The following is a 57,671-nucleotide window of genomic DNA, read 5'->3' on the forward strand; positions in this document are numbered from 1 at the left end:
TGCGGATCCGCACGACGGGGCGGCCGGCGTCGTGCGCCGCGCGCACGAGGCGGGCGGCGCGCTCGACGATGACGCCCGGGTCGAGGGCGGTGGGCAGCGCGGTGATGCCCTTCTGGAGGTCGACGAGGACGAGGGCGGCGGTGGGGTCGAGGGTGTCGACGGGCACGGGAGCTCCTAAGGTCGGTGGATAGACAGCAAGACTGTCTATCTGCCCGGCGACAATGTCAAGCAAGACTGCACAGTTTGACTGTCGATTCCAGTAGCATGACGCCATGAACGACGCTCAGATCGCCGCCGACCTCCGCCTCCAGGTGGGCCGCCTCGTGCGGCGCGGCCGCGCCGAGGACCCACGGCCCCAGGCCGAGACAGGAGTCCTGGGCCTCCTCGGCCGCGGCGGCCCCATGACGACGAGCCAGCTCGCCGACGCCCAGCGCGTCCGGCCGCAGTCGATGGCACGCACGGTCCGCGCCCTCGAGTCCGCAGGGCTCGTCGAGCGCACGATTGACCCCGACGACGCCCGCAAGTCCCCGCTCACGCTGACCGAGCCAGGCCGCGACGCGCTCGAGCGCGAGCGGCAGCGGCGAACCGACTGGCTCACGGCCGCCCTCACGCAGGCGCTCGACCCGGACGAGCGCGAGACCGTCAGGAACGCGGTGCCGCTGCTCGCACGCCTCGTCGAGTGGGACGAGCACCGCACGAGCTAGCCCTCGTCCGGGTCGGGGAAGGGCTAGATCAGCTCGACGCGGTCGGCCTGCGGGCCGCGGTCGCTCTGACGGATCCCGAAGCTGACGCGGTCGCCCTCGTACAGCGGCTCGGACCCGCGCACGACAGAGAAGTGGACGAACAGGTCGTCGCCGCCCGCATCCGGGGTGATGAAGCCGAAGCCGCGGTCGGCGTCGTACCGCGCGACCGTGCCCTTGCCGCCGCGCACCGGCGCACTCGAACGAGCCGGTCGGCCGCGGTCCGAGCCGAAACCGCCGCGCGAGCCGCGGTCCGAGCCGAAGCCGCCACGCGAGCCGCGGTCGCCCCGGCCGCCGCGAGCGCCGCCCACGATCTGCACGTTGCGGGCGTTGGGCCCGCGGTCGCCCTCGACGACGTCGAACGTCACGCGCGCACCCTCCGGCAGCTCGGTGAGGCCGTGGCCGAGCGCCTTCACGTGCACGAAGATGTCGTCGCCGCCCGCATCGGGGGCGATGAAGCCGAAGCCCTTGCCGTCGTCGTACCAGGAGACCGTGCCGTCAGCGCCGTCCGACCCTGCGCCCGACGCCGCACCCGCAGGCGCAGCCTCAGCAGCGAGCGGGAGCAGGTGGTCCGCCTGCGGACCCTTCTCGCCGTCGACGACGAGGAACGCGACGCGCTGCCCCTCGACGACCACGCCGCCGCCGACGATCGCGGAGCTGTGCAGGAAGATCTCGCCGCGTCCGTCGTCCGGGTCGACGAAGCCGTAACCCTTGCTCGGCTCGTACCAGGCGACCGTGCCGAGGATGCCGAGCTGGGCGTCCTCGGACCAGTCGCCCGTGACGCGCACCTGCCGGGCCTGCGGCCCGCGGCTGCCCTCGCCCACCTCGTACTCGACGACCTGACCCTCGCGGAGCACCCGCGGGCCGTCGTCGTCGAGGATCTCGGACGCGTGCACGAACAGGTCCTCGCCACCGTCCCCGACGTCGATGAAGCCGAACCCTCGTTCAGCGTCGAACCAACGGACTGTTCCCTGCGGCACGTGTACTCCTCGTCAAAGCGATAGGTCTTCCCCCCAGTGTCCCTGACCGACAGGCATCCGCGACACCCGCCGAGGTCGTGACGTCTGCCTCGAGGTCGACACCCAGACCGCACGACCTCAAGCTCGAGGTCGCGACCTCGACGAACGGGGGCCCGGCGTCACAGCACGCGTGCGAGGTCCGCGAGCGCAGCGACCGGGTCAGGCCCAGCAGGGATGAACACGCTCGACGAGACGCCCGCCTCACCGAGCGCAGCGATGCGGCCGCGCACCTGGTCGGGCGTGCCAGCGAGCGCGAGCTCGGCCACCCACTCGTCCGGCAGCGCGGCGGCGAAGTCGGCGCGCGTGGCGCTCGCCGCGCGCACAGCGACGAGCTCGTCACGGAACGGCAGGTCAGCCAGGTGCGTCGCCCAGTCGGGCTCGCCGATCCACTCGAGCGCGGGGCGGGCGAGCCCGATCGCGTCCGCGGCGTCGTCCGCGACCGCGCCAACGTTGTAGGTGACGACGCGGTGCGGGCCGGCCGGGTCGATGAGGTCGAGGCTCGCGCGCACGTACTCCGGTGTCGCCGGCTCGGCGAGGATCGTGCCGTCGGCGATCCGCCCCGAGAGGGCCAGCGAGCGCGGGCCGCGCACCCCGAGCATGAGACGCGGAGCGGCGTCGGGCACGACGGCGGGGTCCAGGCGCGTGCCTGCGCCCTCCTCTCCCGCGACGAGCGCGCGCACGGCGTGCACGCGCTCCTCGAGGAGCGTGAGCGGTCGCGCCGGCCACGTGCCGACCTCGCGCATCCAGCCCGGCAGGCCGTGGCCCATGCCGACGTCCACCCGGCCGGGGAACAGCGCGGCGAGCGTCGCGACCTCCATCGCCGCGAACGCGGGGTTGCGGACGGCGGCGGGCAGGATGCCGAGGCCGACGCGGATGTGCTCGGTCCACGCGAGGACTGTCGCCGCCTGCGCGACGCCGCCACGGAAGCCCAGGTCCTCGACGACCCACACCTCGTCGAAGCCGAGCTGCTCGGCGGTCGTGACGAACTCGCGGACCCGGTCGGCGCGCAGGTCGCGGGGAAGCATGACGGCGATGTCAGGGCGGCGGCTCATGCCGCGAGACTATCCCCTGGTCAGGACCCTGACCGGGCCCTCCTCCGCGGTGGGTCGCTCGAAGCCGTCGAGGTACCGCTCGGCGAGGTCAGGCGGGACGAGGACGTCGTCAGGGCCCGCGCCGCGGCGTCGGGCGAGACGCCCGAGGACGACGTCGCGCGGCACGTCGAGGAACCAGACGACGGGCACGACGGCGGTCGGCGCGAGCACCGTGCGGTAGCGGTCCCGCGAGGCGCGAGACCAGAAGGACGTGTCGACGACGACGTCGCGCCCCTGGGCCACGAGCAAGAGCAGGCGCTCCGTCAGCTCGGCGTGCACGGCGTCGGAAACGTGCTGCGGGACGGGGTGCTCGCGGTGCCCCGCGTCCCACGCGGCCTCGTCGAAGGACAAGCGCTCGTAACCGTCGCGCTCGAGCTCGCGCGCGAGCGTCGACTTCCCGGCGCCCGCGACGCCGCACACGAGGACGACCTGGTCACGACTCATCCGACCACTCTAGGGCGCACACGCAGGCGAGGGACGTGCTCGGGCCCCGGGCACAGGAGAACCCGGGGCCGGAGCACGTCGACGGGATGGCTCAGGCGCAGTAGCCCGAGGCGGACTGGTAGCTGCCCGACACGGTCCAGGTACCGACCTGCTGGGTGCCCTTGACGTAGGTGATGACGCCGGAGGGCAGGTACTGGGTGACCGTGCGGCCCGGCACCGAGATGGTGACGTTGGCACCTGCCCCCTTGACCTTCGCGGCCACGACCTTCCCTGCGCCGCAGATCTGGTAGCCGCCGGTCGACGCGGCCGAGGCGGGGGCTGCGACGGCGGTGGCCGACGCGACGAGCAGGAGGCTGGTCGCCGCTGCGAGGAGAGTGCGCTTCACGTTGAACTCCTTGGCTGGATGGAGCACCGTCGCGGCCGCGACGGTGCGGTCGTGAGCTCACCGCCCCGGCCGGGTCTCGAGTCCGTTCGTCACCGCACCGGAGCGCGTGCGCCTGCCGAGCAACCCTGCCCGGCCATATCCGCACAGTCTGCACATTACAGAAATTTGCAGAACGAACAACCCGACGCCCGCGCGCATCCACGGGTGGTTGCCACTACGCGTCCAGCACACTCGCGAGCGACGATCGTGACCAGCGACCTCAGCGCGATCGGAGGCACGACATGTCCGAGACACCGGTGGGCCGGGCGCCCGTCGAGCCTGGCGAGCCCGTCGAGCCCGTGACAGCCGCGACCGCGTCCTTCGTCTTCATCCAGACGGGTGGCACGACGACGAGCACGCCTGGAGACCTCGCCGACGACGGCAACGACTGACGGCGCGAGCGCGTGATCCCCGACAGCCTGTCCGCGATCTACGCCTTTCTCCTGCTGCTCGCCCCCGGGATCGTGTGGCACCTGCAGCGCGCACGCCATCGCCCCAGCTCCAAGGAGAGCGCCCTCGTCGAGCTGTCCCGAGTCGTCCTGTCCTCGCTCCTCGCGACCGGAGCAGCCGCCCTCATGCTCCTGCCCGCGGCCTGGCTCCCGCTCTACCGGTCAGCCGAGCGCGGCGGCGACAACCACTTCAACTCGCCCATGGCGGCCGTCCCCTACGTCGGCGCCGCACTCGGGACGTCCGCCCTCGCGTGCGCGCTCGCCTACCTCGTCGCGGCCCTCCGCTGGCCGGGCAGCGCCCCGATGAACGGCGGGCGCGTGTGGGACCAGGTGTTCATCGACCTGCACCCGAAGGGCGCGGGCGCACCCTTCGTCATCGTCGAGCTGCTCGACGGCACCGTCTGGAAGGGCCAGCTTGTCGGCTTCGACTCGACACCCGAGAGCGGGCCGAGGGACCTAGCGATCGGCCCACCGCTGCGCCGGCGCAGGCCTGGGGCGACCGCCTTCGAGTCCAAGGACGACGTCTGGCGCACGGTCGTGCTGCCCGACGCGCAGATCCGCTCGATCCAGGTCTCCTACCCCAGCCGGGGCACGTGACCGGTCAGGCGCGGAAGCCGAGGTCCCGCAGGCGCTTGCGGTCCTTGCGCGACGCCGACGCCTGCAGGCTCAGCAGCTCTGCATAGATGCCGCCGCTCGTCGCGAGCTCGTCCGGGCTGCCGATCTCGTCGACGCGGCCGTCACGCAGGGTCACGATCGTGTCGACCGACGAGATCGTGGACAGACGATGAGCGATGATCAGCGTCGTCCGGTTCTCCATGAGCTCGTCGAGCCCCGCCTGCACGGCCCGCTCGGACTTGGTGTCGAGCGCGGACGTCGCCTCGTCGAGGACGAGGATCGGTGCGTCCTTGAGCATCGCGCGCGCCACCGCGATGCGCTGCTTCTGACCGCCGGAGAGCTTGAGCCCGCGCTCACCGATCGTCGAGTCGTAGCCGTCGGCGAAGGCCGAGACGAACGCGTGCGCGTTCGCACGCGTCGCGGCGTCGACGATCTCCGCGTCCGTCGCGCCCTCGCGCCCGTACGCGATGTTCTCCCGGACCGTCCCCGAGAACAGGGCGGCGTCCTGGAACACGACGGCGACCCGGCGCCGCAGCTCGGTGAGCGGCTGATCGGCGACGTCGCCCCCCGCGACGCGGATCGTCCCCGCGGTCGGGCGGTAGAAGCCGAGCAGGAGGCTCACGAGCGTCGTCTTGCCGCCGCCGCTCTCGCTCACGAGCGCGACACGCTCGCCGCGCCGCATCGTGAAGGACACGTCCGAGAGGACCTCGTTGCCGTCCTCGTACGCGAACGACACGTCTGCGATCTCGACGACCGGACCGTCGCCGGTCACCTCGGCCGCGGAGACCGGGACGACGACGGCACTCACGGCGTCGTCGCGTCCCTCGTCGAGGGCGTCCGCCGTCAGCAGGAGCGGTTCGTCACGGTCGGCCGGCTCCGCCATGACCTCGAAGTAGTCCTTGCTGCCCGCGATCGCGCGCTGCGTCGTGTCGACGAGGTAGCTCATCATCGTCACCGGCGCCTTCGCCATCGCGACGAGCTGGATGAGCAGCACCATGTCGCCGACCGTGAAGCGGCCCTGCGCCGTGCCGACGAACAGGATGACGTAGATCCCGAAGAACACGACGTTGAGGAACGCCCGGCGGACCCCGTCCATCGTGTGCCAGTGCCTGGACTGCTCACGCGTCGTCACGACCGTCCGTGCGAAGCGTCCGTCGAACAGCCGCAGCTCGCGACGCTCCGCGACGAAGCTCTTGACGACGCCGATCTGCCCCACGACCTCTGCGAAGCGCCCGCCCGCGAGGTCGACCTGCTCGTTCTTCTCCGCCTCGAGCTTCTGCCACTTCTTGCTCGTGAGCGCAGTGAGCCCCACGTACACGGGGAAGACGATCGCGATCAGGAGCGCGAGCGGCCACGAGTAGCCTGCGCTGATCACGAGCACGGCCGCTACCGTGAGCAGCATCGGGAAGAAGTTGTTGGCGAAGTTGTTGAGAAAGCCCGTGACCTCGGTGATCGACCGGGTCAGGCGGCTGATGATCGCGCCGGTCACCTGGTTGTCGAAGTACCGCTGCGGCAGGCCGAGGAGCTTCGCGTAGTAGCGCGTCGAGAGCATGCGGCGCATGCGCGCCGCCATGACGTCCCCGAGGTAGCCGCCGACGTTCTGCACGGTCGAGCTGAGCAGGTCTGCGACGAGGAGGGCGACGGCGAGCCACACGACCGTGCGGACGACGCCGTCGGCCGGTCCTCCGGTCGCGACGCCCACGACCGTGTCGGTCGCTTCCTTGAGGATGAACGGGACCACGAGCGCTGTCGCGGTCGTCAGCAGCGAGCAGACGACGATGCCGGTGTAGTAAGGCCACAGGACGCGGGTGGCGGCCAGGATCCGGGCGATGCTGCGCACGCAGCCTCCTCGTGCTTGGGCGGGTCCACCTATCATCCTCCACGGCGCTCGCGCCGCGGCCCGCGACCCGTCATGATCGTCCCTGGCCAGGTTGGCCGCACATCCACGTCAGGAGAACACATGGCCTCGCTCTACGGCATCGACAAGTTCATGGTGCTGCAGCGCATCACGATGATGGTGAACCGCTACGCGGTGCACGCGGTCCTCCCGGACGGCACGCAGGGCGAGCTGCTCGCCGTCGCGCAGCAGAAGCGCATGGCGTTCAAGGAGCAGGTCACGTTCTTCACGGACGACTCGCGCACGACGCCGGTCTTCTCGTTCAAGGCGCGGCAGGTCATGGACCTCGCGGCGACCTACGACGTCATGGACGCCGCGGGCACGCCGATCGGCATGTTCCGCAAGGACTTCGGCAAGTCGCTGCTGCGCTCGACGTGGCACCTCGAGGCGGCGGGCGTCTCGGCGATCGGTCAGGAGCGCAACCAGACCGTCGCGCTCCTGCGCCGGTTCGTCGACCTGCCGTTCGCGTTCCACTTCGACTTCGCCGACAGCATGGGCCCCGTCCTGTCCGTCGAGCGCCAGTTCTCGCTGCGCGACCGCTACACCGCGACCGTCCCCGGCGCGCGTCTCGACGGCCGGGTCGCGGCTGCGATGACGGTCGCGCTCGACGCGCTCCAGCAGCGCTGAGCGCAGCCGCCGCGGTCACGGGAGCGGGAGGGCGTCCGCGACCGCGGCGGCGAAGGCCGCCGGCGCCTCGAGCATGAGGACGTGCGTCGTCTCCGGGACGACCGTCACGCCGATGCCCGCACCGGCGAGCGCCTCGTCGCCTGCGAGCCAGCCGGAGAGCCCGCCCTCGATCACGTGGACCGGCATCGGCAGGCCGTAGAGGACGTCGTCGAGCACAGGCATGTCGCCGAGCGCCCGCTCGGCGCGGTACTGCGCGACCGGGTCGGCGAGCCGCATCGTGGCGGCCCACTGCGGGCCCGCAGCCTCGAGGCGCCGCGTGAAGCCGGTGCGGACGAACTCGTCCTCGGTAAGCCCGTCCACGCCGGGCCGAGGGGTGGGCCGCAGGGACGGCTCGACGAGCACGAGCCGCGCGACGAGGTCGGGCCGACGGTCGGCGAGGATGACGGCGATCCCGCCGCTCATGCTGTGCGCGACGAGGTCGACGGCGGCGAGCCCCAGGGCGTCGAGCGCGCGGGCGACCGCGTCTGCCTGCTCGGCGAGGCTGTAGCCGAACGCGAGGGGCCGGTCGCTCGTGCCGAAGCCGAGCAGGTCCACGAGGAACGCGTGCCGTCCGGCGAGCGCCGGGCTCGCGACTGTCGCAGCGTAGTAGGGCGCGGACGCCGCTCCGAGACCGTGCAGGAGCACGAACGGGGTCCCGTCGCCGGGGATCTCGACGTAGCCCGTGCGGGCGCCGTCCGGGCCGACCTCGACGTGCTGCATGCTCGTTCCTCCTCGTGGGGCCAACGTGGCGCTCGCAGGCTAGCGGGGGCCCCTGACACGCGAGGCCTGCCTGCTACGCGGGCTGGACCTGAGCGGGGCGAGCGCCCTGTCAGCGGACGACGAGCTTCGTCCTGCCCGACGCTGCGGACTTCACCGTCGAGGACCCTGCGTACCTCGCCTTGACGATCCACGTGCCCTTCGCCAGGCGGGGCAGGGTGACGGTTGCCTTGCCCTTCGCGAGCCTGGCGGTGCGCACGACCTTCTTCTTGCCCTTGGTCGCCGTCACGGTGACCTTGCCGCTCGGCGTCGTGCGCGAGGCGGTGACCTTGACCGTCACCTTCGCCTTGGCCCGCGTCGAGATCTTCTTCCTCTTGATCGTGGTCTTGACCTTGGCGGGCGCCTTCGTGACCGCCCGCGACACGGTGAGGTTGTCGAGGCTCGAGCCCGCGGGCAGGAAGCTCCGCAGGGCGTCCGCGCCCTTCGGGGTGAGCGTCAGCCCGGTCGCAGCGACGGTGACCTTCTCCCCCGACCTCGTGACCTTCGTGCCGGATGCCGGTGCGGTGCCGATCGTGACGTCGTTCGACACGAAGGTGCCCGGGGTGAAGTGCGTCGCGCCCTGCGGCACGACGACGGTGAGGTCGGCGACGACGGACGTCGCCTTCGACGTCGTGACGACCTTGATGTCGCCGAGCGTGATGACGAAGTCGTGCGCGGGGAAACGGTAGGTGACGGACCCGCTCGTGCGGATCGTCGTCGTCGCACCCTCCGTCGCCGACGCGACGGGGAATACGTACGGGCGGCGCTCGTCCGTGCCGGCCGCGGCCGGGTCGAACGTCGCGGGCTTGTTCGGGACGATCCGCGTGCCTGCGGTCAGCCGGTTCGCAGGGCTACCGACGTAGCTGCGGAAGCTCTCGCGGAAGCCCCAGCGGAGCGCGGCGTCGGACGAGCTCGACGCTGCGACGGCGGTCGGTGCGGCGACGGCGGCCCCGGCGAGCGTGAGGGCGGCGGTCACGAGGGCGCCCACGGCGCGGCGAGCTCGGGTCGTGGTCATGGCGTGCTCCAGGTTCAGCAGGACGTACGGGCCGAGGGCCGTGGCGCTGGCTGCGCACGGTGAGGAGGCAACCCGGTGAGGATAGCCCGCAGGGACGAGAAAGCGCCGGGTCCGATCCCCCGATCCAGGACCCGGCGCACCACACCCACGCCACCGTTTCCCCCGAACCGGCGGCACCAGGGCGCCACGAAGATCTCACGGCGACCGTGACGGACCTGCGCGGACCAGCGTCTGGGACGTGGTGCCCCCGCACCTCACCCCGACGCCTGGCGGCATCTCTGGCTAGTCGCGCCATGGCCGGTGACCCAGGGCCCAGGCGAGCGACGTCGCTGCACGCTTGGCGTGCACACCGAAGCGTGCCAACGACCCAGTGGTCCCGCAACCGGAAGAGCGGTCGTGTGGATCACCCGGCGCGTCACCCCTGACCAGCGGCGATGCGCCCTCAGCCAGGTTTGCGCGAGATTCCGCGGCTCACAGCCCTCTCGCTACCTCCCGCAGGGGTGCAAGCATTCACCCGCTCGTCTCGGCCAGCGAGACCCACGCGTGTCTCACGCGCAGGGCGCGCACCGGCCCAGGGTGAGGCGTAGCTGCACGACATCACCCACGTCGAGCGACTCGAGCGCCCGGGCCCCCGTCGCCGCCTCGTGGACCGTGACCGTGCCGAGCCCGTCGATCTCGACGAGCGCCGACGCCGCACCGCGACGGAACGGGACGCCCGTCACGACCCCGCGGCGCAAGAGCGCCACGTCGCGCTCCGCGCCGTCGGGCCCGTCCAGGCCGTCGGAGCCCAGCCCCAGCAGGCGGAAGCCCCCCGGCGGTACCGCGAGCGACGCCCCGTCCACCGTGACGAACACCTCGTAGCCGAGGAACGACGCCACCGTCCGGTCGGCAGGCGCCGCCCACAGGTGGGCGGGCGTCCCCTCCTGCAGGACCGCGCCGCGCGACATGACGGCGACCCGGTCCGCGACCGTGAACGCCTCGTCCTGGTCGTGCGTCACGAACACGGCCGTCGTGCCTGTCGCGAGGAGCGCGACGCGCAGGTCGACGGCGAGCCGCTCGCGCAGCTCACGGTCGAGCGCGGACAGCGGCTCGTCGAGGAGCAGCAGCCCGGGCGCGGGCGCGAGCGAGCGGGCGAGCGCGACACGCTGCCGTTCCCCTCCCGACAGCGTCGAGACCTGCCGGGTCTCGTAGCCTGCGAGCCCGACGGCGTCGAGCAGCTCCGCGACGCGCGCCCGCCGCCGCGCCACCGGGACGCGCTCCCGCCGCCCGCCGCGCAGCGCACGCCCCTCGAGCCCGTACGCCACGTTGCCCGCGACGTCGCGGTGCGGGAACAGCTGGCCGTCCTGGAACATGAGCCCGATGCCGCGCTCGTGCACGGGCAGACCCGCGAGCGACCGACCGCCCCACGAGATCTCACCCGTGCTGCGCTCGAGCCCGGCGACCGCACGCAGCAGGCTGGACTTGCCGCAGCCCGACGGTCCGAGCAGGGCGAGCACCTGCCCGTGCGGCAGGTCGAGCGACACCTCGTCGACGGCCCGCACCGGGGCGTCGCGGCGCGAGGCGGCCTCGTACTCGACGACGACGTCGCGCAGCCGCAGGCCGGGCGCGCCCTCCGTCCGCGCGTCCGCCACGGCGCTGCGTGCCGCCACCACATCGACCATCAGAGCTCTCCTGCCTTGTCGCCGCGCATCTGCTCGGCCACCACCATGACCGTCGCCGTCACGACAGCCAGCACGACCGCCGCGGCGAGCGCCGTCCCGAAGTTCTCCGCGCCCGGCCGCCCGATCAGGCGGAAGATCACGACCGGGAGCGTCGCCGAGTCGGGCCGCGCGAGGAACGCCGTCGCACCGAACTCCCCGAGGGACACCGCGAACGCGAAGCCGACGGCGAGGCCGAGCGGACGCGTGACGAGCGGCAGGTCGACCGTCGCGAGGACGCGGCCCGGGCGTGCGCCGAGCGTGGCTGCCGCCTCGCGCAAGCGCGGGTCGAGCGCGCGCAGCACAGGCAGCACGGTCCGCACCACGATCGGGATCGCGACGACGGCCTGCGCGACGGGCACGAGCAGTCCCGACGCCCGCAGGTCGACGCCGAGGCCGAGCGGCCGGTCGAGCGTCACGAGGAACCCGAAGCCGACCGTCACGGCGGAGACCCCGAGCGGGAGCATGAACACGCCGTCGAGCAGGGCGAGGCCGCGGCGCCCGGCCCGTGAGCGCGCACGTCGCGACACGACGAGCGCGACGAGCCCGCCCACGACCACGGCGATCACGGCGGCGCCCGCGGCCGTGCGCAGGGACGTGCCCGCAGCCTGCCACGCGGTCACGGACGAGCCCGCGACCGGCTGGGCGAGGTTGCGGTAGTTCTGCAGCGTCCACGCGCCGTCCGCGGTGCGCAGGGAGCGGACGAGCAGGTTGGCCATGGGCCACACGAGCAGCCCGAGCACGACGACGGCGGTCACGGCGAGGCTCGTGGCCCCGCCCGCGCCGAGGCCGCGCAGGCGCAGCCGACGCTCGCCGGGCGCCGCGCCGAGGAGCGCGAGCGCGCGCACGCGCCGCGCCGACGCCCGGCCCGACACCCACAGGACCGCCGCGACGACGACGAGCTGCAGGACCGACAGGACCGCGGCCGCGCGCAGGTCGAGGAACTGCGTCGTGCGGACGTAGATCTCCGTCTCGATCGTGCCGAAGCGGCTGCCGCCGAGGATGAGGACGGTGCCGAACGCCGTCGCGCAGAAGAAGAACACGAGGGCGGCCGCCGACGCGATCGCGGGGGCGAGCGCGGGGAGCGTGACCGTCCGCAGGACGCGCAGCGGGCTCGCACCGAGGGCGCGCGCGGCCTGCTCGGGACGGGCGTCGAGCTGCGCCCAGAACCCGCCGACCGTCCGCACCACGACGGAGTAGTTGAAGAAGACGAGCGCGACGACGATCGCGGTGAGGCTCTGGTCGAGGCCGAGCGCGCCGAGCGGGCCCATGTCCATGAACAGGCTGCGGAACGCGACACCGACGACGACGGTCGGCAGGACGAACGGCACCGTGACGACCGCACGCACGAACGCACGGCCGGGGAACGTCCGCCGGTACAGCACGTACGCGCCGGGGAGGCCGAGCAGGACGGAGAGCACGGTCCCGAGGCCGGCCTGCAGGAAGGTCAGGCCGACGACGCGCCACGTGCGCGGGCGGCCGAGCACCTCGCCGAACCCGCCGAGGTCCCACGCGGCGGGCGACCACGCGGGGTGGGCGACGGCGTCGGGCGCGGCGAAGCCCTTGAGGATCATCGTCGCGACGGGCCACAGGAAGAAGACCGCGAGGAACAGTCCCGGGACCGCGACGGCGGCGAACCAGAGTGCACGCCCGGTCGCCCTGCGCCGGGCACCGCCGGGCGCCGCGTCCCCGTGGGGGGCGCGGTTCCCGGTCGGTGCCGGCGCGAGGGTCGTCGTCACGGTCGTGCCCGTCTCAGCCGAGCATCGTGTCGGTCCACGACTCGATCCAGGCGTCGCGGTTCGTGGCGAGCGTCGCGGGGTCGACCGTGATCGTCTTCTCGGCGAGCGGCCCGAACTTCTCGAAGGCGTCGGGCAGGGCGACGGCCGGGTCGACCGGGTACATGTACACGGTGTCGGGGAGGGCGGCCTGGAAGTCGGCGGAGAGCATGTAGTCGACGAGCGCACCCGCCGCTGCGGGGTTGTCTGAGCCGGCGATCACGCCCGCGTACTCGACCTGGCGGAAGCACGTCGCGGGGAGGGACGACGTCGTGGACTCGTCCCCGTCGAGCGTGTAGGCGGGCGAGGACCCGTACGAGAGGACGACGGGGCGGGGCCCGTCCTCGCCGCCGCCAGAGAACTCGACGTAGTACGCGTCGGACCACGAGTCGGAGATCTTGACGCCGTTGTCCTTGAGGCTCTTCCAGTAGTCGAGGTAGCCGTCCTCGCCGTAGGCGCCGACGGTCGCGGCGAGGAAGGCGAGGCCGGGGGTCGACGTCGCGGGGTTGGTGAGGACGACGAGGTCCTTGAGCGCGGGGTCGGCGAGGTCGTCGAGGGTCGCGGGGACGGGCACGTCGGGGTGGGCCTCGAACCAGCGGTCGTCGACGTTGAGGCACACGTCGCCCTGGTCGACGGGGGTGAGCGCGTCCGAGCCGTCGAGCCGGAGCGCCTTCGCGGCGTCGGGCAGGGCGGGGGATGCGTGCTCGGCGAAGACGCCGGCGTCGAGGGCGCGTGCGCCGAAGATGTTGTCGATCCCGTAGGCGACGTCCCCGAGGGGGGCGTCCTTGGTGAGGATGAGCTGGTTGACGAGGGTGCCGCCGTCGCCGAGCTGGGTGACCTCGACGTCGAGGCCGAGCCCCTTGAGGTCGGCCTTCTGCTCGTCGGTGAGCTCGAACGAGTCGTGCGTGACGAGGGTGACCTTGCCGGTGGGCGGGCCGGCGGGCGTCGTCGTGGTGGTGGCGGCTGGGCTCTGCTCGGCCGAGCAGGCGACGAGCAGGCTCGTGGCTGCGATGGCGGCGAGCGCTCCTGCGGCGGCCTTGCTGCGGCGGGTCGTGATGGTCATGTGCTGCGTGTCCTCCTAGGTCAAAGAGGGGTGCCGCGTCGTGCCCCGCGTGTGCTGCGGCGCACGACGTGGAGAGAATCCCGACTCCCTACACCGGTGCTAGCCGGATCAGGTTCGAGGGTCTGCGGTGTCCGCACTCTCAGCGCTCGCCGTCCGGATCGGGTGGCAGCGCTCCCCTGTCGTTCGCGACCAGCCTACCGCTCGGCGGGGCGCGGATGGCGTGCGCCCTCTCACACCGAGATTAGTTGACGCTTCAACTTATTCGAGGGAGACTCGACTCATGAGCCGAGACATGATCGACGCCGCGAGCGCCCACGCCGCCGCCCCCTCCGCCCTCCTGCCCGGCGACCGCCTCGCAGCCGAGACGCACATGGACGCGGTCACGCTGTATGTCCGCGACATCGACGCGATGGTCGCGTTCTACACGAACGTCATCGCCCTCGAGGTCCTGGCGAACGACGCCGCCGACGGGCGCGCCGCCGTCGTCACCCTCGGCCGCGGCACGACGCCGCTCGTCGTCCTGCGCGAGGCGCGCGACCTGCCCCCGCGCCGCCCCGGCGAGGCCGGCCTCTTCCACACCGCGATCCTGTTCGCCGACGCCGCGGGCCTCGCCGCGACCCTCGCCCGCGTCGCCCAGCTCGCCCCGCAGCTCTACACGGGCGCGGGCGACCACCTCGTCTCCGAGGCGTTCTACCTCGACGACCCCGAGGGCAACGGCATCGAGCTCTACGTCGACCGCCCGCGCGACCAGTGGCGCTGGCGCGACGGCCACGTCGAGATGGCGACCCTGCACCTCGACCCGAACGCGTTCATGGAGCAGCACCTCGACGAGGCCGTCCTCGCCGCACCCCACGGCGCCGCCGCGACGCTCGGCCACGTCCACCTGCAGGTCGGCGACATCCCGACGGCACGCCGCTTCTACGTCGACACGCTCGGGTTCGAGGCGACGACAGAGATGGGCTCCGCGCTCTTCGTGTCCGCGGGCGGCTACCACCACCACATGGCGATGAACACGTGGGCGTCGATGGGCGCAGGCCCGCGCCCCGTGAACCTCGGCCTCGGCGAGGTGTCGATCGTCGTCCCGACGCGCGACGAGATCGGCGCACTGACCGACCGTCTCGCGCACGCGGGCATCGCCGCAGCGGACGACGGCGCGGTGCTCACGTTCGCCGACCCGTGGCGCAACGAGATCCGCGTCGCGGTCGCCTGACGCGACCTCAGACACGGCCCGGCCCCCTCGTCGCTGCTGCGACGAGGGGGCCGGGCCGTTCGCAGGCATGGGCTGTCAGCGGGACGCCTTGAGCGCGCGTCCCGCAGCGATCCTCGACGTCACCTTGCGGGCGCCCTTGTTCGCCGCGATGCGGCTCAGGGCTGCGACCGCGCCGGTGACAGCGGCGAACGTGACGATCCCCGCGATCGTCGAGTCGTTCTCGAGAGGGTCCTTGGGTGCGTCGTGGCCCGTGGTCTTCTTCCACACGGCGCCGAGGACCTTCTGCGCCAGCCATGCCGCCAGCGCGGACGTGCCGATCAGGATCAGCTTGTCGACCATGCCGTCGTCGTTGTCGTCAGCCACGTCGGTGCTCCTCGTCGCTCGTCGGTGCGGCAGCCCGGGGCAGGCGGCCACCGTCACCACGCTACCGGGACTGCACGGCGACGCACATCGGTCACGCCGCACCCGCACGCCATGGGGCCCCTGCCAGGACCGCCAGTCCTGGTCTCAGGGATGGCGACGGTGCACGATGGAGAGGGCTGCCGCACGGCGGCTCCCGGGACCGAGGAGGACGACCCGTGCGACGAGGCACCCGTCGCGCCATGACGGCGCTCGCCAGCGCGCTCGCGCTGTCCTGGGTGCTCACGTCGGCGGCACCCCGCCAGTCGCTCCCGGCCATGACGGGTGACGGCCTCGTGCGCGCCGTCGCCGCAGGCGCTGGCGAGGCGGCGGGCGCGACGGGCGCCCACGCGACGATCACGGACGTCGACCATCCCGACGTCGCGGCGACGGACGAGGACGTCGTCGTGACGGTCGAGGTGAGCGAGGCAGGCCCCACGGTGCGGCTCGACCGCCGCGGCGGGGCCGGTTGGGTGACGGTCGCGGAGGCGACGGCCGAGACGACGACGGTGGCGCTGCCGGTGCCGAGCAGGGCGGGCGACGCGACCTACCGCGTCGTGCTCGTGCCCGCGGGCGCCGGGACGGTGCGGACGAGCCCTGACCTGACGATCTTCCAGTCCGACGCGGTGGCGCACGCCGCGTACGTCGCCCGCGCGCGGGACGCGGTCCAGGCGTACTGCCCGCTCACGCCGATCTACGTGGACTCGCCCGACGTGCGGTCGGGCTCGACCGTCGGCAAGGCTCGCTCCTCGTGGTCGTGGGCGGACGGGCAGGCGAGCTGGACGCAGTCGATCCGGCTGCGCTCCGGGCTCGCGGACGACATCCTCGAGCACACGGCGCTGCACGAGTGCGCGCACGTCGTCCAGGTGCGGCCGCTCGTGGACGGTGAGCGTGCGTACGAGGCCTCGACGGCGCGCACGGAGCGTCGCTACGCGCGCGGCCCTGCGGAGCCGGGCGAGCTGCAGGCGGACTGCATGGCGTCGGTCGTCACGGGCCGCCCGTCCGTCATGTACTACGCGCGGACCTGCTCGGCGCGGCAGCGCGCGGACGCGCGGGACATGTGGCGCGAGCACGGGTCCCACCGCCAGTCGCCCGCGCTGTCGTGGGCCTGGAAGGACTGATCGGGGCCGCCGGCCCGCTGTGATCCTGACCGCATCGGTCGCTCCGTGTTGACGTCGTCGTCGCGCAGGCATAATTTTGTACTGACCAGTCAGACCAAAAGGCTGCCGCCACGCTCAGGAACAGGACCATGAACCCCACCTCTCCCGCGAGCCGCACCGAGGCCGAGGACCTCCCTGCCCCGCTCACGCAGCCCGCCCCACGACGCGCCGTCGTGCAGGCCAAGGACCTCACGCTCACGTCGGCCCGCGGAACCGTCTACGGCCCCGTCTCCCTCCACGTCCGCGAAGGCGACCTCGTCGTTCTCCAGGGCCCCCAGGGATCCGGCCGCTCGAGCCTCCTGCTCACCCTCGCCGGCCGCATGAACCCCGACCGCGACACCCGCCAGCTCACCGTCCTCGGGCACGAGCTCCCCCGCGGCCGCCGCGCCGTCCAGCAGCTCAGCGCCGTCGCCGGCTTCGACGCGATCGACCGGCTCGACGAGTCCGTCACCGTCGCCGACACCCTCCGCGAGCGCCTCACCTGGCTGACCCCCTGGTACCGCCGCGCCCCCCGCCTCACCGCGCAGACCTACCGCGACGCCGCGACCGGCGTCTTCGGCGGACGCCCCCTGCCCGCCCTCGACACCGTCGTCTGGGACCTCGACGAGGTCGACGCGATGCTCCTGCGCATCACCGTCGCCATGCTCGCGAAGCCCCGCCTCCTCGTCGTCGACGACCTCGACCAGGTGCACGACGCCGCCCGTCGCCAGCTCGTCTGGGACAGCCTCACCGGCCTCGCCGCCACGGGCGTCACCGTCATCGCCTCCGTCGCGTCGGCAGGGGAGGTGCAGGCCATGACCTGGCAGAAGTCACCCCACGTCGTGCGCCTGACCACCGGCCCGCAGCTCGACGCCTGAACCTCGCCCCAGGAAGAACCCCCATGATCTCTGCAGCAACGACAGGGAGCGAGCTCCGCCGGTTCCGCCGCGGCACGCTCCCCAAGGTCGCCGTCGGCGCCCTCATCCTCATCCCCCTGCTCTACGGCGCCCTGTACCTCTGGGCGTTCTGGGACCCGACCGGCAACATGGACCACCTGCCCGTCGCCCTCGTCAACGAGGACGTCGCCGCGCAGCGCGACGGCGAAGCGGTCGACGCCGGCACCCAGGTCGCCGACAAGCTCGTCGAGTCGGGCGACCTCGACTGGCGCCGGACGTCGCGCGCCGACGCCCTCGCGGGCGTCGCCGACGGCGACTACTACTTCGCCGTGACGATCCCCGCCGACTTCTCCGAGACGATCGTCAGCGCCGGTGGGGACGCCCCCGCCCAGGCGCGCATCGACGTCACCTACAACGACGCCAACTCGTTCCTCGCGACGACCCTCGGCCGCTCCGCGATGGTCCAGGTCGAGTCCGCCGTCCGCGAAGAGATCGGCGCGCAGGCCGTCGACAAGGTCCTCGTCGGCCTCGGTTCCGCCCGTGACGGGTTCGCGACCGCGTCCGACGGCGCGATGACGCTCACCGAGGCGTCCGGCAAGCTCGCAGACGGCGCCTCGACCCTCGCCGACGGAGCCGGGTCCGCGGCTGACGGCTCCGCCTCGCTCGCCGACGGTCTGCGCACGCTCGCGACCGGCGTCGGCTCCGCGCACCAGGGCGCGACCCGGCTCGACGCGGGCGCCCAGAAGCTCGACGCGGGTGCAGCCACCCTCGCGAGCGGTGCCACCGACCTCGCGGCCGGGACCACCACCCTCGCCCAGGGCGGGACCACGCTCGCCGACGGCGCAGGGAAGCTCTCCGCAGGTGCCAGCAAGCTCGCCGACGGGACGGGTGCGCTCGCGACCGGCGCGAGCACCCTCGCCACCGGGCTCGGCAGCGCTCACAGCGGCGCCCAGGATCTCGCGACGGGCGCCGCGTCCGCCGCCGACGGCGCTGGCGCGCTCGCCACGGGCGCCAAGGACCTCCAGGCGGGCACCGCTCGCCTGGCCGACGGCGCACACACCCTCGCGAGCGGGCTCGCCGCGTCCGCCGGCACGGTCGGCAGCCTCCCCCAGCAGCTCACCGACGTCGCGACCCTCCTGACGAAGAACACCGCGGTCCTCGAGGCGAGCGACCCGGGTGCGACCGACCCGCAGGTCCAGGGCCTCGTCGCCGCGAACAAGGCGGCTCTCACGAAGCTCTCGGCGATCGACGGCACAGCCCTCGTCGGGCGTCTCGAGGCAGCCGCCGAGGGGGCCGCCGCGATCGACGCGCAGCTCCACCCCGGCTCCGGCACCCCGACCCTGCGCGACGGCGTCGACCGCCTCGCCGCGGGCGCCACGTCGCTCAGCACAGGGCTCGGCACCCTCGAGAAGGGTGCTGACGCGCTCGCCGACGGCACCTCGAAGCTCTCCGCGGGAGCCACCTCGCTCGCGGCGGGCGCGGCCACCGTCGACAAGGGCGCGACGCAGCTCGCGACGTCCTCGACGACGCTCAGCAAGGGCTCGGGCACCCTCTCGAAGGGCCTCCAGAGCGCCGCGGACGGCGCCGGGACGCTCTCCCAGGGCGCTGCGACGCTGAGCGGCGGCACGCACACGCTCGCGAACGGCACAGCCGACCTCGCGTCGGGCGCAGGCAAGCTCCTCGACGGCGCACGCACGGCCGCGACCGGCGCCGGCACGCTCGCGAACGGCACAGCACGACTGGCCGACGGCGCGGACCAGCTCGCCGACGGCACCACCCAGCTGCACGACGGCTCGGGTCAGCTCGCCGACGGCCTCGCCGGTGGCGCCGAGAAGATCCCCGACGACGACGCGACCCTCCGCGCCGAGCGCGCGGCCGTCGTCGCCGCGCCCGTCACGGTCGCCGACACCGACCTCGCGCAGGCCGAGGGCTTCGGGGAGGGCTTCGCGCCCTTCTTCCTGTCGCTCGCCCTGTTCGTCGGCGCGCTCATCACGTGGCTCGTCCTGCGCCCGGTGCCCCCGCGGGCGCTCGCAGCGCCCGTCTCCGGGTGGCGCATCGCGATCGCGGGCTACCTGCCCGGCCTGCTCATCGGTGCCGCGCAGGCAGGAGTGATGCTCTCCGTCGTCGCGCTGGGCCTCGGCATGGACCTCGCGAACGTCCCCGGGACGATCGCGTTCACCGTGCTCGTCGCCGCGACGTTCTTCGCGCTGCAGCAGGCGCTCCTCGCCCTCGCAGGGCCGGCGGCGGGCAAGGTGCTCATCCTCGCGCTGCTCATGCTGCAGCTCGCCGGCTCGGGCGGGACGTACCCCGTGCAGACGACCGCGTCGTTCTTCCAGGCGATCCACCCGTGGCTGCCCATGTCCTACGCGGTCCAGGGCCTGCGCCAGGTCATCACGGGCGGGGCCGACGGCCGCCTCGTCGCGAGCACGCTCGTGCTCGTCGGCGTGCTGCTCGGGTCGCTCGCGGTCACCGCGTGGCGTGCGGGCCGGATGCGCACGTGGACGCTCGACCGGCTGCACCCTGCGATCGCGCTGTGACGCACGCATGACGGGCTCGGCACGCCGTCGGCTCTCTGGGAGGATCGGACGCATGAACGACGCAGCGACCCCCGCCCCGAGGGCCGACGGCCACGCCGCCCGACGCCGCGGGACCCGCGCTCAGGTGATCGAGGCCGCCGTGCGGCTCGTCGCCGAGCGCGGGTTCTCCGCGACCTCGGTCGACGACATCGCGCTCGCCGCTGGCGTCGCCAAGGGCAGCGTCTACTACAACTTCGGCTCCAAGTCGGACATCCTCGAGGCTGCCCTCACCGAGGGCGGCGAGCGCCTCCAGGCGACCATCAGCGCGGCGCGCGGCGACCTGCGCGGGCGGGAGGCTCTCGCTGCGGTGGTCGGGGCGCTGCTCACGGCCATGCAGGCCAACCCGGACTTCGCGAAGCTCATGGCCGCGGAGGTGTTCCGCGTCGAACGCGTGTGGCAGGAGACCATCGGCGCGCTGCGCTCGGTGACGATCGCGACGTTCGCCGAGGTGATCAGCGAGATCTCGCCCGACGAGGACACGTCCCTCGTCGGGGCGGCGACGTTCGGTGCCGTGCTCGTCGCAGGCCTGGAGTGGTTGCTGTTCCAGCCGGGACGTCCCGTCGAGGACGTGCGCGCGAGCGTGCTGCGCCTCACCGCGGGGCTCTAGGCCTCCCGCGCGGGGCGCGTCAGCCGAACAGGCGGCCGAGCGTGTCGATGTTGAGGAACGCGACGAGCGCGGCCCCGAACCAGACCGCGGGCCACACGCCCGAGGCGCGGCGGGCACGCGACGGTGCGGCCCGCTCGACGACCGGCGCAGGAGCACCGAGGTCGCTGCGCGGCGAGGCGGGCGTGACGAACGTCGGGACGACGGGGACCTGACCCGTCGACGGCGGGGTGATCGTCGTCATCTGCAGGTGCAGCTCGGTCGGCTCCTTGAGGGAGCGGGTGCGGCGCGGCGCCTCCAGCGCGGAGGACGTCGACACGTCCGGGGTGCGCGCGACGAGCAGCTCGAGCAGGAGGCACGCGGCCTCGTCCGCGCGCTGCGCGTCGAGCCGCGCGGGCAGGCTCAGCACCCACTTCTCGAGACCGACCTCACCGATGACGTCGGCGGGGCCGACAGCCGTCGGAGCGAGGCCCTGGTAGGCGAGCGAGACGACGGCGCGCACCGACGTGCGCAGGTCCGCCGGGAGGAGCGCGGAGATGTGGGCTGCGGTCATGCCAGCGTGCTCGACCGCCTCGTCCTTGACTGCTCCGTCGAGGCGGAGCGCGCCACGCTCGACAGCGACCTCGCCCAGCCAGCGGGCGCTCTCGACGACGACGATGCCGCCCGGGCCCACGAAGATCCGGTCGATACGACCGCCGAGGTCGTCGGGACGGCGCAGGTCACGCAGCACGGTCCAGCTGTGACGGCCCAGCACGCGGTTGCGGTGGGCCGCAGGCGTGTGCGTCCCCACCAGACCGGACGCGCTGTTGATATCCGTCATGTCCTCTAGATCGGCCGGTCACCGTCGGAAGATGAGCCGTTAGCGCGAGGACTTCCGCGAGGTCACGCCCGACGTCGACGTGCACGCGGTCGGGCGAGCGTTCGGGACGCCCGCCCGCTCCCGCGCCGGCGGACTCCCTCGGCACGAGCGCACGTCCCGGGCAAGAATGGAGGGACGACCAGCAAGGGAGGCTGCTGTGCCCAACCGTCTCGTGTCCGCGCTCTCCCCCTACCTGCGCCAGCACGCGGACAACCCTGTGGACTGGTGGGAGTGGTCCGACGAGGCGTTCGCCGAGGCACGCCGCCGCGACGTCCCCGTGCTGCTGTCGGTCGGCTACGCGGCGTGCCACTGGTGCCACGTCATGGCGCACGAGTCGTTCGAGGACGACGCGACCGCCGCGCAGATGAACGACGGCTTCGTCTGCATCAAGGTCGACCGCGAGGAACGGCCTGACGTCGACGCGGTGCACATGGCTGCGCTCGTCGCGATCACCCGCCAGGGCGGCTGGCCCATGACCGTGTTCCTCACCCCCGATGGCGCGCCCTTCCACGCGGGGACGTACTTCCCGCCCGTCCCGGTACGGGGTGTCCCCTCGTTCCGGCAGGTTCTCGCCGCGGTCACGGAGTCGTGGCAGGAACGCCGGGACGACGTCGAGCGGCAGGCGGCCTCGCTCGTCGCGTACCTGCGGGCCGGGGCCGAGCAGGAGGGCGGCGCGTACGCGACGCCGGTCGGGTTCGACGGCGGGTCGGTCGCGCCGTCGGCCCAGGAGCTCGCCGGCTCCGTGGCCGTGCTTCTCGCGGACCGCGACGAGCAGAACGGCGGCTTCGGGGACGCACCGAAGTTCCCGCCGTCGATGACCCTCGAGCACCTTCTCCGCCACCACGCGCGCACGGGCGACCCGTTGGCGCTCGCGACGGCCCGCGCGACCGCGGCAGCCATGGCGTCGGGCGGGCTCTACGACCAGCTCGGCGGGGGCTTCGCCCGGTACTCCGTCGACGCGACGTGGACCGTGCCGCACTTCGAGAAGATGCTCTACGACAACGCCCAGCTCGTCGGGGTCTACGCGCGGCTGTGGCGTGCGACGGGCGACGTGTGGGCGCGCCGGGTAGCCCTCGAGACAGCGGGGTTCATGACACGGGAGATGCTCGCGAGCGGTGGTTTCGCCGCGTCGCTCGACGCCGACACGGACGGTGTCGAGGGGCGCTTCTACGTCTGGACCCCTGACGAGATCGCGGAGGCGCTTGCCGGCACCCCCGACCCCGACGACGCCGCATGGGTCGCCCGCACGTGCGGCGTCACGGCGGCGGGCACGTTCGAGGAGGGCGCGTCCGTGCTGCGCCTGCACCCCGACGCGTTCACGGCGGCTCCCCCGCCCGGCGAGGAGCCCGAGCTCGTCGACGCCGACCGCGGCGCTCGCTGGGCCCGGCTCAGGCCGGTGCTGCGGGCCGCGCGGGCGCAGCGCACGCCGCCAGGACGCGACGAGAAGATCGTCACGGCGTGGAACGGTCTCGCGATCAGCTCGTTCGCGGAAGCGGGTCGCATCCTCGACGCGCCCCACCTCGTCGAGGTCGCCGAGGCGGTCGCGGACCACGTCGTCACGCACCACGTGCGCGACGGGCGGCTGCGCCGCGCGTCCCTCGGCGACCGGCTCGCCGACGCGGACGGGACCCTCGAGGACTATGCGCTGCTCGCCGACAGCCTGCTCACGCTGTTCGCGGCGACCGGCGACGCCCGCTGGTTCACGACGGCGCGATCGCTCGTCGAGTCCGCGCTCGACCTGTTCGTCGACGGCGGTCGCGTGTACGACTCGGCCGCCGAGGTCGACGGACCGCCGCTGTTCGTACGGGCCGGCGACCCGAGCGACAACGCGAGCCCGTCGGGGCGGTCCGCGCTCGCCGGTGCGCTCGTGCGGCTGGGCGCGATGACGGGCGACCTCGGGTACCGCGTCGCGGCGGACCTGACGCTCGCGCCCTACCGCGCGCTCGCGATCGGGGCACCACGCTTCGCCGGCTGGGGGCTCGCGGTCGCGGAGGCGCTCCTCGACGGTCCGCGCGAGGTCGTGATCGTGGGGGACGGCGACCCGCGCGAGCTTGCCTCCGGGCCGCTCGCCATGGCTGCGTGGGCCGCGCACGCGCCGGGGCTCGTCATCGTCGTCGGCAACCCGGACGGGCCGGTGCCCGTGCTCGCGGGACGCACCGCGATCGGGGGCCAGCCGACCGCCTACGTGTGTCGAGGCTCGATGTGCTCCCTGCCGCTCACGTCGGCGGCGAGCCTGGCTGCGCACCTCGCTGGCGAGTGAGGCGAGCTGTCGCGGGCGCGGGGGTGAGGGCTCGGATCACAGCACGGTAAAACTGCCGAGAACATCTCGCGCAAAGGGTGATCTTGGCTCTAGTATGCCGAGGTAGTTGCTGTGCCTCGCTCGTCTTCACTGCAATGGTCATTCCATTGCGATCTTGATCCTCAGGAGTGGACGCCGAAACACCGCGACGGAAGGGCCCCGAAGGGCGGGGCCGTCCGAGCACTCTGAAGGAGTATTGGAATGACTGTTGGTACCGTGAAGTGGTTCAACGCTGAGAAGGGCTTCGGCTTCATCGCCCCCGAGGACGGCAGCGCTGACGTGTTCGCCCACTACTCGGCGATCCAGTCGAGCGGCTACCGCTCGCTGGACGAGAACCAGAAGGTCGAGTTCGACGTCACGCAGGGCCCGAAGGGCCCGCAGGCGGAGAACATCCGCCCGCTGTGATCCCACGGGCCGTCGTCTGACGGAACGCACGAACGCCCCCGGTCCTCGGACCGGGGGCGTTTGTCGTGAGCGGGGCTTTCGTCGTGACCGGACGGCGCTCAGTCGGCGGCGGGCGCGACCTGCGGGCGGTACACGAGGTGCCACGCCTGCCACGCGTACGACACCGCGGCAGCCGTGTGACCGAGGCAGCCGGCGGCGCTGATCAGGTACGCGACCGTCCACAGCGGCCCACCCTGGTCGGAGGACGCGAGCAGCAGCAGCGGCAGGCCGACCATGAGCAGCGCCGTGCGCGCCTTGCCGAGGAAGTTCACCTCGAGCTCGGGCAGCGGGAAGCGCTTGGTCACGAGCAGGAACAGCATCCCGCAGGCGAGCACGACGTCGGGCACGACGACGAGGGCGAGCATCCACCAGGGCGCGCTGCCCGTGACGGCGAGCGTGATGATGACGGCGCCCATCCCGAGCCGGTCCGCGAGCGGGTCGAGCGTCTTGCCCAGCTCGGACACCTGGTCCCAGCGCCTCGCGATGAAGCCGTCGGCCCAGTCGGTGATGCCGAGGACGACGAGGGTCACGACTGCGGCCGTGACCCGTCCCTGCGCCGCGAGCACCACGAACAGGGGAGTCAGCACGACCAGCCGGACGATCGTGATGATGTTGGGGATGGTCACGGGCCAAGCCTATGCCCCGCAGCCAGGCGCCGAGGCGGACCCTCAGGGGTCGGACGGCGCGGGCTCCTGCGCGATCTCGGCAGCCTCGGCCTCGAGCTCGCGCTCCTTCTCGGCACGCTTCTGGATCGCGCGGGTGTCGCGGAGCCGCACGATGACGTCCCGCTCGGCGGGCAGGCCGAGCCGCAGCTGTCGCGCGCGACGCAGCTCGACGTCGAGCTCGATGCCGAACAGGAGGGCCAGGTTGCCGATCCACAGGGCGAGCATGAAGACGACGAAGCCTGCGAGCGCCCCGTAGGTCGCGTCATAGCTCGAGAACTTCGAGACGTAGAGGCTGAACGCTCCGGTCGCGAGGACCCAGGCGAGGATCGCGGTCGCTGCGCCGGGCGACAGCCAGCGGCGCTTCTCGTGGCGCACGTTCGGCGTCGCGAGGTAGAGCAGCGCCACGACGAGGACCGCGAGGGCGGCGACGACGGGCCAGCGCAGGACGGACCAGACGGTCGCGAGCGTGTCCGCCTCGCCGACGACACCGCCGACGGCCCGCACGACGTCGCCCGATGCGACCAGCGTCACCGCGATGAGCGCGACCATGACGAGCAGGGCGAGGGTCACGCCGTACATCGTGGGGCGGAGCTTCCAGACGGGGCGCCCCTCCTCGACGCCGTACACGCGGTTCGCGGCGCGCGAGAACGCCGTCACGTAGGCGGACGCGGACCACAGGGCCGTCACGAGACCGAGGACGAGCCCCCATCCGGCGGCGGACGACGTCGCGACCTCCTCGAGCACCGGGCGCAGCGTCTCGACCGCCTCGGCCGAGCCGAGGTCCTCGATCACGCCGAACAGGTCGTCGAGCACGGACTGCGGGTTGGCGAGGACGCCGAGGATCGACACGAGCGCGACGATCGCCGGCACGATCGCGAGCACCGAGTAGTAGACGAGCGCCGCCGCGAGGTCGGTGCACTGGTCCGTCATGAACTCGCGGACGGCCCGCACGACGGCGTACCGCACTGTCGTGCGGCGCGACACGTCTGCGCCCTCCTGCTCCGTGCGGTGCGTACGGGTGGCCCGGGTGTCGTCGGCCGGCGAGGCCCCGGCGCTGCTCGGTGTCATCCCACGATCATCACCGGGCGTCCGAGGCCCCGCACGCCGAGAGAGTCAGACCTCCTGGACGCGCGTCGCGCCGCGCGAGCCGATCGACTCGACAAGGTGGTAGAGCGCCGGGAGCACGAGCAGCGTCATGAGCGTCGACGAGAACAGTCCACCGATCACGACGATCGCGAGCGGCTGCGAGATGAACCCGCCGTGCCCCGTGATGCCGATCGCCATGGGTGCGAGCGCGAGGATCGTCGCGAACGCCGTCATGAGGATGGGCTGCACACGGTGGACGGCGCCGCGGTGCAGCGCCTCCGTCATCGGCACGCCGCGGTCGCGGTACTGCTTGACGAGGTCGATCAGCACGATCGCGTTCGTCACGACGATGCCGATGAGCATCAGCACGCCGATGAGCGACGGGACGCCGAGGGCGATGCCCGTCGCGACCTGGAGCAGGACGGCACCGGTCGCCGCGAACGGGATCGACACGAGCAGCAGGAACGGGTGCAGGAGCGACCGGAACGTCGCGACCATGACGACGTACACGATGAGGATCGCGACGAGCATCGCGAGCCCGAGCTGCGAGAACGCCTCGTTCTGCTCGGCCGTGACGCCGCCGATCTCCGCGGTCACGCCGTCGGGCAGCTCGACCTTGTCGAGCGCGTCGCCGACGACGGTCGCGGTCTGTCCCAGGTCGTCGGTGAGGGGCGTGACGGTGACGAGCTGGTTGCGCACGCCGTTGGACGTCGTGATCGCGACGGGGCCGTCCTCGACGGTGACCTCGGCGACGTCACCGACCGTGAGCCCACCCGGCTCGACGGCGAGCGCGCGGATCGCGTCGACGGACGCCGGCGGGTCCTGGGGCGTGAGGTAGACGCTCACGGACGAGCCGTCGATCGTCACGGCGCCGATCTGCTGCGGCGTGATCATGCCGGCGACGGCCTGCGCGACCTGCGCCTCGCTCAGCTGGAGCTGGGCGAGCAGCGCACGGTCGAGCACGACCGACACGGTCGGGCGGGCGGTCGTGAGCGACGTCGCGACCTGCTCGACCTCGTCGAGGGGGCGCATCGCCTCGGCGATCGTCTCGGTCGCCTTCGCGACGTCCTTCGGGTCGGCGCCCTTGACGGCGATCTCGACGTCGGAGCTCATGCCCATGCCCGCGAACTGCGAGATCGTCACGTCCTCCTCGGGGACGATCGCCGTGATCGCCGCGCGCACGTCCTCCTGGATCTTGGCCTGGTCGCCGTCGGCGTCGGTCGTCAGCGACCACGAGATGGACTCGGTACCGCCGGAGAGGAGCGCAGAGCTCTCGGTCGAGCCGATCGTCGCAGCGACGAGCTCGACGCCGTCGACCGCGCGCAGCGCCTCGTCGACCTTGCGCGCCTCGTCGAGCTGGTCGTCGAGAGCGGTGCCCGGCGCGACTGCCTGCGTGATGCCGAGCGAGTTCTGCGACATGTCACCGAGGAAGCTCGTCTTGAGCAGCGGCGTGACCGCGCCCGTGCCGACGAGCACGAGGACCGCGATGCCGACCGTGATCCACCGGTGCGACAGCACCCACGTCAGGAGGCGCCCGTAGCTGCGCTGGATCAGTCCAGGGGCCTCAGCGGTGTCGCTCAGGTCGTCGGTCGCGGCGGGCTCGGTCTCGCTCGTGCCGTGGCCCTTCCACCTGAGGAACCAGTACGCGAGGACGGGCACGATCGTCAGCGCGACGAGCAGCGAGGCGCCCATCGCGATCGCGACCGTGAACGCGAACGGCCGGAACAGCACGCCCGCCATGCCGCCGACGAGCGCGATCGGCAGGAACACCGCGACGGTCGTCACGGTCGACGCGGTGATCGCGCCGGCGACCTCGCGCACCGCGTCGACGATCGTCGCGCGTCTGGTCTTGCCGTAGCGCATGTGCCGCTCGACGTTCTCGATGACGACGATCGAGTCGTCGACGATGCGGCCGATCGCGATCGTCAGGCCACCGAGCGACAGGATGTTGAGGGTGTAGCCCGCGGCCTGCATGCCGACGAACGCGACGAGCAGCGACACGGGGATCGACACGGCCGTCACGAGGGTCGCGCGGCCGGAGCGCAGGAACGCGAGGATGACGATGACGGCCATGACGAGGCCGAGGAGGCCCTCTGTCGCGAGGCTGTTGATGGACTCCTCGATGAACGGCGCCTGGTCGACGAGGACCGAGAACGTCGCGCCCGCGACCATCTCCTCGAGCCCCGGGAGCGCGTCACGGACGGCGTGCGAGACCTCGACCGTGTTGGCGTCGGGCAGCTTCGTCACCGAGAGCGTGAGCGCTTCCTTGCCGTCGACGAGCGAGTAGGACGACGTCGGGTCCGTCGTCATCTCGACGTCGGCGACGTCGGCGAGGGTCGCAGGGCCGAGCGGGAGCTCGGCGACGTCCTCGACCGAGGACAGCCGCTGCCCGACCTGGACGGCCATCGTCGAGCCGCCCTCGTCGATCGTGCCGGCGGGCACGAGCACGCCGTTCTGCGCGAGGACGGTCGCGACCTGCTGCGCCGAGACGTTGTAGGCAGCCATGTCCTCGAACCGCGGCGTCACCGCGATGCGAGGCCCGGGGGCGCCGATGATGCTCGCGGCCGCGACGCCGTCGAGCCGTTCGAGCTCAGGGACGACGACGTCTACGAGACGCCCGGCGAGCGCCTCCGTGTCGTCGGCGGACACGGCGACCTGGATGACCGGGAAGTCGTCGAGGCTGATCGCGAGCACGCTCGGGTCGACGTTCTCGGGGAGGAACGAGCTGATCCGGCCGAGGGCCTGGGTCATCTTCTGCTCGACCTTGGCCGTCTCCGTGCCGAACTCGAACTCGGCGAGGACGACGGACATGCCGGTCGACGACGTCGACGTCGTGCCGAGGAGGCCCGGCACGGTCTGGAGCGCCTTCTCGACGGGCGCGGTGACGTCGGACGCGACGACCTCGACCGACGCACCCGGGTGCGCGGTGAGGACCGCGAGCTGGGGCACCTCGATCGAGGGGATGAGCTCCTGCTTGAGCGAGGTGAACGCAAGACCGCCGAACACGGCGACGACCACCGTGACGAGCGCGATGAGCGCCCGGTTCTTGAGGCTGAAGAGTGAGAGCTTGTGCACGGGAGCCTGTTTCTCTGGTGGGTGTCGGCTGCGGTCGGTGTGACTGGTCAGGAATAGCTGCGGCGTTCGGAGAAGCCGTGGCGCAGGTGGGTGAACGCTTCCGCGACGAGCTCGCTGAGCTGCGCCCGGAGCTCGGGCGTCACCGCGGGCGGGACGGGTGCAGGGTCGGCGCCCGGACCGAGGCAGCCGAGGTTCTCGACGCCGTCGGCGACGACGACGTGCAGCGCGCCGGAGAGCAGCCCGATGACCGCCCCCACGAACAGGTGGACCCGCACGCTGCCGAAGCGTTCTCCGAGCGCGTCCTGCGCGAGCGCGGCGCGGTACGCCTGCATGCGGGCGTGCGCCGTCGACTCGAGGACGCGGTGCTCGTGCGCGACGATCGCGAGCGCCCGGACGTCGTCGAGCACGGGGCCGTTGATGATGCCGAGGACGTAGGCCTCGGAGGCGTCGATGACGTCGTCGAACGAGGTGGGGACGTGCGTCTCGTCGAGGTCGGTGAGGACGGCGGCGTGCGCGAGGAAGCCGTCGACGACGGCCTCGGGCTTGCCTGCGTAGTGGTTGGCGAACGTGCGCCGCGAGTATCCGGCGTCAGCGGCGATGTCGTCGATCGTCACCGCGTCGTAGCCGCGCTCGCGCACGAGCGTGTACGCGGCGATGGCGAGCTCTCGTGCGGTTGCGCGCTTCTTCGCCTCGCGCAGGCCGCTCATGGTGGGGGTGGGCACCGCGCGAGCATATGTTGTTGGTTGCCCGTCAGGCAACGTTGCCCATCGGGCAACGGGTCAGCCGGCCGCGGCAGCTGCCTCGAGAGCACCGAGGAGAGCGTCGACATCGTCCTCGACCGCGTCGAACCCGCACATCAACCGCACCACGCCCGGTTCCCCCGGCCAGTCGTAGAACACGAAACCCGACCGCAGCTCCGCCGCGACCCCTGCAGGCAGCTCGACGAACACTCCGTTGACCTCGCTCGGGTACACCGGCACCACGCCCGGGAGCAGCCCGGCCGCGACACGCTCGTCGATCCCCGCCCGCAGCCGTGCCGCCATCGCGTTCGCCGCACGCGCGTTGCGCAACCACAGGTCGCCGTCGAACAGGGCGAGGAGCTGCGCCGCGACGAAGCGCGACTTGCTCGCGAGCTGCATCCCGCTCATCCGCAGCCGCCGCACCCCCTCGGCGACCTCAGCGCCGCGCGGCGACGTCGCATCGAGGACCACGACCGTCTCCGCCGCGAGCGCCCCGTTCTTCGTGCCGCCCAGGGAGAGCAGGTCCACCCCGACGTCGGTCGTCAGCGCACGCAGCGGCAGGTCGAGCGCCGCGGCCGCGTTCGCGATCCGCGCACCGTCGACGTGCAGCAGAAGCCCGTGGGCGTGCGCCTGCTCCGCGAGCTCCGCGACCTGCGCAGGCGCGTAGAGCGTCCCGAGCTCGGTGGCCTGCGTGATCGAGACGACCGCCGGCTCCGCACGGTGCACGTCGTCACGCCCCGCGAGCATCGGCGCGACCAGCTCAGGGGTCAGCCGCCCCTCCGGCGCGTCGACCGGGAGGAGCTTGAGCCCCGCGACCTTCTCAGGAGCGCCGCCCTCGTCACCCACGACGTGCGCCGTACGCGCGCACACGACCCCACCCCAGCGCGGGACCGCGGCCGACAGTCCCAGGACGTTTGCGCCCGTGCCCGTGAGCACGGGGAACGCGCGGGCGCGCTCACCCAGGTGCCCACGCAGGACCTCCTCGAGGCGGGCCGTCCACGGGTCGTCGCCGTACGCGGGCGCCCGGCCGACGTTCGCCTCCGCGATCGCGGCGAGCACCTCAGGGTGGATCCCGGCGTGGTTGTCAGAGCCGAAGCTGATCGTCATCGCACCAGTCAAGCACCGCGCAGATCTATCCTGAGACCCCCCGACGCGACTGGAGCGCACGCGTGAGCTTCTTCTCGTGGCTGTTCGACGCCACGTTCACCGTCGGCGACCAGGTCGTGCTGTGGCGCGAGGTCGTCGGCAACCTCTTCGGCCTCGCCTCGGCCCTCGGCGGCATGCGCCGCCGCGTGTGGGCATGGCCCGTCGGCATCGTCGGCAACGTCCTGCTGTTCACCGTCTTCCTCGGCGCCGTGTTCGGCACCCCCGACGCGACGAACCTGCTCGGCCAGGCCGGGCGCCAGGTCATGTTCGTCATCGTGTCCGTGTACGGCTGGACGACCTGGCGGGCAGCGCGCACGGCCGCCCGGACGGCCGCCGCGTCGCACGCGACCGTCGACGCGACGTCGGACGGGCAGATCGTCCCGACGTGGGCGGGCGGACGCCAGCGCGCCCTCCTCGTCGTCGCCGCCGTCGCCGGCACGCTCGTCCTCACGCCGATCTTCCGGAGCCTCGGCTCGTACGAGCCCGTATGGGCCGACGCATGGATCTTCGTCGGCTCCGTCCTGGCGACCTACGGCATGGCCCGCGGGTGGGTCGAGTTCTGGCTCGTGTGGGTCGCGGTCGACCTCGTGGGTGTGCCGCTCCTGCTGTCCGCCGGGTACTGGGCGACCGCGTCGATGTACGTCTTCTACGGCGCGTTCACGCTCGCCGGCTTCTTCGTCTGGTGGCGCGCCTCGCGCACCGTGCCTGCGGCATAGCCGCAGCCCACGAGCCCCGGCTACGCGAGCGAGCCGAGCAGCCCGCCCAGGACGATCTTCGTGATCATCGCGGCGGGGTAGACGAGCGCGTAGCCGAGCGCGACGCGCGAGTCGAAGCCCGTGCGGTGGTTCGCGAACGCCAGCACCGCAGGCTGCGTCTGCGTCCCGGCGAGCATGCCGGACAGCGACGTCCCACCCACCTTGAAGAGTCGGCGCATCACGACCCACAGCCCGAGCGCGACGACAGTCGTCACGGCCGCGCCGAGCGCAGCGATGCGGATCCACTCGCCCGACGCGAACGCGGGCGCGATCTGCCCGCCCGCGACGAGACCAGCCTGCGCGAGGAACACGAGCAGACCCAGCTCGGACAACGTCTGCGCCGCGGTGAACGGCATCGTCGTGACGACCGGGCCGATCCGGCCGATCCGACCGAGCACCAGCCCGACGACGAGGGTGCCCGCGGCGGCACCGATCGTGACGTGCTGGCCGGGGATCGGCAGGACGACGAGGCCGAGCAGCACACCGAGGGACATCCCGACGCCGAGCGCGACAGGGTTGATGTCGGAGAAGCCGCGCGACGAGTCGCCGAACAGGTTCGTGACCTTGTCCATGACGCCGCGCGGCGCGATCACGCGGATGCGGTCGCCGAGCTGGATCACCTGGTCCTCGTGCGCGACGGCGTCGACGTCGCCACGGCGCAGGCGCGTCACGCTCGCCTCGTACTGGTGCTGCAGGTCGAGCTCGCGCAGCGTGCGACCCGCGACGCGCGGGTTGGAGACGGTGACACGGCGCATCGCGAGGTAGCGCGTGTCGCGGGCGAGGTGGTGCGACGACGTGTGGCCGAGCATCGTCGTGATCTTGTTGACGAGGCTCTCCGGCCCGACGACCGTGACGACGTCGTCCTTGACCAGGACGTCCTCGGTCCCGGCAGCGCGCGGCGGCGCCTCCTCCGAGCCGCTGCGCAGGCGCGCGAAGGAGATCTGGCCGCCGAACAGGTCGGTGAGCTCGCGCAGCGACTGGCCCGTCGCGGTCTCGACGCGCACCGCGCGCTCGACGAGCGGCGGCGGCGAGTCGGTGTCGGAGCTGCGCCCGCGCAGGACGAGCATCGCGACGACGAGCATGCCGACGACGCCGAACACGTACGCGACGGCATAGCCGACGGTCGGGGCCGTCTGGTCCCCTGCGGCGTCGCGCGCTGCCGCGAGGGCCGGGGTGTTGGTCACGGCGCCGGCGAACGTCCCCGCGACCGTCGCGGGTGACAGGTCGAGCACCGCGCCGAGGCCGACGGCGACGAGCGCGCCCGCGCACAGCACGCCCATCATCGACGCGATGAGCCGCAGGCTCTTGCGCAGGGACGCGAAGAACTCGGCGCCCGAGACCACGCCGACCGTGAAGGTGAACAGGGTCAGGCCGAGCGTGCCGAACGCGGGCGGGACGACGAGCTCGACGTCGTGCGCCGAGCCGAGCCCGCCGAACACGAGCGCGAGGAAGAGCACGGCGGCAGCGCCGAGACCGATCCCCTTGACCGTGACGTGGCCGACGGCGGCGCCCAGCCCCACGACGAGGAACAGCAGGAGCACGGGATGCTCCGCGAGCAGCTCCAGCACAGCAGACATGCGACACCTCACCCTGAGCGGACGGACCCGACTCCACCTCACACCAGGCCAGGGTCGTTCCACATGGGACCCAAGGCCCCTTCAAGGCCTGGTCAAAGCCCAGTTCAGTAGCGGAACTGCATCACCTTGTCGCGCAGCTCGCTCGCCATGCGGGCGAGCTCCGTCGTCGCGCTCGTCATGTGCGACACGGTGATGCTCGACTGCTCGGACGCCGTCGCGACGCTCGTGATGTTCTGCGCGATCTCCGCGGACCCTGTCGCGGCCTCCACGACGGACCGGCTCATCTCGTTCGTCGTGGCCGTCTGCTCCTCGACCGCGGACGCGATCGTCAGCTGGAAGTCGTTGATCGAGGACACGATCGACGTGATCTCGCTGATCGCACCGATCGCTCCGTCCGTGTCGGTCTGGATGGCCTCGACGCGCCGCGCGATGTCCTCGGTCGCGCGCGCCGTCTCCTGGGCGAGCTCCTTGACCTCTCCCGCGACGACCGCGAAGCCCTTCCCGGCCTCCCCAGCACGCGCAGCCTCGATGGTCGCGTTGAGCGCGAGGAGGTTCGTCTGCTCGGCGATCGACGTGATCGCCCGCACGACGGCGCTGATCTCCTGGCTCGACTCCCCCAGCCGTGCCACGGTCGCGCTCGTGGTCTCGGCGACGTCCGTCGCCCGCGCGGCGACCCGCGCGGCCTCCGAGGCGTTCTGCGCGATCTCCCGGATGGATGCGCCCATCTGCTCGGCACCAGCCGCGGCAGCCTGCACGTTCCGGCTCACCTGCTCCGCCGCCGCGGCGACGACACCGGCCTGCGCCGACGACTCCTGGGCGCCTGCGGCGACCTGCTCGCCCGACGCACCCAGCTCCTCGACGGCGGAGGCGACGGTCACGGTCGTCTCACCGACGCCTGCGAGGATCTCGGCGAGCGAGCCCCGCGCGACGTTGAGCAGCGACGCCGTCTCGCCGAGCTCGTCGCGGGTGCTCTCGTCCGCAGCGACCGTGAGGTCGCCGTCGGCCATCGCGGCGATCGCCGCGCGCAGGCCCGCGATCGAGCCGCGCACCGACCGCACGACGCGCAGGGCGAGGGCCAAGAGGGCGCCCGCGACCACGAGGATGACCACGATCGTGATGTTCGTGGACTGCTTCGCGGAGCCCTGGGCGTGGTCCGCGACGTTGGCGACGTGAGCGTCGATCTCCTCGGCGACCGTGTCGAGGCCTGCGACGTAGCCGGAGATCAGCGGCTGGAGGGTCTTGGTGTAGAAGAGCGTGTACTCCTCGGCCGTGCCTTCCATCGCGATGGGGATCATCCGCATGTCGCGGACGTCGACGTACGTCTTGTAGTTCTCGACGAAGCCCGCCCAGCCCTCGGAGAGCCCGCCGAGGCTGGCGTCGAGGGTAGCGATCGACGCCTCGATCTCGGCGTCGTTCTCGTCGAGGCTCGCGAGCCACTCCTGCTTCGCCTCGGGCGTCCCCGACGCGGCGATCTGGGCGACGATCATGCGGCCCTTGATCTGGTTCTGGTGCAGGAGGTTGAGCGGCCGGGCGATCTGCGCGTTCGACGTGGCGACCTCGTCCGTGCCGGCAGCGAGCCGCGTCATGAGGACGATCGCGAGGGCGCCGATGAGGAGCACCCCGACGACGCCGATGCCCGCGAGGAGGCGCAGGCGCGCGGCGATGGAACGGGCCAGGCCGCGGCGTCGCGCCGGGCGCAGCTCGCCCTCGTCCGCAGCGGTGGGCGGGACGGACGGTGCTGCGCTCATCATGGCTCCCTTGTCTGTCGACCTCGGCGTCCTGCCGACGGCGGGGTGTGATGTCGGGAAAACACCCTGCGACCCGCATCGGTCGGGGCGAGGGACTGTTGAGCGCTCAGAATGCAACGATCGTGTTACGCGGTCGCCCATTTCGGACACCCTGCGCGCAGCCGCGCGCGGGCGTCCCGCGCACGGCTCGACAAGGCCGTGTCGGGAACCTCGGCGTGCGCGACGGCGAGACCGTGCACACGATGGTCGAGACGCCCACCCAACCGGTGGGCGCACGTACCGAGAGGAGCGCCACATGTCACACCTCACCGGCAAGAAGGTCGCTTTCGTCGCCGTGGACGGCTTCGAGGACTCCGAGCTGACGAGCCCGTGGGAGGCGGTCACCGAGCATGGTGCGGTCGCCGAGCTCGTCTCGACGGAGGGCGGCACGATCACCGGCAAGAACGGGCACGAAGCCTCCGTCGACGTCACCACGTCAGACGCGGACCCGGCGTCGTACGACGCGCTCGTCCTGCCGGGCGGCGTTGTCAACGCCGACACGATCCGCACCGACGAGAAGGCCGTGACGTTCGTGCGGCAATTCTTCGCGGACGGCAAGCCCGTCGGCGTCATCTGTCACGGCGCCTGGATCCTGGCGGACGCGGACGTCCTCGGCGGACGCACGATCACCTCGTACCCGAGCCTGCGCACGGACCTCGTCAACGCCGGCGCTGCGTGGGTCGACGAGGAGGTCGTGGTCGACCAGGGCCTCGTCTCGAGCCGCACGCCCGACGACCTCCCGGCCTTCAACGCGAAGGTCGTCGAGGAGATCGGCGAGGGGCGGCACACGGGACAGACGGTCTGAGCTGACATGCCCAGGTCGCGCAACCGGTCGCTCAAGGACCCGGAGATGTACGAGGCCCTCCGCGAGGATGGCGCCTCGAAGGAGAAGGCGGCGCGCATCTCCAACGCAGCGGCCGCCCGGGGCCGCTCCGCGGTCGGTCAGAGGGGCGGCGACGCGGAGAGCTACGAGGACCGCACGGTCCGCGAGCTGCGCGCTCGCGCCAAGGAGCTGGGCCTGAGCGGGTACTCGTCGCTGCGCAAGGCTGAGCTCGTCGACCTGCTGCGCCACCACTGACGGCCGTGCCCCGCGTCCGTGGCCTCGTCCGGGCCCGCACCTCCGGACCCGGGTGGACCCGCCGCCGCGCGGGGCGCGGCTTCGTCTATCTCGACGAGGACGGCGCGCGCATCGAGGACCCGGAGGTGGTCGAGCGCCTCAAGGCGCTCGTGCTGCCGCCTGCGTGGCGCGACGTCTGGTTCGCGCCCGACCCGCGGTCCCACATCCTCGCGACGGGGGTCGACGACGCGGGGCGACGTCAGTACGTCTACCACCCGAGGTGGGTCGAGGCGCACGACCGCGCGAAGCACGCGCGGACGCTCGAGCTCGCAGAGAGGCTGCCGCAGGTGCGCCGCCGCGTGACGCGTGACCTGCGGCGCGAGCCGGGGAGCCTCGAGCGCGCCCTCGCGGTCGCGGTGCGGCTCGTCGACTCGACCCACCTGCGCGTCGGGAGCGAGCGGCACACGGCTGCGACCGGGAACCGTGGGCTCACGACGCTGCTGTGTCAGCACGTGCGTGTCGAGGAGGGCGTCGTGACGCTCGAGTTCCGAGGCAAGAGCGGTCAGGTGTGGCACACCCGGACGGTCGACGAGGACCTGGCCGGCGCGGTCGCGTCTCTCCTCGAGCGGCGGTCGCCGCGAGCGCGCCTGCTCGCTCGTCGTGAGGGCCGGTCGTGGCGGCCCGTCCGTGCGTCGGACGTGAACCGGTACATCCAGGAGATCAGCGGGACGGCGTGCACGGCGAAAGACTTCCGGACGCTGCACGGCTCGATCATCGCGGCGCGCGAGCTCGCGCGGATCGGGTGGTCGCCGGACGAGCGGGAGCGGACGCGAACCGTCCGTGCTGCGGTGGTGCGCACGTCGGAGCTGCTGGGGAACACGCCCGCGGTCGCGAAGAGCAGCTATATCGACCCGGCGATCCTCGACCGCTTCCACGCGAACGAGCTGATCGACCTGCATCGCGGGGACGCGAACGCCTACCTCGCGCTCATGCGCGGAGGTGACTGAGACCACCACGAGAGGCGGGAGCGTCAGGAACCCGTCAGGAGTGGACCCCACCCCGTCAAGAACACGTCAACACCCCGTGCCGGAACGCGGGGGAGGACTAGACCAGAGCCGTGCGCCGCTGTGCACCGACCGCGCCGAGCAGTGTCAGGCGTCGTCGTACCGACTCTCGAAGGCGTGGCTCTCATGGCCGACATGGTCTACATCCTGCTCAGCGTCGCATTCTTCGCGACCGTGGCGATCGTCGCGAGACGCGTCGATGCCTGGACGGCCCCGGGCGCCACCGTCACGCGGAACGCACCGAGCCGCGCCGCAGACAAGGCCGACCTCCGATGAGGGCCGAGGACGCGGTCGGGCTCGTCGCCGCGATCATCCTGCTCGCGTATCTCTTCCGCGTGCTCCTGCGCGCGGGCCGAGGGCTCTGAGACATGAGCAGCACCTGGCCAGCCCTCGCCCAGACCGCCGTGCTCGTGGTCGTCCTCGCAGCCGTGCACGTCCCGCTGGGCGACTACCTCGCGCGCGTCTACACCTCGCCACGACACCTACGTGTCGAGCGGGCCGTCTACCGCGTCATGCGGGTCGACGCCGACGCCGATCAGCGCTGGACCGCCTACCTGCTGTCACTGCTCGGGTTCTCCCTGGCCTCGGTTCTGCTGCTGTTCGGCCTGGCACGGCTCCAGGGAGTGCTGCCGATGAGCCTGGGAACGCAAGGATTCGATCCAGCGGGGGCGTGGAACACAGCAGTCTCGTTCGCGACCAACACCAACTGGCAGTGGTACGCAGGCGAGGCCGCGGCCGGCCACCTGCTCCAGATGGCCGGGCTCACCGTGCAGAACTTCGTGTCGGCAGGGGTCGGCATCGCGGTCGCGGTGGCCCTCATCCGCGGTCTCCGGCGCTCAGGGACGGACGGACGTGTCGGGAACTTCTGGTCCGACCTCACCCGGACGTGCGTCAGGGTGCTCCTCCCGCTGGCGTTCGTCGGCGCCGTCGCGCTGGTCGCGACGGGCGTGATCCAGAGCTTCGACCCGCACACGGCGACGCAGACGCTGACGGGCGGCTCGCAGCTCCTCCTGGGCGGCCCGGTTGCCTCCCAGGAGGCGATCAAGCTGCTCGGCACGAACGGTGGCGGCTTCTTCAACGCCAACTCGGCGCACCCTCTGGAGAACCCGACCCCTGTGAGCAACCTTCTCGAGGTCCTCCTGCTCCTGATCATCCCTTTCTCGCTCCCTCGGACATTCGGGGTGATGGTCGGCGACCGCCGCCAGGGTGTCGCCATCGTCTCCGTCATGGGGGCACTGTTCCTTGCTGGCACCGCACTGCTCACCTGGGCAGAGCTGGCCGGGCACGGACTCGTGCCACAGGCGGCAGGCGGGGCTCTCGAGGGCAAGGAGGTCAGGTTCGGTGCCGCTGGGTCCGCGCTGTTCGCGGCCGCCACGACGGGCACCTCGACCGGTGCCGTCAACTCCATGCACGACTCCCTCACGGCTCCTGGTGGAGGTGTCGCAGCCTTCGGCATGCTGCTCGGTGAGGTCTCCCCGGGCGGTGTCGGTTCAGGGCTCTACGGCATGCTGGTCCTCGCGATCGTCACAGTGTTCATCGCCGGGCTCATGGTCGGCCGGACACCCGAGTACCTGGGCAAGAAGATCGGCCGTCAGGAGATGGCGCTCGTCGCCCTGTACATCCTGACGGTCCCCATGCTCGTGCTCGTCGGAACAGGCCTCGCTGTGGCGTTGCCGGCGGGGCAGGCAGGCATCCAGGAGAGCGGGCCGCACGGCCTCACCGAAGTGCTGTACGCCGTCGCCTCCGCAAGCAACAACAACGGTTCGGCGTTCGCGGGGCTCACCGCCAGCACGCCCTTCTACAACACGCTCCTGGGCATGTGCATGCTCGCGGGCCGGTTCATTCCGGTCGCGCTCGTCCTGGCACTTGCCGGGCGCCTCTCCTCGCAGCGCTCGGTCCCTGCGACCTCCGGCACGCTGCCCACCCACGAGCCGCTCTTCGCCAGCATGTTGGCCGGCGTGGCACTCATCGTGGTCGGTCTCACATTCATCCCTGTCCTGTCCCTAGGTCCCGTCGTGGAGTCGCTGTCATGAGTGCACCGGTACTGACCCGGCTCGGTGGTTCCACCGCCGCCGAGGTCCCACCCGAAACCCACCGTCCGGTGTTGACCGGGGCGCAGGTGCGCGCCGCGCTCCCCGGAGCGCTCCGCAAGCTCGACCCGCGGCAGCTCGCTGAGTCCCCGGTCATCCTCGTCGTCGAGATCGGGGCTGCTGCCTCGACAGTCCTCGCCGCCGTCAGCCCGACAGCGTTCGCGGTGGCCATCGTCGTGTGGCTCTGGGCGACCGTCCTGTTCGCCACGCTCGCGGAGTCGGTCGCGGAGAGCCGGGGCAAGGCGCAGGCCTCGAGTCTTCGGGCAACCCAGAAGCAGACGACGGCGCGGCGGATCTCCGAGCCGCTCGAGCGTTCTCGGCAGGACGGGCCGCTGATCCTCCGTCCCACCGACGAGGTGCCGTCGGCGACGCTCCGCGTCGGGGACGTCGTCATCGTGCGTGCCGGCGAGATCATCCCTGGGGACGGCGATGTCATCGAAGGTGCGGCCGCCGTCGACGAGTCCGCCATCACGGGCGAGTCCGCGCCGGTCGTCCGGGAGTCCGGAGGGGACCGTTCAGCAGTCACGGGTGGCACCGTCGTGCTCTCGGACACCATCGCCGTCCGGATCTCAGCGGCGGCAGGCTCGACGTTCGTCGACAGGATGATCGCGCTCGTCGAAGGTTCCGACCGCCAGCGCACACCCAACGAGATCGCCCTCAACATCCTGCTCACCTCGCTCACGATCATCTTCCTGCTCGCGGTCGTGACCCTCCAGCCGTTCGCGGTGTACTCGGGTGCACGCCTGCCGCTCCTCGTGCTCATCGCCCTCCTCGTGTGTCTCGTCCCGACGACGATCGGGGCTCTGCTGTCGGCGATCGGTATCGCCGGGATGGACCGGCTCGTGCAGCGCAACGTCCTGGCCATGTCCGGTCGCGCCGTCGAGGCAGCTGGAGACGTCGATGTGCTCCTCCTCGACAAGACGGGGACCATCACCTACGGCAACCGTCAGGCGAAGGCCTTGCTGCCAGCGCCGGGCGTCTCCATCGAGGAGCTCGCAGCGTCAGCGCGCCTGGCGTCCCTCGCGGACGAGACCCCCGAGGGGCGCAGCGTCGTCGACCTGGTCGACGACGGCTGGGCGGAAGAACCGCCCGAAGGACCGACCGGGGGGCCGGTCGAGCGGCCGTCCACCCGGACGGGCCGCTTGCCCGCGGGCGCCGTGCTCGTCCCGTTCACCGCGACCACCCGCATGAGCGGCGTCGACCTCCCCCCGAACGACGAGGGCGCGGATCCCGCCGTGAGCATCCGCAAGGGGGCCGCGAGCGCGGTAGGTGCGTGGGTGCGCTCGACCGGCGGGAGCACGCCCGAGCAGGTGCAGGCGCTCGTCGACGAGGTCAGCACCACGGGCGGCACCCCGCTCGTGGTGGCAGTGCAGAGGGGCGTTTCTCCGGCACGTGCCCTCGGCGTGGTCCACCTCAAGGACGTCGTCAAGGACGGCCTCAGGGCGCGCTTCGACGAGCTGCGTGCGATGGGCATCCGCACGGTCATGGTCACCGGCGACAACGCGATCACCGCCAAGGCGATCGGTGCCGAGGCTGGCGTCGACGAGGTGCTCGCCGAAGCGACCCCCGAGGACAAGCTCTCCCTCATCCGCCGGGAGCAGGCGGCTGGTCACCTTGTCGCGATGGCTGGGGACGGTACCAACGACGCCCCAGCCCTCGCGCAGGCGGACGTCGGCGTCGCGATGAACACCGGCACGACCGCCGCCAAGGAGGCGGGCAACATGGTCGACCTCGACTCGGACCCCACCAAGCTCATCGAGATCGTGCGGATCGGCAAGCAGCTGCTCATCACACGCGGCGCACTGACGACGTTCTCGATCGCCAACGATGTGGCGAAGTACTTCGCCATCTTGCCCGCGATGTTCGTGGCCGTGTTCCCCCAGCTCGGTGCTCTCGACATCATGCGGCTGTCCAGCCCCGAGTCGGCGATCTTGTCAGCCGTCGTGTTCAACGCCCTCATCATCGTCGCCCTGATCCCGCTCTCGCTGCAGGGAACGGCATACCGGCCCGCCCCCGCCTCGTCGATGCTCCGACGCAACCTCCTCGTCTACGGGCTCGGCGGGCTCATCGCCCCGTTCGTGGGCATCAAGATCCTCGACCTCCTGATCTCCCTCCTCCCCTGGATCGGCTGACATGGTTCACGACAAGGGCTCCGGCCCGCACCCCTCCGCCTCGCGCAGCCGCGGCCTGCGGCGCAGCATCGTCGCGTTCGCCCGGCAGAGCCTCGCCGGTCTGCGCGCGCTCGTCGTGCTCACCGTCGCGCTCGGCGCCCTCTACCCGCTCGCGGTGGTCGCCGTCGGGCAGCTCGCGTTCCCGTGGCAGGCGAACGGATCGCTCGTCACGGCGCAGGGCGAGCGCACGACGACACGCACGGAAGCCGTCGGCTCGCTCCTGATCGCCCAGGCGTCCGACGGCGCCGAGTGGTTCCACCCGCGCCCCTCGGCTGCTGGCGACGGCTACGACACCCTCGCCTCAGGCGGGTCGAACCTCGGCCCGCTCAACCGTGAGCTGCTCGCGACGGTGCAGGACAGACGGCGCGCCGTGGTGGAGGCTGATGGCGCCGCTCCGGGGGACGTGCCGGCCGACGCGCTGACCGCCTCGGGATCGGGGCTGGACCCGCACGTCTCGCCCGCCTACGCCCTGCAGCAGGTGTCCCGGGTGGCGGCGGCTCGCGGACTGCCGGTTGCTTCGGTGCGGGCGCTCGTCGTCGACCGCACGACCGGCCGCGACCTCGGCATCCTCGGCGAACCTCGCGTCAACGTGCTCGAGCTGAACCTCGCGCTGGGCATGATGTCCTCATGAGAGGTGCGCATGCCTGACGTTCGCCGGCCCGGGCGGCTCACTGTCTACCTGGGTGCGGCCCCCGGCGTCGGCAAGACCTTCGCGATGCTCGACGAGGCGCAGCGGCGGCGCGACCGTGGCACAGATGTCGTCGTCGGTCTCGTCGAGACGCACGGGCGCGCCGCTACCGCTGCCCAGATCGGCGACCTCGAGGTGATCCCCCGCACCGTCGTGAACCACCGCGGCACGGAGCTGGGCGAGCTCGATGTCGACGCCGTCCTGCGGCGCGCACCCGAGGTCGTTCTCATCGACGAGCTCGCGCACACCAACCCGCCAGGGGCACGAAACTCACGTCGGTGGCAGGACGTGCAGGAGGTGCTCGACGCCGGGATCGACGTCGTCACCACCGTCAACATCCAGCACCTCGAGTCTCTCGGGGACGCCGTCGAGGCGATCACGGGTGTGCGTCAGCGTGAGACGGTGCCGGACCACATCGTCCGCGCCGCGGACCAGGTACAGCTGGTCGACCTCTCCCCCGACGCGTTGCGCAGACGGCTCGCGCACGGGAACGTCTATCGGGCGGAGCAGATCGACGCGTCGCTGTCGTCTTACTTCCGCGTCGGCAACCTCACGGCGTTGCGGGAGGTCGCCCTCCTGTGGCTCGCGGACAGCGTCGACGACGCGCTCACCAGGTACCGCTCGGACCACGACATCGAGGGGACGTGGCCAGCGCGCGAGCGCATCGTCGTCGCTGTCACAGGGGGCCCCGAGACCACCACGCTCCTGCGGCGCGGCGCGCGCATCGCGCAGCGGGTCGCAGGCTCAGAGCTCATCGCGGTCCACGTCCTGGCGACGGATGGGCTCCCGTCCGCGCCCTCTGCCGCGATCGCTGCCGACCGCGAGCTCGTCGAGGCGCTCGGCGGCACGTTCCACACGGTCGTCGGGGAGGATGTCCCCACAGCGGTCGTCGACTTCGCCCGCGGGGTGAACGCCACGATGATCGTCGTGGGGGTCTCCCGCAGCTCTCGCCTCCGCGAGGCGGTCCTAGGCTCCTCCAGCGCGCAGATGGCGCACCTCGCAGGGAGCATCGATGTCCACCTCGTGACGCACGAGCGGGCTCGGACGCAGCTCACCTTCCGTCGGACAGGCTCGTCTCTCTCGCTGGCTCGGCAGGCCACGGGATGGCTGCTCGCCGCCATCCTGCCCGCCGTGCTCACGCTGGGGATCGCCCTGGTGCAGGCCGACGCGCCGCTGACGAGCGAGCTCATGCTCTTCCTCGCTGCGACGGTCGCGGTCGCGCTGGTCGGTGGCCTTTGGCCCGCTGTCGCCGCCGCGGTGGTGTCCTTCGTCTCCGTCAACTGGTTCTTCACGCCGCCGACGGGGATGCTCACCGTGTCGAGTCCTGAGAACGCGCTCGCTCTTCTCGTGTTCGTCCTCGTCGCTGTGTCGGTCGCGTCCGTGGTCGACCTGGCGGCCCGCCGCAGCGCACAGGCCTACCGGGCGCGCGCCGAGGCTGCGACGCTCGCCGCGCTCTCCCGTTCGGTTCTCTCTGGGGACGACACGGCGGAAGCCGTCGTCGAGCGGCTCGCGGAAACGTTCGCCGTGTCGGAGGTCCGGCTCGAGACCCGCTCCGACCCCCGGGCAGGCTGGGTCACGGTCGCGCACGCCGAGCGTTCTGGCCAGCGCCACGAAGACGACCCGGTGCGGACGGAGGTGCGTATCGACGACGACCGACGGCTCGTCGTGCTAGGCCGGGTGCTGCCTGCCAGCGACCGGCAGGTGCTCGAGGCCTTCGCTGCCCAGGCAGGGATCGTGCTCGAGTATCGTCGGCTGCGCGAGCAGGCCGCGCAGTCTGAGGCGCTGGCACAGGCGGATGCGACCCGCACCGCGCTCCTCGCGGCCGTGTCGCACGACCTTCGGACGCCGCTCTCCTCGATCCGCGCCTCTCTCGACGGACTCGTCGCCGACGGCCATGGCGCGGCAGCCGACGTCGGGCTGAGCGCCGCGGACGAGCACGTGCTGCTCGAGACGATCTCCGACTCGACGACTCGCCTGGAGCGCCTCATCGCGAACCTGCTCGACCTGTCGCGGCTGCAGACGGGGAGCGTGCGTCCGCTCCTGCTGCCACGTTCCGTCGATGAGATCGTGCCTCTCGCCGTCGAGCCGTTCACCGCGGACGAGGTTCGCCTGGACGTGCCGGACAACCTGCCGCTCGTGCTCACGGACGCCGGCCTGCTCGAGCGTGCTGTCGCCAACGTGACGGCGAACGCCGTGCGGTTCTCACCGCCCGGCATCCCCGTGCTGGTGACGGCCTCCGCGCGTCCCAGAGAAGTCGAGATCCGGATAGTCGATCGAGGCCCGGGCCTCGACGACCCGCACAAGGCGCTGATGTTCGAGCCGTTCCAACGGCTCGGCGACACCTCGTCGGACGGGTTGGGCCTAGGGCTTGCGGTAGCGCGTGGGTTCGTCGAGGCGGTCGGTGCGACGCTCTCTGTCGAGGACACTCCCCGAGGAGGACTCACGATGGTCCTGACGGTTCCCATCGCGGTTGGCCGGGTCCAGGAGGAGGAGCTGTGACGCGCGACAGTCCAACCGGTGGCGGCGCGCCGCCGGGAACGTCGGTCCTCGTCGCCGACGACGACGCAGGTCTTGTTCGTGCGCTAGCGATCAACTTGCGTGTGCACGGATGGAGCGTGGCGACGGCGTCGACCGGCGCCGATGCGCTCGAGCTTGCGGCACGCTCCCACCCCGACGTCGTGCTGCTGGACCTGGGGCTGCCGGACATGAGCGGCCTGGAGGTCATCGCAGGGCTGCGCGGGTGGAGCGAGGTGCCGATCGTCGTGCTGTCGGCGAGGCACCTGGGTGACGACAAGGTGGATGCGCTCGATGCGGGTGCGGACGACTACGTGACCAAGCCGTTCGCGATGAACGAGCTGCTCGCGCGTCTCCGGGCAGCGGTGCGGCGCGGCGCGCCGGCTGGCGTGTCGGGACAGGACCCGGTGGTCGTTGCCGGTGACCTGCGGATCGACCTGGCGCGTCGCCAGGTACGCCGCGGCGGTGCGGAGGTGCGTCTCAGCCCGACGGAGTGGTCGGTCCTGGAGGTGCTGGTGCGCAACCGCGGCCGGATGGTCGGGCGGGTGCAGCTGCTGCACGAGGTGTGGGGGCCTGCCTACTCGGCCGAGACGAACTATCTGCGGGTGTACACGGCTCAGCTTCGTCGAAAGCTCGAGGATGACCCTTCTGCTCCACGGCACATCATCACGCAGCCGGGGATGGGGTATCTGTTCGAGGAGTGAGTGCGCCAACTCCACCTTTGCCTTGACCGCCGATCCGTCAGCGATATATCGTGAAGTATCGCTGCGGCACGAGAGTCACGCCGCGCACGACAGAGAGGGGGAGCCCCATGAGGACCCCACGCATCACCCCAGACTTCTTCAGCCCCGACGGACCGCGCCGCGGCCGCCGGCGCCACCACCACGGCGACTTCGGACCGGACGACGCCCCGCGCCCCCGCCAGGGCGGCCCGCGCGCGTTCGGCCCCGCAGGATTCGGCCCCGGCGGCCCTCCGGCCGACCTCGACGAGGACGACCTCGACCCCGGCTTCGGCCGCCTCGGCCCGGGCCCGTTCGGGCCGGGACCGTTCGGGCCGGGCCCGTTCGGACCGGGAGGCCCGCGTCGTCACGGCCGCGGCCCTCGGCGCGCCGGTCGCGGCGACGTCCGCCTCGCCGTCCTGTCGCTCCTCGCCGAGGAGCCGTCGAACGGCTACGGCCTGATCAAGTCGATCGCCGCCCGGACGGGCGACGTCTGGCGACCGAGCCCTGGCTCGGTCTACCCGACGCTCCAGCAGCTCGTCGACGAGGGTCTCGTCGACACGACCGGTGAAGGTCGCGGCACGGAGTACACGCTCTCCGAGGCCGGGCGCACGTACGTCGCGGAGAACGCGGAGCAGATCGCCCGCACCTGGGCGACGACCCCCGGGCAGTCGGCGACCGACGTCGCGTTCCACGAGAGCGTGACAAAGCTGCGCGGCGCGATCCAGCAGCTGCGACACGGCGCGACCGACGAGCAGCAGGCCGCCGCGACCGAGAAGCTCGACGAGGTCCGCAGAGCTCTGTACCTGATCCTCGCCGAGTAGACACGGCGCCCCTCGCCTCCCTCATACGGATCGCCCGCATGCACACGTCAGCCGTGCATGCGGGCGATCCGTCGTCGCGGCCCGACCGTCCGGCTGTCGCACGCCGGACGGTCAGGCTCCGCTCAGCGCGTCACGGTGAGCTTCAGCGACCTCGCCTTCGACGATGACGCCGACGACGAGCCCAGGTAGGTCACCCGGACCGTGTACTTGCCCTGCTTGAGCCGGTCGAGACGCACCGTCGCGCCCGACTTCTTCAGGCTGACGGTCTTCGTCGACACGACCTTCGAGCCGCGGTAGACCGCGACCTTGACCTTGCCCGTCACGGTCGCGCGCGGGGTCGCGCCGACCTTGACCGCGACCTGGGCCCGCGCGGAGGCGCGGACCTTCTTCTTCGCGAGCGAGGCCTTGGTCGTCGTCGCGCGCAGGACCGTGACGGTCGCCTTGCCCTCCGACGCCCCGACGCCTGCCGCACCCGCGTAGCGCGCCGTGACCTGGTAGGCGCCGTGCGTCGTCAGGCGCGGGAACGTCACCTTCGCGGTACCGCGCGAGAGCGTCCCCGTCCGGGTCGCGACGACCTTCGCACCACGTCGCACCGTGACGGTGACCGTGCCGCTCGCCGCCTTGCCCGCAGCGGTGACGCCGACCGTGACGACAGGCTTCACCTGCGTCGTGAGCGACGTCGGGCTCACCGACACGGTCGTGCGCGAGGACACGACGGGAGGCTCGACCGGAGCCTTCGTGACGGTCACGACCGCAGCGCCCGACGTCGCCGGTGCGACGACCGTCTCCGCGGACGCGGCCGGCGCGAACGTCGCCGTGTACGTCCTCGTGCCGACCGCAGGCCGCTTCACGACGAGCTCGGCCCGGCCGTCGGCACCGACCTTGACGGACCCGAGCTGCGCCGAGCCGTCGTAGAACGCCACCGTGCCGCCCGCGACCGCGGACTGCTGCGCCGACGTCACCGTCGCTGCCAGGGTCACCGAGGCGCCCTCGACGACCGACGTCGCCGACGGCGTGAGGCGCACGGCGCTCGCCGCACGCCCGTCGAGGACGACGACGGGAGCCGTGACGACGCTCGACGTGCGGAACCCGTCGGCCACGGCCGTGATCTCAGCCGCCACAGAAGCACCGACGTGGGTGAGACCGGGCGTCCACGTGGAGCCGGTCGCGCCAGGGATGGTCACACCGCCGACGGTCCAGCGGTACGAGAGCCGGGCGTCAGCGGGGTCGGCCGTGGCCTGCGCCGTGAGCGTGCCGCCCGCGACCGGGCTGCCCGCGATGCGCACCGCGTCCAGACCGACCTCCTTGTCGAGCGTCACGGTCGTCACCGACGTCGCACCGCTCGGCGCCGTCACGGTGACCGTGACGACGTCGCCTGCACGCGCGACGTCGACCGTCGCCGCACTGTCGACGGGCATGGCCCGCACGACCGGCTGGGACCCGCGCGCCTTCACCTCGTACGCGTGGACCGCGGGGTCGAGGCCGTCGACGTCGACGCCGCCCACCGTGAGGCGTGCGAGGTCCGTGACCGACGATGCCGCACCGACCTGGGCGTACACCTCGACCTCGGACACGATGATGTGCGTCGCCGCGCGCGCGTCGAGCACGACCCGGACCGCGTCCGTCGCGGCGCCGACCGGCAGGTCGACGACCGGAGCGGTCGCCTGCTCGGGCAGGGAGACGAGGTCGCCCGAGTCGACCCACGTCCCCGTGCGGGGGTCACGGTGCTGGACGCGCATCGTCGTCGGCCACGTGTAGCTCGAGCCGTCCTTGTAGAAGTAGACGCGCACGCTCTCGACGACCTCGGGCCGCGCGAGCGCGTACGTCAGGGTCGCGCGCGTCTCCTTGGTGTCCTTCCAGTTGGACCAGCCCTTGTCGGTCGTGTTGCCGTTGATCGTCCGCGAGACCGGGTAGCCGGACTCGGTGAAGTCGGCGGCCGACGGCGTCGACGTGAGCGCGACGTTCTCCTCGCCACCGGCGGGCACCACGATCACGTGGAGCGTCGCGGGGACGTCGGCCGCGCCCGTGGCGGAGGCCGAGACCGTGCCGCGGACGGTCAGCCGCCCGGGGTCGGCGAGCGCAGCCGCGTCGACGTCGTCGAGCGCCCACGTGACTGGCAGGTCGAAGCGCGAGTCGCCGAGACCGACCTGCGTGGGGACGGTCGACGGCGCCCAGGCTGCGAGGAGCGCGGGCGACGAGCCGGCGACGACGGTCACGGACACCGGGTCGGCGGCAGCGACCTGGCCGACCTCGACGACGACGCGCGCGTCGGTCACGGGGTTGCCGTAGACGTCGGTGCCGGTCCCGGTGATCGTCACGGTGCCGGCGGTCTGCCACGCGTCGGCGGGGACGTTCCACGTGATCGGCGTCGCGACGCCGGAGCCCCACGAGTAGGTCGGGACGACGGTCGCCGGCAGGGTGGCGGGCACCCCGACCTGGGTGCGCGCGGTGAGCGGGGCCACGACAGGCGCCTCGCTCACGGAGCGGACCGTCCAGCGCTGGTTCGCGCCACCGTTCGACTCGTAGACGCCGACGCGAGCGTTCTCCGACGTCGACTGGCCGCCCACCTCGAGCGAGGACGCCGTCACGGCGTTGACGAGGGACCAGGTGACGCCGTCGAGCGTCGTGAGGTGCCAGCGCGTTCCGGGTGTGGTGCTCGCCTCGTCGAGGGGCATGGTGCGCAGGTCGGTACCGGCGCTCGTCGCGCCGAGGAACCGGCCGTCGTGGACGGACTCGAGCGCGAACGTGCGGCGGCCTGCGACGGCCGAGGCGTCGGACGTCTCGTGCGCGACCCAGAGCTGACGCGGGAGCGCGGCGGACGTCGTCGCGGGCGACGTGATCGTCGTCGTGCTCGCGGTCGAGAGGGTGAGGGCCTTGCCCGACTGCACGCCGACGACCTGGACGGTGTCGCCGTCGCGGAGCGGCTCGGCGGCGGGCGCGACGCCGGAGACGCCGGACACCTCGAACGTCGTGACGGACCGCGCGGGGACCGTGAGCGTCGCGGTGCGCGCGTCGCGGTCGACCGTGACCGGGGTGCCGGCGACGAGAGCGGTCGACGTGTCGTCGACGTCGGCCGCCTGGGTCGTGACGTAGGGCGTGACGGTCGCGCCCTGCGCGACGCCGCCGAAGCGGGACAGGTCGAGGACGACCGTGCGGTCCGAGGTGGTGGCGTTGGTGTGCACGACGCTCAGGCTCGTGCCGTCGGCACCGACCGCTGCGGTCGAGGTCGCGTCGTCGACCGCGACGAAGCGGTCGCCGGGGGTGATGAAGCGCATGAAGTTGCGCATCGTGTCGAACTTGGAGTTGGTGACGATCGAGCAGTCGGCCACGTCCGCGGCCGTGCCGCCGGCGGCGATCGCGTCGGCGACGCGGCGCTGCGACTTGAAGCCGATCGCGTCGGCCTCGGCGACGACGGAGCCGTCGGTGCCGGTCCACTCGCAGTCGAAGTCGATGAAGACGGAACCCCAGTTGAGGTTCTCGCCCTTCTCCATGTTGTAGAAGTCCTCGACCTCCTGCCACAGGACGTAGGCGTTCGGCTGGAGCTCGCGGAGGTCCTCGGTGATCTTCTGGGCGAGGCCGAGGCCGCCGCTGATCGCGACGGGGTCGAAGCCGCCGCCCACGAAGTCACCGCCGGTCTCGCTCATCCACAGCGGCTTCTCGCTGGCGAGCGCGTTGTCACGCGCCTGCATGCGACCGCCGGACCAGTACGTGTGCACGTTGATCTGGCCGACGTCGGCGCGCGTCGCAGCGTCGTACTGCTTCCACGCGTTGTTGAAGTTCTGCGGGTGGGTCTCGTCGTTCGCGGAGACCACCGCGTCCGAGGTCGACGCCTGGAGCTCGTCAGCGAGGAGCTTGACGAGCGCCTGCTGCTGACCCGCGCCCGGGCCTGCGCAGATCTGCGCGCCCTCCTGGGGCTTCTTCACCGCGTTCGTGAACGGGGTGATGCCGTCGGCGAGGCGGCCGGACGGCGTGGACCAGTAGCCGGTGCACGGCTCGTTGAACGGCGTGACCGTCTGGAAGTCGACGTCGTACGTGTCCTCGAGGTGCTCGACGACCCGGGTGAGATAGCCGGCGAACTTCGCGGGGACGCCGTCGGACGTCAGCACCTGCTCCGTCGTGGAGCTCGCACCGCCCGAGGTGTAGCCGGAGTTCGTCATGAAGAAGGGCGGGGAGTTGGCGAAGCCCTCGAGGACGAGGTCCTCGCGCTCCTGCGCGAGTCGCTCGAGCCACCACCGCTGGGTGGCGTCCTTGGTCCAGTCGTAGCTCGCCTCGTCGTCGGGGTCCCACGCGGCGGCGAGCGCGGCGCGGTCGGCGAAGCTCGTGGTGACGGGTCCGTAGAGGCTCGCGGGGTCGTCGCTGAGGTCTTCGGCCCAGTATCCGTCGACTGCGGCGCCCTGCCGGAAGTAGTCGCCGACGTCGGAGGCGCGCCCGCCGCCGATGTTGTACCGGGCGACGTTCATGTTGAGGCCGTCGGCGCCGAACACGAGGTCGAAGAGCTGCTCGCGCAGCTCGTCCGGGTAGTCGCCGGTCGCGTTCGCGAACCAGACGAGCGAGTTGCCCCAGCCCTGGAAGGGCTCGCCCGCGTAGGCGGGGTTGGGGGTGATGGTCGTGGGACGGGCGGCGGCGGTCGCCGTCGCGCTGGGGAGCGGTGCGGCGGAGGCGCTCGTCGCGCCCGCGACGACGCCTCCTGCGGCGAGGGACGCGGCGAGCGCGCTGGCGAGGGCGCGCCGTCGACGCGCGTGCGGTGTGCTGGTCATCAGGGGACTCTCTTCTCAACGTTGAGCGAGGAGGGGGAGGCAGCGTCGCGATGCGCAGTGTTTACGTCAACATCGACGCCGCGGGCCAGCCTGTCAGGGGATGAAGACGTCGTCAAGAGGTGCAGGACCTCGGCGGACCCCGGCCGCTGGTGACGTCACCATGAGCGGCCGGGCTCGGCGCGCCGGCTCAGCGCCGCGGGGCGCCCGTGCTGCGGCGGACGACGAGCCGCGTCGGCACGAGGATGTGCCGGTCGGCGAGGACGGTGCGGTTGCGGACCTGCTCGACGAGCAGGTGCACGAGCTCTTCGCCGATCCGCGCGAAGTCCTGCTTGACGGTCGTCAGCGGCGGCCACAGGTAGCGCGACAGCGGGATGTCGTCGAAGCCGACGACCGACACGTCCTCAGGCACCCGGCGACCGAGCTCGTGCAGCGCGAGCATGAGGCCCGCTGCCATCTCGTCGTTCGCGCAGAAGACGGCCGTCACGGCCGGGTCGGAGGCGAACCGCGAGCCGAGCGCATAACCCGACGCCGCGGTCCAGTCGCCCCGCAGCGGCTCGTGGACCTCGCAGCCGTGCGCCTCGAGCGAGGCTCGCCAGGCGTTGACGCGCTGGCTCGCAGGGCCGCTGTCGGCGGGCCCCGCGAGATGGTGCACCGTCCGGTGCCCGAGCCCGAGGAGGTGGGCGATCGCGTCGCGCGTTCCACCTTCCTGGTCCGCGCCGACGGCGGGGTGGTGCCCGACGAAGCGCGAGTCCGAGACGACGACGGGAAGGTGCGGCGGCAGCGCGAGCGTCTCGGGGGTGACCGTCTCGGCGCGGATGATGACGAGTCCGTCGATCGCCTGGTGCGAGAGCCGTCGGACTGCCTCGTCGACCCCGGTCGACGCGGGGTTCTCGACGTCGACGAGGTTGACGGTGAAGCGCTCGCGTCGCGCGGCCTCGACGAGCGCGTCGATCGTGTGGGACTCGCCCGCACGGGACAGCCGGTGGGCGACGACACCCAGGACGCCGAAGCTGCCCATCCGCAGGGCCCGCGCCGCGTTGTTGGGCGAGTAGCCGAGCTCTTCCATCGCGGCGAGGACGCGTTCGCGGGTCTCGGGACGCACGACGTCGGCCCCCGTGGACACGCGGGAGACGGTCTGGGCGGACACGCCCGCGAGCGCGGCGACGTCGCCGATCGAAGGGCCGGAGCGACGCCGCGAGGTGCGGGCCTGGCTCGTGGTGGGGCGGTCCATCGGGCACCTCTCCCGTCGGGTGGAGCAGCGATGGTGACGCAACCATCGTCGGGTCACAGAATAGTCTCGCGGGGTGCGATCCCGTTGACACCCGCGGCATGAGCATGCCACGCTCGCCGTGATGTTGACGTAAACATCACTGGACACGAAGGAGTGCCGCACGTGCAACAGAGCGTCACCACCCCGACTTCGCGAGCCGGCAGCCGCCGGCGCCCGCGGCGTCTGGACCGCCGATGGGTCGGCTGGGGTTTCATCGGGCCGTTCATGGGCGTCTTCACCCTGACGTTCCTCGCCCCGATCGCCTACTCGATCTACCTGAGCCTCTTCCGCAAGCAGCTCGTGGGCGGCAACGCCTTCGTCGGCCTCGACAACTACTCGGCCGCCTTGCGCGACGACAAGTTCTGGTCGGCGCTCAGCCGGGTCTCGCTCTTCCTCGTCGTCCAGGTGCCGATCATGCTCGGCATCGCCCTGCTCGTCGCCCTCGCGATCGACTCCGGGCGCCTGCACGGTCGCAACTTCTTCCGCATCGCGATCTTCATGCCGTACGCCGTCCCCGCCGTCGTCGCCGCACTCATGTGGGGCTTCATGTACGGCACGCGCTTCGGCCTGATCGGCAACCTCAACGAGCTCCTCGGCACGTCGATCCCCAACCCGCTCGCACCCGAGTGGATCCTCCTCGCGATCGGCAACATCGTGACCTGGGAGTTCGTCGGCTACAACATGCTGATCTTCTTCTCGGCGCTGCGCACCGTCCCGACCTCGCTCTACGAGGCCGCCGAGATCGACGGCGCCGGTCAGTGGCGCGTCATCAGCGCGATCAAGATCCCCGCGATCCGGGGCTCGCTGGTCGTCGCGCTCATCTTCTCGATCATCGGCAGCTTCCAGCTGTTCAACGAACCGAGCATCCTGCAGGCGATGGCGCCGAACGCGATCACGACGTTCTTCACGCCGAACCTCTACGCCTACTCGCTGTCCTTCTCGGGCCAGCAGTACAACTACTCCGCGACCGTCGCGATCATCATGGGCCTGCTCACGATGGTCATCGCCTACGTCGTGCAGCTGCGCGGCATGCGCAAGGAGGCCTGACCGATGACCTCGACACTCGCCCCCCGCCGGCGCCGCTCGTACACCGTCGAGCGTCCTCGCCGCTCGGTGATGCTCACGCTCGTGACGAGCATCGTCCTGCTCTACAGCCTCGTGCCGCTCGTGTGGCTCGTCATCAACGCGACCAAGACGCAGGGCGACCTGCTCAGCACGTTCGGCCTGTGGTTCGGCGGCGACTTCGCGCTGTGGGACAACATCGTCACGACCGTCACGTACGACGACGGCATCTTCATGCGCTGGCTCGGCAACACGGTCTTCTACGTGGCCCTCGGCGCTGGTGGCGCGACCGCCCTCGCGATCCTCGGCGGCTACGGCCTCGCGAAGTTCAACTTTCCCGGCAAGCGCTGGGTGTTCGCGGTCGTCATCGGTGCGGTCGCGGTCCCCGGCACCGCGCTGGCCGTCCCGACGTTCCTGATGTTCTCGCGGATGGGGCTCACGAACACGCCCTGGGCGGTCATCATCCCGTCGCTCATCTCGCCGTTCGGCCTGTACCTCATGTGGACGTTCGCCCAGGAGGCCATCCCGGGCGAGCTCCTCGAGGCGGCTCGGGTCGACGGCGCGAGCGAGGCGCGCACGTTCGGGCAGATCTGCCTGCCTCTCCTCGCCCCCGGCATCGTCACGGTGCTGCTGTTCACCATGGTCGCGACGTGGAACAACTACTTCCTGCCGCTGATCATGCTCAAGGACCCCACGTGGTACCCGCTGACCCTCGGGCTCAACGCGTGGAACGCCCAGGCGGCCACCGCGGGAGGCGAGGCCGTCTTCAACCTGGTGATCACCGGATCGGTGCTCACCATCCTTCCTCTCATCGTGGTCTTCCTCCTGCTGCAGCGGTACTGGCAGTCGGGTCTGGCCACGGGGTCGGTCAAGGAGTAACGGTCCTGCGACCGTGCGCCCGGCCGTCACACACCCGATGTTGACGTCACCACAATCACTCACGAAGAAGAGAGCGATCACCATGGCACCACGTTCACCCCGCCGCACGACGGCGGCCCTCGCAGCCGCGGGCGTCCTCGCCCTCGCGCTCACGGCCTGCTCCTCGGGCGCGAAGGACTCCCCGACCACGCCCGCAGGCAGCGCCCCGGCCTCCAGCGCAGGCGAGCTGTCCGGCAAGATCACCGTCTGGGCGTGGGAGCCCACGCTCGAGGCCGTCGTCGACGCGTTCGAGAAGAAGCACCCCGGCACCGAGGTCGAGCTCGTCAACGCCGGCACCGGCAACGACCAGTACACCGCTCTGCAGAACGCGATCGCAGCAGGCTCGGGCGTTCCCGACGTCGCGCAGGTCGAGTACTACGCCCTTCCCCAGTTCGCGATCTCCGGCGCGCTGACCGACCTCGCCCCGCTCGGCGCGGGCGAGCTCGACGGCGTGTTCACCCCTGGCCCTGAGGGCGCGGTGACCGTCGGCGAGCAGATCTTCGGCATGCCCATGGACTCCGGCCCCATGGCCCTCTTCTACAACGAGGAGGTCTTCAAGGAGAACAAGGTCGAGATCCCGACCACCTGGGACGAGTACCTCGAGGCCGCGCGCACCCTGAAGAAGGCGGGCGTCTACATCGCCAACGACACGGGCGACGCAGGCTTCACGACGTCGATGATCTGGCAGGCCGGCGGCAAGCCGTTCACCGTCGACGGCACGACGGTCGGCATCAACCTCGCCGACGAGGGCTCGGCCAAGTTCGCGGACCTGTGGCAGACCATGATCGACGAGGAGCTCGTCGCCCCGATCAGCTCGTGGAGCGACGAGTGGTACCAGGGCCTCGACAACGGGAGCATCGCGACGCTGACCATCGGCGCGTGGATGCCCGCCAACCTCGAGTCCGGCGTCCCGGGCGGCGCGGGCAAGTGGCGCGTCGCGCAGATGCCGCAGTGGTCCGCCGGTGCGGCGGCGACCGCGGAGAACGGCGGCTCCTCGCTCGCCGTCCCGTCGGCGACGAAGTCCGCTGAGCTCGCGTACGCGTTCGTCGAGTTCGCCAACGCTGGCGACGGCGTCCAGATCCGTATCGACGGCGGCGCGTTCCCCGCCACCACCGCCGAGCTCTCCTCGGACGCGTTCATCTCCAAGGAGTTCGAGTACTTCGGCGGGCAGAAGGTCAACGAGGTGCTCGCGCAGTCCGCGAAGGACGTCGTCGCCGGATGGCAGTACCTGCCGTTCCAGGTCTACGCGAACTCGATCTTCAACGACTCGGTCGGCCAGGCGTACGTCGGCAAGTCGACGCTCGTCGACGGCCTCAAGGCGTGGCAGACCGCCTCGCTCGACTACGGCGAGCAGCAGGGCTTCACCGTCTCCAAGTGACGATCCAGCGCCGGTCGGGGCTACCCCCGAGGCCCCGGCCGGCGCGCCCACGCACACCCCACCCTCAGCAAGGAGCACATCGCCATGCCCACGTTCGAGATCGGCGCGGAGGCATTCCTCCTCGACGGCCGGCCCCACCAGGTCGTCTCGGGAGCGTTGCACTACTTCCGCGTCCACCCGGACCTGTGGGCGGACCGCATCCACAAGGCGCGGCTCATGGGTCTCAACACGATCGAGACGTACGTCGCGTGGAACTTCCACTCGAGCCGTCCGGGCGAGTTCCGCACCGACGGCGCCCGCGACCTGGGCCGGTTCCTCGACCTCGTCGCCGCGGAGGGCATGCACGCGATCGTCCGGCCCGGCCCCTACATCTGCGCCGAGTGGGACAACGGCGGGCTCCCGGCCTGGCTGTTCGCTGACGGGAGCGTCGGCGTGCGGACGGCCGAGCCCCGGTTCCTCGCGGCCGTCGCCGACTACTACGCGCAGCTCCTGCCCGTCGTCGCGCAGCGTCAGGTCACCCGCGGCGGGCCCGTCCTGCTCGTCCAGCTCGAGAACGAGTACGGCGCGTACGGCGACTCGACCGACTACCTCACCAGGCTCGAGGGCCTGATCCGGGCGAACGGCATCGACGTCCCGCTCATCACGTGCGACCAGGCTGACGACGAGATGCTCACGCGCGGCGGGCTCCCGCACGTGCACCGCACCGCGACGTTCGGCTCGCGGACGACCGAGCGGCTCGAGACGCTGCGCCGCCACCAGCCGACCGGCCCGCTCATGTGCATGGAGTTCTGGAACGGCTGGTTCGACTCGTGGGGAGAGCACCACCACACGGCCACCGCCGAGCAGAACGCGCACGACCTCGACGCGCTCCTCGCCGCAGGCGGCTCCGTCAACCTCTACATGTTCCACGGCGGCACGAACTTCGGCCTCACGAACGGCGCGAACGACAAGGGCACGTACTGGCCGATCACGACGTCGTACGACTACGACGCGCCGCTCAGCGAGCATGGCGCCGTGACGCCCAAGTACCTCGCGTTCCGCGAGGTCATCGCGCGCTACGTGCCGGTCCCCGACGAGCTCCCCGCGCCCCCCCTGCCGGGTCCTGAGCTCACGGTCGACCTCGACCGGACCGTCCCGCTCGCCGACGTCCTCGACCTGCTCGGCGAGGAGCAGACGCACGACCACCTCCCGACGCACGACGAGCTCGGTCGCTGGAACGGCTTCGTCGTCTACGAGACGGACGTCGCCGCGAACGACGCCGTCGTGAGCTTCGCGGAGGTCCGGGACCGTGCCGTCGCGCACCTCGACGGGCAGCCGCTCGGCGTGCTGTCCCGCTCCGAGGGCTCGCGCTCCCTCACGCTGCCCACCCGTGCCGGCCGGCTGCGCCTCCTCGTCGAGGACCAGGGCCGCGTCAACTACGGCCGCCGGCTCGGCGAGGCGAAGGGCCTGCTCGGGCCGGCGCGCACCGCGCGCCGCACGATCGACGCGTGGCGGACGCGCGGGCTCGACCTCGACCAGGTGAGCCCGGCTCTCGCGACGGCGCTCGACGGCGGCAGCGTCGGCGTCGGCCCCGTCGCCGGCTCGACGTTCGCGGCCGGACGTTTCGACTCGGTCGCTGGCCGCGACCACTTCCTCCGCCTCGACGGCTGGACGCGGGGCCTCGTGTGGCTCAACGGGGCGCTGCTCGGACGGTTCTCGGCACAGGGCCCGACCCGCACGATGTACGTGCCGGGACCGCTCGTGCGCGACACGGACAACCACCTCGTCGTCCTCGAGCTGCAGGGGGCGGAGCGCGGCACCGCCCGCTTCGTCGCTGAGCCAGACCTCGGTCACACCGAGCGCTGAGCGTTCGTCGCCGCGTCGGGCGCGTGGGTCACCCGCGCTCGACGCGGCGCGTCACCACGCGCCAGGAGAGCGCGAGCGCGACGACGACCACGACCCCGACGACCGCGCCAGCCAACCTGCCGAGCACGACGTCGAACGCCAGCGAGGTCGCACCACCCATGAGGAGCGCGACGGCGGCGAGGCTCACGCGGGCGAGCCGGTCCCCCATGGCGACGAGCGACGGCTTGACGCGACGCTGGAACACTGCCCGGTGCACGCTCACGGGCGTCATCAGCAAGCCCATCGCGGCGATCCCGAGCATGACGAGGACCAGGTAGAGACCGCGCTGATAGGCGTCGAGGTCTCCGAACCGCCCCTGGAAGGGGAGCACCAGCAGGAAGCCGGTGAGGATCTGCACGCCGGTCTG

At 71.9% G+C, this 57,671-nt stretch carries 49 protein-coding genes and 1 riboswitch (2 of these 50 only partly in view); of the genes, 26 read left to right on the forward strand and 23 right to left on the reverse strand.

Annotated elements, in window-relative coordinates; genetic code table 11:
• Window positions 1–166 carry the beginning of an isochorismatase family protein gene (locus HF995_RS04475; protein ID WP_350308727.1) on the reverse strand. It extends 428 nt beyond the left edge of the window, so the window shows 166 of its 594 coding nt (coding positions 1–166); its start codon is at window positions 164–166; its stop codon lies beyond the left edge, outside the window.
• Between the two features lie 106 nt (window positions 167–272).
• Here HF995_RS04475 and HF995_RS04480 point away from each other — a divergent pair, with 106 nt between their 5' ends.
• Window positions 273–704, forward strand: coding sequence for a MarR family winged helix-turn-helix transcriptional regulator (locus HF995_RS04480; protein WP_168446560.1), 432 nt, complete (start codon window positions 273–275; stop codon window positions 702–704).
• 23 nt (window positions 705–727) lie between these two features.
• Here the strand turns inward: HF995_RS04480 and HF995_RS14060 are convergent, their stop codons facing one another.
• The 4 genes from HF995_RS14060 to HF995_RS04500 all read right to left on the reverse strand — a co-directional run bounded on the left by HF995_RS14060 (window position 728) and on the right by HF995_RS04500 (window position 3,679).
• Complete coding sequence (locus tag HF995_RS14060) at window positions 728–1,720, reverse strand: cold-shock protein (protein ID WP_168446561.1); 993 nt, start codon at window positions 1,718–1,720, stop codon at window positions 728–730.
• Between the two features lie 158 nt (window positions 1,721–1,878).
• Entirely contained in the window at window positions 1,879–2,811 is a 933-nt protein-coding gene (locus tag HF995_RS04490; protein WP_168446562.1) for an LLM class flavin-dependent oxidoreductase, read from the reverse strand.
• A gap of 9 nt (window positions 2,812–2,820) precedes the next feature.
• Window positions 2,821–3,294, reverse strand: coding sequence for a P-loop nucleotide/nucleoside kinase family protein (locus HF995_RS04495; RefSeq protein WP_168446563.1), 474 nt, complete (start codon window positions 3,292–3,294; stop codon window positions 2,821–2,823).
• Window positions 3,295–3,385: 91 nt separating this feature from the next.
• Window positions 3,386–3,679 carry a hypothetical protein gene (locus tag HF995_RS04500; RefSeq protein ID WP_168446564.1) on the reverse strand — a complete coding sequence of 98 codons (294 nt, stop codon included), beginning with the start codon at window positions 3,677–3,679 and terminating at the stop codon, window positions 3,386–3,388.
• 281 nt (window positions 3,680–3,960) lie between these two features.
• Here HF995_RS04500 and HF995_RS04505 point away from each other — a divergent pair, with 281 nt between their 5' ends.
• Both HF995_RS04505 and HF995_RS04510 read left to right on the forward strand, forming a co-directional pair.
• Window positions 3,961–4,110 (forward strand): hypothetical protein, encoded by a 150-nt coding sequence (locus HF995_RS04505; RefSeq protein ID WP_168446565.1) that lies wholly within the window; start codon window positions 3,961–3,963, stop codon window positions 4,108–4,110.
• Between the two features lie 12 nt (window positions 4,111–4,122).
• On the forward strand, window positions 4,123–4,764 hold the full coding sequence (locus HF995_RS04510) for a DUF6338 family protein (protein ID WP_168446566.1): 642 nt from the start codon (window positions 4,123–4,125) through the stop codon (window positions 4,762–4,764).
• Window positions 4,765–4,768: 4 nt separating this feature from the next.
• On the opposite strand, the gene HF995_RS04515 is transcribed toward HF995_RS04510, so the two are convergent.
• Window positions 4,769–6,622 (reverse strand): ABC transporter ATP-binding protein, encoded by a 1,854-nt coding sequence (locus tag HF995_RS04515; RefSeq protein ID WP_350308728.1) that lies wholly within the window; start codon window positions 6,620–6,622, stop codon window positions 4,769–4,771.
• 120 nt (window positions 6,623–6,742) lie between these two features.
• Here HF995_RS04515 and HF995_RS04520 point away from each other — a divergent pair, with 120 nt between their 5' ends.
• Complete coding sequence (locus HF995_RS04520; RefSeq protein ID WP_168446568.1) at window positions 6,743–7,306, forward strand: LURP-one-related family protein; 564 nt, start codon at window positions 6,743–6,745, stop codon at window positions 7,304–7,306.
• A gap of 15 nt (window positions 7,307–7,321) precedes the next feature.
• Here HF995_RS04520 and HF995_RS04525 read toward each other — a convergent pair whose 3' ends face one another.
• From HF995_RS04525 to HF995_RS04545, 5 genes are all read right to left on the reverse strand, one after another.
• On the reverse strand, window positions 7,322–8,065 hold the full coding sequence (locus tag HF995_RS04525; RefSeq protein WP_168446569.1) for an alpha/beta fold hydrolase: 744 nt from the start codon (window positions 8,063–8,065) through the stop codon (window positions 7,322–7,324).
• Between the two features lie 109 nt (window positions 8,066–8,174).
• On the reverse strand, window positions 8,175–9,116 hold the full coding sequence (locus tag HF995_RS04530) for an HtaA domain-containing protein (RefSeq protein WP_168446570.1): 942 nt from the start codon (window positions 9,114–9,116) through the stop codon (window positions 8,175–8,177).
• A gap of 548 nt (window positions 9,117–9,664) precedes the next feature.
• Window positions 9,665–10,777 (reverse strand): ABC transporter ATP-binding protein, encoded by a 1,113-nt coding sequence (locus tag HF995_RS04535; RefSeq protein WP_168446571.1) that lies wholly within the window; start codon window positions 10,775–10,777, stop codon window positions 9,665–9,667.
• On the reverse strand, window positions 10,777–12,552 hold the full coding sequence (locus HF995_RS04540; RefSeq protein WP_434060834.1) for an ABC transporter permease: 1,776 nt from the start codon (window positions 12,550–12,552) through the stop codon (window positions 10,777–10,779). Before HF995_RS04540 ends, HF995_RS04535 begins: the two co-directional genes overlap by 1 nt.
• Before the next feature lie 13 nt (window positions 12,553–12,565).
• The gene (locus HF995_RS04545; RefSeq protein ID WP_168446572.1) at window positions 12,566–13,651 is read right to left on the reverse strand and encodes a thiamine ABC transporter substrate-binding protein; all 1,086 of its coding nucleotides are present in this window, start codon (window positions 13,649–13,651) and stop codon (window positions 12,566–12,568) included.
• A gap of 68 nt (window positions 13,652–13,719) precedes the next feature.
• A riboswitch (TPP riboswitch) is annotated at window positions 13,720–13,839 on the reverse strand.
• 92 nt (window positions 13,840–13,931) lie between these two features.
• Here HF995_RS04545 and HF995_RS04550 point away from each other — a divergent pair.
• Window positions 13,932–14,861 (forward strand): VOC family protein, encoded by a 930-nt coding sequence (locus HF995_RS04550; protein WP_168446573.1) that lies wholly within the window; start codon window positions 13,932–13,934, stop codon window positions 14,859–14,861.
• Between the two features lie 75 nt (window positions 14,862–14,936).
• On the opposite strand, the gene HF995_RS04555 is transcribed toward HF995_RS04550, so the two are convergent.
• Window positions 14,937–15,224, reverse strand: a complete 288-nt coding sequence (locus HF995_RS04555; protein ID WP_168446574.1) for a DUF4235 domain-containing protein — start codon at window positions 15,222–15,224, stop codon at window positions 14,937–14,939.
• Window positions 15,225–15,439: 215 nt separating this feature from the next.
• Between HF995_RS04555 and HF995_RS04560 the strand changes: the two genes are divergently transcribed.
• The 4 genes from HF995_RS04560 (at window position 15,440) to HF995_RS04575 (ending at window position 20,478) form a co-directional block, all read left to right on the forward strand.
• The gene (locus HF995_RS04560) at window positions 15,440–16,381 is read left to right on the forward strand and encodes a hypothetical protein (RefSeq protein ID WP_168446575.1); all 942 of its coding nucleotides are present in this window, start codon (window positions 15,440–15,442) and stop codon (window positions 16,379–16,381) included.
• Between the two features lie 128 nt (window positions 16,382–16,509).
• Window positions 16,510–17,277: an ATP-binding cassette domain-containing protein gene (locus HF995_RS04565; RefSeq protein WP_168446576.1), complete on the forward strand. Its 768-nt coding sequence runs from the start codon at window positions 16,510–16,512 to the stop codon at window positions 17,275–17,277.
• A 23-nt stretch (window positions 17,278–17,300) separates the two neighbouring features.
• Window positions 17,301–19,832, forward strand: a complete 2,532-nt coding sequence (locus tag HF995_RS04570) for a YhgE/Pip domain-containing protein (RefSeq protein ID WP_168446577.1) — start codon at window positions 17,301–17,303, stop codon at window positions 19,830–19,832.
• Window positions 19,833–19,884: 52 nt separating this feature from the next.
• Window positions 19,885–20,478 (forward strand): TetR/AcrR family transcriptional regulator, encoded by a 594-nt coding sequence (locus HF995_RS04575; protein ID WP_168446578.1) that lies wholly within the window; start codon window positions 19,885–19,887, stop codon window positions 20,476–20,478.
• Window positions 20,479–20,497: 19 nt separating this feature from the next.
• Here the strand turns inward: HF995_RS04575 and HF995_RS04580 are convergent, their stop codons facing one another.
• Window positions 20,498–21,295 (reverse strand): nuclease-related domain-containing protein, encoded by a 798-nt coding sequence (locus tag HF995_RS04580; RefSeq protein ID WP_168446579.1) that lies wholly within the window; start codon window positions 21,293–21,295, stop codon window positions 20,498–20,500.
• 196 nt (window positions 21,296–21,491) lie between these two features.
• On the opposite strand from HF995_RS04580, the gene HF995_RS04585 reads away from it, so the two are divergent.
• Window positions 21,492–23,594 carry a thioredoxin domain-containing protein gene (locus HF995_RS04585; RefSeq protein ID WP_350308729.1) on the forward strand — a complete coding sequence of 701 codons (2,103 nt, stop codon included), beginning with the start codon at window positions 21,492–21,494 and terminating at the stop codon, window positions 23,592–23,594.
• 240 nt (window positions 23,595–23,834) lie between these two features.
• Window positions 23,835–24,038 (forward strand): cold-shock protein, encoded by a 204-nt coding sequence (locus HF995_RS04590; RefSeq protein ID WP_168446581.1) that lies wholly within the window; start codon window positions 23,835–23,837, stop codon window positions 24,036–24,038.
• 98 nt (window positions 24,039–24,136) lie between these two features.
• Here HF995_RS04590 and HF995_RS04595 read toward each other — a convergent pair whose 3' ends face one another.
• The 5 genes from HF995_RS04595 to HF995_RS04615 are packed head-to-tail and all read right to left on the reverse strand — an operon-like array spanning window position 24,137 to window position 30,750.
• Window positions 24,137–24,703 carry a CDP-alcohol phosphatidyltransferase family protein gene (locus HF995_RS04595; protein ID WP_168446582.1) on the reverse strand — a complete coding sequence of 189 codons (567 nt, stop codon included), beginning with the start codon at window positions 24,701–24,703 and terminating at the stop codon, window positions 24,137–24,139.
• Between the two features lie 42 nt (window positions 24,704–24,745).
• A complete protein-coding gene (locus HF995_RS04600; protein WP_168446583.1) occupies window positions 24,746–25,810 on the reverse strand; it encodes a YihY/virulence factor BrkB family protein in 1,065 nt (354 codons plus the stop codon).
• 45 nt (window positions 25,811–25,855) lie between these two features.
• A complete protein-coding gene (locus HF995_RS04605) occupies window positions 25,856–28,903 on the reverse strand; it encodes an efflux RND transporter permease subunit (protein WP_168446584.1) in 3,048 nt (1,015 codons plus the stop codon).
• 47 nt (window positions 28,904–28,950) lie between these two features.
• A complete protein-coding gene (locus HF995_RS04610; RefSeq protein WP_168446585.1) occupies window positions 28,951–29,625 on the reverse strand; it encodes a TetR/AcrR family transcriptional regulator in 675 nt (224 codons plus the stop codon).
• Between the two features lie 57 nt (window positions 29,626–29,682).
• Entirely contained in the window at window positions 29,683–30,750 is a 1,068-nt protein-coding gene (locus HF995_RS04615) for a threonine aldolase family protein (protein WP_168446586.1), read from the reverse strand.
• Between the two features lie 62 nt (window positions 30,751–30,812).
• Here HF995_RS04615 and pnuC point away from each other — a divergent pair, with 62 nt between their 5' ends.
• Entirely contained in the window at window positions 30,813–31,505 is a 693-nt protein-coding gene (gene pnuC, locus HF995_RS04620) for a nicotinamide riboside transporter PnuC (RefSeq protein ID WP_168446587.1), read from the forward strand.
• Window positions 31,506–31,525: 20 nt separating this feature from the next.
• Here the strand turns inward: pnuC and HF995_RS04625 are convergent, their stop codons facing one another.
• On the reverse strand, window positions 31,526–33,121 hold the full coding sequence (locus HF995_RS04625) for an aspartate:alanine exchanger family transporter (protein WP_168446588.1): 1,596 nt from the start codon (window positions 33,119–33,121) through the stop codon (window positions 31,526–31,528).
• A 104-nt stretch (window positions 33,122–33,225) separates the two neighbouring features.
• Window positions 33,226–34,869 (reverse strand): methyl-accepting chemotaxis protein, encoded by a 1,644-nt coding sequence (locus HF995_RS04630; RefSeq protein WP_168446589.1) that lies wholly within the window; start codon window positions 34,867–34,869, stop codon window positions 33,226–33,228.
• A 295-nt stretch (window positions 34,870–35,164) separates the two neighbouring features.
• On the opposite strand from HF995_RS04630, the gene HF995_RS04635 reads away from it, so the two are divergent.
• The 10 genes from HF995_RS04635 to HF995_RS04680 all read left to right on the forward strand — a co-directional run bounded on the left by HF995_RS04635 (window position 35,165) and on the right by HF995_RS04680 (window position 46,035).
• On the forward strand, window positions 35,165–35,713 hold the full coding sequence (locus HF995_RS04635; RefSeq protein ID WP_168446590.1) for a type 1 glutamine amidotransferase domain-containing protein: 549 nt from the start codon (window positions 35,165–35,167) through the stop codon (window positions 35,711–35,713).
• A 6-nt stretch (window positions 35,714–35,719) separates the two neighbouring features.
• Entirely contained in the window at window positions 35,720–35,986 is a 267-nt protein-coding gene (locus tag HF995_RS04640) for a DUF7218 family protein (RefSeq protein WP_168446591.1), read from the forward strand.
• 5 nt (window positions 35,987–35,991) lie between these two features.
• Window positions 35,992–36,972: a DNA topoisomerase IB gene (locus HF995_RS04645; protein WP_168446592.1), complete on the forward strand. Its 981-nt coding sequence runs from the start codon at window positions 35,992–35,994 to the stop codon at window positions 36,970–36,972.
• Window positions 36,973–37,146: 174 nt separating this feature from the next.
• Complete coding sequence (locus tag HF995_RS04650; RefSeq protein ID WP_168445803.1) at window positions 37,147–37,305, forward strand: hypothetical protein; 159 nt, start codon at window positions 37,147–37,149, stop codon at window positions 37,303–37,305.
• 92 nt (window positions 37,306–37,397) lie between these two features.
• Window positions 37,398–39,062 carry a potassium-transporting ATPase subunit KdpA gene (kdpA, locus tag HF995_RS04655; RefSeq protein WP_168446593.1) on the forward strand — a complete coding sequence of 555 codons (1,665 nt, stop codon included), beginning with the start codon at window positions 37,398–37,400 and terminating at the stop codon, window positions 39,060–39,062.
• Complete coding sequence (gene kdpB, locus HF995_RS04660; protein ID WP_168446594.1) at window positions 39,059–41,251, forward strand: potassium-transporting ATPase subunit KdpB; 2,193 nt, start codon at window positions 39,059–39,061, stop codon at window positions 41,249–41,251. Before kdpA ends, kdpB begins: the two co-directional genes overlap by 4 nt.
• Window position 41,252: 1 nt before the next feature.
• Window positions 41,253–41,921, forward strand: a complete 669-nt coding sequence (kdpC, locus tag HF995_RS04665; RefSeq protein ID WP_168446595.1) for a potassium-transporting ATPase subunit KdpC — start codon at window positions 41,253–41,255, stop codon at window positions 41,919–41,921.
• A gap of 9 nt (window positions 41,922–41,930) precedes the next feature.
• Window positions 41,931–44,477, forward strand: a complete 2,547-nt coding sequence (locus HF995_RS04670; RefSeq protein ID WP_168446596.1) for a DUF4118 domain-containing protein — start codon at window positions 41,931–41,933, stop codon at window positions 44,475–44,477.
• Window positions 44,474–45,196, forward strand: a complete 723-nt coding sequence (locus HF995_RS04675; RefSeq protein WP_168446597.1) for a response regulator — start codon at window positions 44,474–44,476, stop codon at window positions 45,194–45,196. Before HF995_RS04670 ends, HF995_RS04675 begins: the two co-directional genes overlap by 4 nt.
• 107 nt (window positions 45,197–45,303) lie before the next feature.
• Window positions 45,304–46,035: a PadR family transcriptional regulator gene (locus HF995_RS04680; protein ID WP_168446598.1), complete on the forward strand. Its 732-nt coding sequence runs from the start codon at window positions 45,304–45,306 to the stop codon at window positions 46,033–46,035.
• Between the two features lie 122 nt (window positions 46,036–46,157).
• Here HF995_RS04680 and HF995_RS04685 read toward each other — a convergent pair whose 3' ends face one another.
• On the reverse strand, window positions 46,158–50,792 hold the full coding sequence (locus HF995_RS04685; protein WP_168446599.1) for an Ig-like domain repeat protein: 4,635 nt from the start codon (window positions 50,790–50,792) through the stop codon (window positions 46,158–46,160).
• Between the two features lie 187 nt (window positions 50,793–50,979).
• Window positions 50,980–52,023, reverse strand: a complete 1,044-nt coding sequence (locus HF995_RS04690) for a LacI family DNA-binding transcriptional regulator (protein WP_168446600.1) — start codon at window positions 52,021–52,023, stop codon at window positions 50,980–50,982.
• Window positions 52,024–52,185: 162 nt separating this feature from the next.
• Here HF995_RS04690 and HF995_RS04695 point away from each other — a divergent pair, with 162 nt between their 5' ends.
• From HF995_RS04695 to HF995_RS04710, 4 genes are all read left to right on the forward strand, one after another.
• The gene (locus HF995_RS04695; protein WP_350308730.1) at window positions 52,186–53,109 is read left to right on the forward strand and encodes a carbohydrate ABC transporter permease; all 924 of its coding nucleotides are present in this window, start codon (window positions 52,186–52,188) and stop codon (window positions 53,107–53,109) included.
• A gap of 3 nt (window positions 53,110–53,112) precedes the next feature.
• On the forward strand, window positions 53,113–54,003 hold the full coding sequence (locus tag HF995_RS04700) for a carbohydrate ABC transporter permease (protein ID WP_168446601.1): 891 nt from the start codon (window positions 53,113–53,115) through the stop codon (window positions 54,001–54,003).
• Window positions 54,004–54,085: 82 nt separating this feature from the next.
• Window positions 54,086–55,420, forward strand: coding sequence for an ABC transporter substrate-binding protein (locus tag HF995_RS04705; RefSeq protein WP_168446602.1), 1,335 nt, complete (start codon window positions 54,086–54,088; stop codon window positions 55,418–55,420).
• An 84-nt stretch (window positions 55,421–55,504) separates the two neighbouring features.
• Entirely contained in the window at window positions 55,505–57,265 is a 1,761-nt protein-coding gene (locus HF995_RS04710; RefSeq protein ID WP_168446603.1) for a glycoside hydrolase family 35 protein, read from the forward strand.
• A gap of 28 nt (window positions 57,266–57,293) precedes the next feature.
• On the opposite strand, the gene HF995_RS04715 is transcribed toward HF995_RS04710, so the two are convergent.
• A protein-coding gene (locus HF995_RS04715; protein ID WP_168446604.1) for a DUF6328 family protein crosses the window boundary here: on the reverse strand, window positions 57,294–57,671 show its 3' portion. It continues 108 nt past the right edge of the window; the window shows 378 of its 486 coding nt (coding positions 109–486); the start codon falls outside the window, past its right edge; the stop codon is at window positions 57,294–57,296.

This window comes from Sanguibacter hominis ATCC BAA-789 (assembly GCF_012396185.1).
GTDB classification, from domain to species: domain Bacteria; phylum Actinomycetota; class Actinomycetes; order Actinomycetales; family Cellulomonadaceae; genus Flavimobilis; species Flavimobilis hominis.

What these genes read in the sequence shown, in the direction of transcription:
- HF995_RS04690 (WP_168446600.1), bottom strand. Translation starts at nt 52,023, where the DNA reads ATGGACCGCCCCACCACGAGCCAGGCCCGCACCTCGCGGCGTCGCTCC.
- HF995_RS04480 (WP_168446560.1), top strand. Translation starts at nt 273, where the DNA reads ATGAACGACGCTCAGATCGCCGCCGACCTCCGCCTCCAGGTGGGCCGC.
- HF995_RS04600 (WP_168446583.1), bottom strand. Translation starts at nt 25,810, where the DNA reads ATGACACCGAGCAGCGCCGGGGCCTCGCCGGCCGACGACACCCGGGCC.
- HF995_RS04630 (WP_168446589.1), bottom strand. Translation starts at nt 34,869, where the DNA reads ATGAGCGCAGCACCGTCCGTCCCGCCCACCGCTGCGGACGAGGGCGAG.
- HF995_RS04525 (WP_168446569.1), bottom strand. Translation starts at nt 8,065, where the DNA reads ATGCAGCACGTCGAGGTCGGCCCGGACGGCGCCCGCACGGGCTACGTC.
- HF995_RS04705 (WP_168446602.1), top strand. Translation starts at nt 54,086, where the DNA reads ATGGCACCACGTTCACCCCGCCGCACGACGGCGGCCCTCGCAGCCGCG.
- HF995_RS04685 (WP_168446599.1), bottom strand. Translation starts at nt 50,792, where the DNA reads ATGACCAGCACACCGCACGCGCGTCGACGGCGCGCCCTCGCCAGCGCG.
- HF995_RS04490 (WP_168446562.1), bottom strand. Translation starts at nt 2,811, where the DNA reads ATGAGCCGCCGCCCTGACATCGCCGTCATGCTTCCCCGCGACCTGCGC.
- HF995_RS04575 (WP_168446578.1), top strand. Translation starts at nt 19,885, where the DNA reads ATGAACGACGCAGCGACCCCCGCCCCGAGGGCCGACGGCCACGCCGCC.
- HF995_RS04670 (WP_168446596.1), top strand. Translation starts at nt 41,931, where the DNA reads ATGCCTGACGTTCGCCGGCCCGGGCGGCTCACTGTCTACCTGGGTGCG.
- HF995_RS04530 (WP_168446570.1), bottom strand. Translation starts at nt 9,116, where the DNA reads ATGACCACGACCCGAGCTCGCCGCGCCGTGGGCGCCCTCGTGACCGCC.
- HF995_RS04550 (WP_168446573.1), top strand. Translation starts at nt 13,932, where the DNA reads ATGAGCCGAGACATGATCGACGCCGCGAGCGCCCACGCCGCCGCCCCC.
- HF995_RS04545 (WP_168446572.1), bottom strand. Translation starts at nt 13,651, where the DNA reads ATGACCATCACGACCCGCCGCAGCAAGGCCGCCGCAGGAGCGCTCGCC.
- HF995_RS04635 (WP_168446590.1), top strand. Translation starts at nt 35,165, where the DNA reads ATGTCACACCTCACCGGCAAGAAGGTCGCTTTCGTCGCCGTGGACGGC.
- HF995_RS04520 (WP_168446568.1), top strand. Translation starts at nt 6,743, where the DNA reads ATGGCCTCGCTCTACGGCATCGACAAGTTCATGGTGCTGCAGCGCATC.
- kdpB (WP_168446594.1), top strand. Translation starts at nt 39,059, where the DNA reads ATGAGTGCACCGGTACTGACCCGGCTCGGTGGTTCCACCGCCGCCGAG.
- HF995_RS04495 (WP_168446563.1), bottom strand. Translation starts at nt 3,294, where the DNA reads ATGAGTCGTGACCAGGTCGTCCTCGTGTGCGGCGTCGCGGGCGCCGGG.
- HF995_RS04570 (WP_168446577.1), top strand. Translation starts at nt 17,301, where the DNA reads ATGATCTCTGCAGCAACGACAGGGAGCGAGCTCCGCCGGTTCCGCCGC.
- HF995_RS04590 (WP_168446581.1), top strand. Translation starts at nt 23,835, where the DNA reads ATGACTGTTGGTACCGTGAAGTGGTTCAACGCTGAGAAGGGCTTCGGC.
- HF995_RS04565 (WP_168446576.1), top strand. Translation starts at nt 16,510, where the DNA reads ATGAACCCCACCTCTCCCGCGAGCCGCACCGAGGCCGAGGACCTCCCT.
- kdpC (WP_168446595.1), top strand. Translation starts at nt 41,253, where the DNA reads ATGGTTCACGACAAGGGCTCCGGCCCGCACCCCTCCGCCTCGCGCAGC.
- HF995_RS04640 (WP_168446591.1), top strand. Translation starts at nt 35,720, where the DNA reads ATGCCCAGGTCGCGCAACCGGTCGCTCAAGGACCCGGAGATGTACGAG.
- HF995_RS04580 (WP_168446579.1), bottom strand. Translation starts at nt 21,295, where the DNA reads ATGACGGATATCAACAGCGCGTCCGGTCTGGTGGGGACGCACACGCCT.
- HF995_RS04615 (WP_168446586.1), bottom strand. Translation starts at nt 30,750, where the DNA reads ATGACGATCAGCTTCGGCTCTGACAACCACGCCGGGATCCACCCTGAG.
- kdpA (WP_168446593.1), top strand. Translation starts at nt 37,398, where the DNA reads ATGAGCAGCACCTGGCCAGCCCTCGCCCAGACCGCCGTGCTCGTGGTC.
- HF995_RS04535 (WP_168446571.1), bottom strand. Translation starts at nt 10,777, where the DNA reads ATGGTCGATGTGGTGGCGGCACGCAGCGCCGTGGCGGACGCGCGGACG.
- HF995_RS04710 (WP_168446603.1), top strand. Translation starts at nt 55,505, where the DNA reads ATGCCCACGTTCGAGATCGGCGCGGAGGCATTCCTCCTCGACGGCCGG.
- HF995_RS04680 (WP_168446598.1), top strand. Translation starts at nt 45,304, where the DNA reads ATGAGGACCCCACGCATCACCCCAGACTTCTTCAGCCCCGACGGACCG.
- HF995_RS04625 (WP_168446588.1), bottom strand. Translation starts at nt 33,121, where the DNA reads ATGTCTGCTGTGCTGGAGCTGCTCGCGGAGCATCCCGTGCTCCTGCTG.
- HF995_RS04700 (WP_168446601.1), top strand. Translation starts at nt 53,113, where the DNA reads ATGACCTCGACACTCGCCCCCCGCCGGCGCCGCTCGTACACCGTCGAG.
- HF995_RS04505 (WP_168446565.1), top strand. Translation starts at nt 3,961, where the DNA reads ATGTCCGAGACACCGGTGGGCCGGGCGCCCGTCGAGCCTGGCGAGCCC.